Source organism: Microbacterium sp. zg-Y625, from assembly GCF_030246925.1.
In the GTDB taxonomy this organism is placed as follows: domain Bacteria; phylum Actinomycetota; class Actinomycetes; order Actinomycetales; family Microbacteriaceae; genus Microbacterium; species Microbacterium jiangjiandongii.
This window is the reverse complement of record NZ_CP126740.1, coordinates 3077517-3133044: the sequence shown is the minus strand read 5'-3', so window position 1 is coordinate 3133044 and position 55528 is coordinate 3077517. Positions and strand designations below refer to the sequence as shown.

At 70.1% G+C, this 55528-nt stretch carries 53 protein-coding genes, 1 tRNA gene and 1 pseudogene (1 of these 55 running past the window's edge); 32 read left to right on the top strand and 23 right to left on the bottom strand.

What is annotated here, in order from left to right; translation table 11 throughout:
• On the bottom strand, positions 1-294 hold the 5' end (the start) of the coding sequence (locus tag QNO14_RS14625; protein ID WP_257506427.1) for an enoyl-CoA hydratase/isomerase family protein. The gene continues 480 nt to the left of window position 1, outside the view; 294 of the gene's 774 nt are visible here — the first part of the coding sequence; it begins with the start codon at positions 292-294; the stop codon falls past the left edge of the window.
• A gap of 69 nt (positions 295-363) precedes the next feature.
• On the opposite strand from QNO14_RS14625, the gene QNO14_RS14620 reads away from it, so the two are divergent.
• From QNO14_RS14620 to QNO14_RS14565, 12 genes are all read left to right on the top strand, one after another.
• Positions 364-1059 (top strand): GntR family transcriptional regulator, encoded by a 696-nt coding sequence (locus QNO14_RS14620; protein WP_257494513.1) that lies wholly within the window; start codon positions 364-366, stop codon positions 1057-1059.
• Between the two features lie 97 nt (positions 1060-1156).
• Positions 1157-2620 (top strand): FAD-dependent tricarballylate dehydrogenase TcuA, encoded by a 1464-nt coding sequence (gene tcuA / locus QNO14_RS14615; RefSeq protein WP_257494512.1) that lies wholly within the window; start codon positions 1157-1159, stop codon positions 2618-2620.
• Entirely contained in the window at positions 2617-4035 is a 1419-nt protein-coding gene (locus QNO14_RS14610) for an MmgE/PrpD family protein (RefSeq protein WP_257506428.1), read from the top strand. Before tcuA ends, QNO14_RS14610 begins: the two co-directional genes overlap by 4 nt.
• Positions 4036-4169: 134 nt before the next feature.
• The gene (locus QNO14_RS14605) at positions 4170-5177 is read left to right on the top strand and encodes an ABC transporter ATP-binding protein (protein WP_257494510.1); all 1008 of its coding nucleotides are present in this window, start codon (positions 4170-4172) and stop codon (positions 5175-5177) included.
• Positions 5174-5992: an ATP-binding cassette domain-containing protein gene (locus QNO14_RS14600; RefSeq protein WP_257506429.1), complete on the top strand. Its 819-nt coding sequence runs from the start codon at positions 5174-5176 to the stop codon at positions 5990-5992. Before QNO14_RS14605 ends, QNO14_RS14600 begins: the two co-directional genes overlap by 4 nt.
• A gap of 34 nt (positions 5993-6026) precedes the next feature.
• A complete protein-coding gene (locus QNO14_RS14595; protein ID WP_257494508.1) occupies positions 6027-7541 on the top strand; it encodes an ABC transporter substrate-binding protein in 1515 nt (504 codons plus the stop codon).
• Positions 7542-7548: 7 nt separating this feature from the next.
• Positions 7549-8556: an ABC transporter permease gene (locus tag QNO14_RS14590; protein WP_257494507.1), complete on the top strand. Its 1008-nt coding sequence runs from the start codon at positions 7549-7551 to the stop codon at positions 8554-8556.
• A gap of 19 nt (positions 8557-8575) precedes the next feature.
• Positions 8576-9514 carry an ABC transporter permease gene (locus QNO14_RS14585; RefSeq protein ID WP_257494506.1) on the top strand — a complete coding sequence of 313 codons (939 nt, stop codon included), beginning with the start codon at positions 8576-8578 and terminating at the stop codon, positions 9512-9514.
• A gap of 56 nt (positions 9515-9570) precedes the next feature.
• The gene (locus QNO14_RS14580; RefSeq protein ID WP_257494505.1) at positions 9571-11037 is read left to right on the top strand and encodes an aldehyde dehydrogenase family protein; all 1467 of its coding nucleotides are present in this window, start codon (positions 9571-9573) and stop codon (positions 11035-11037) included.
• 43 nt (positions 11038-11080) lie between these two features.
• Complete coding sequence (locus QNO14_RS14575; protein ID WP_257494504.1) at positions 11081-12100, top strand: zinc-binding dehydrogenase; 1020 nt, start codon at positions 11081-11083, stop codon at positions 12098-12100.
• 51 nt (positions 12101-12151) lie between these two features.
• Complete coding sequence (locus tag QNO14_RS14570; RefSeq protein ID WP_257506430.1) at positions 12152-13564, top strand: NAD-dependent succinate-semialdehyde dehydrogenase; 1413 nt, start codon at positions 12152-12154, stop codon at positions 13562-13564.
• 4 nt (positions 13565-13568) lie between these two features.
• Positions 13569-14420, top strand: a complete 852-nt coding sequence (locus QNO14_RS14565; protein ID WP_257506431.1) for an HpcH/HpaI aldolase/citrate lyase family protein — start codon at positions 13569-13571, stop codon at positions 14418-14420.
• 84 nt (positions 14421-14504) lie between these two features.
• On the opposite strand, the pseudogene QNO14_RS14560 reads toward QNO14_RS14565, so the two are convergent.
• Positions 14505-14987: pseudogene (locus QNO14_RS14560) on the bottom strand (CPBP family glutamic-type intramembrane protease); the annotation flags it as partial.
• Between the two features lie 149 nt (positions 14988-15136).
• Between QNO14_RS14560 and QNO14_RS14555 the strand changes: the two are divergent.
• Positions 15137-15706 carry a TetR/AcrR family transcriptional regulator gene (locus tag QNO14_RS14555; RefSeq protein ID WP_257506432.1) on the top strand — a complete coding sequence of 190 codons (570 nt, stop codon included), beginning with the start codon at positions 15137-15139 and terminating at the stop codon, positions 15704-15706.
• Between the two features lie 304 nt (positions 15707-16010).
• Positions 16011-17276, top strand: coding sequence for an endo-1,4-beta-xylanase (locus QNO14_RS14550; protein WP_257506433.1), 1266 nt, complete (start codon positions 16011-16013; stop codon positions 17274-17276).
• A gap of 25 nt (positions 17277-17301) precedes the next feature.
• Here QNO14_RS14550 and QNO14_RS14545 read toward each other — a convergent pair whose 3' ends face one another.
• Positions 17302-17433: a hypothetical protein gene (locus QNO14_RS14545; protein ID WP_257506434.1), complete on the bottom strand. Its 132-nt coding sequence runs from the start codon at positions 17431-17433 to the stop codon at positions 17302-17304.
• Positions 17434-17616: 183 nt separating this feature from the next.
• Between QNO14_RS14545 and QNO14_RS14540 the strand changes: the two genes are divergently transcribed.
• Complete coding sequence (locus QNO14_RS14540) at positions 17617-17793, top strand: hypothetical protein (RefSeq protein ID WP_257506435.1); 177 nt, start codon at positions 17617-17619, stop codon at positions 17791-17793.
• A 155-nt stretch (positions 17794-17948) separates the two neighbouring features.
• Here the strand turns inward: QNO14_RS14540 and QNO14_RS14535 are convergent.
• Positions 17949-18022: transfer RNA gene (locus tag QNO14_RS14535), tRNA-Gly, on the bottom strand.
• Between the two features lie 71 nt (positions 18023-18093).
• On the opposite strand from QNO14_RS14535, the gene dcd reads away from it, so the two are divergent.
• Positions 18094-18699, top strand: a complete 606-nt coding sequence (gene dcd, locus QNO14_RS14530; protein ID WP_257494496.1) for a dCTP deaminase — start codon at positions 18094-18096, stop codon at positions 18697-18699.
• 98 nt (positions 18700-18797) lie between these two features.
• On the top strand, positions 18798-20522 hold the full coding sequence (locus tag QNO14_RS14525) for a BCCT family transporter (protein WP_374113981.1): 1725 nt from the start codon (positions 18798-18800) through the stop codon (positions 20520-20522).
• A 43-nt stretch (positions 20523-20565) separates the two neighbouring features.
• On the opposite strand, the gene QNO14_RS14520 is transcribed toward QNO14_RS14525, so the two are convergent.
• From QNO14_RS14520 to QNO14_RS14500, 5 genes are all read right to left on the bottom strand, one after another.
• A complete protein-coding gene (locus QNO14_RS14520; RefSeq protein WP_257506436.1) occupies positions 20566-21972 on the bottom strand; it encodes an MFS transporter in 1407 nt (468 codons plus the stop codon).
• 74 nt (positions 21973-22046) lie between these two features.
• The gene (locus QNO14_RS14515; protein WP_257506437.1) at positions 22047-22667 is read right to left on the bottom strand and encodes a signal peptidase I; all 621 of its coding nucleotides are present in this window, start codon (positions 22665-22667) and stop codon (positions 22047-22049) included.
• A complete protein-coding gene (locus tag QNO14_RS14510; RefSeq protein WP_257506438.1) occupies positions 22664-23584 on the bottom strand; it encodes a hypothetical protein in 921 nt (306 codons plus the stop codon). The genes QNO14_RS14515 and QNO14_RS14510 overlap by 4 nt, the downstream gene beginning before the upstream one ends.
• A complete protein-coding gene (locus tag QNO14_RS14505; protein ID WP_257506439.1) occupies positions 23581-24165 on the bottom strand; it encodes a hypothetical protein in 585 nt (194 codons plus the stop codon). The genes QNO14_RS14510 and QNO14_RS14505 overlap by 4 nt, the downstream gene beginning before the upstream one ends.
• 69 nt (positions 24166-24234) lie before the next feature.
• On the bottom strand, positions 24235-24834 hold the full coding sequence (locus QNO14_RS14500) for an alternate-type signal peptide domain-containing protein (RefSeq protein WP_257506440.1): 600 nt from the start codon (positions 24832-24834) through the stop codon (positions 24235-24237).
• A 406-nt stretch (positions 24835-25240) separates the two neighbouring features.
• Between QNO14_RS14500 and dnaK the strand changes: the two genes are divergently transcribed.
• The 4 genes from dnaK to QNO14_RS14480 are packed head-to-tail and all read left to right on the top strand — an operon-like array spanning position 25241 to position 29244.
• On the top strand, positions 25241-27109 hold the full coding sequence (gene dnaK / locus QNO14_RS14495; protein ID WP_257494490.1) for a molecular chaperone DnaK: 1869 nt from the start codon (positions 25241-25243) through the stop codon (positions 27107-27109).
• A gap of 11 nt (positions 27110-27120) precedes the next feature.
• Entirely contained in the window at positions 27121-27759 is a 639-nt protein-coding gene (locus tag QNO14_RS14490; RefSeq protein WP_257506441.1) for a nucleotide exchange factor GrpE, read from the top strand.
• 12 nt (positions 27760-27771) lie between these two features.
• Positions 27772-28770: a DnaJ C-terminal domain-containing protein gene (locus QNO14_RS14485; RefSeq protein WP_257494488.1), complete on the top strand. Its 999-nt coding sequence runs from the start codon at positions 27772-27774 to the stop codon at positions 28768-28770.
• Between the two features lie 39 nt (positions 28771-28809).
• Positions 28810-29244, top strand: coding sequence for a heat shock protein transcriptional repressor HspR (locus tag QNO14_RS14480; protein WP_257494487.1), 435 nt, complete (start codon positions 28810-28812; stop codon positions 29242-29244).
• 158 nt (positions 29245-29402) lie between these two features.
• Here the strand turns inward: QNO14_RS14480 and QNO14_RS14475 are convergent, their stop codons facing one another.
• The gene (locus QNO14_RS14475) at positions 29403-30449 is read right to left on the bottom strand and encodes a hemolysin family protein (protein WP_257506442.1); all 1047 of its coding nucleotides are present in this window, start codon (positions 30447-30449) and stop codon (positions 29403-29405) included.
• The gene (locus tag QNO14_RS14470) at positions 30442-31809 is read right to left on the bottom strand and encodes a hemolysin family protein (RefSeq protein ID WP_257506443.1); all 1368 of its coding nucleotides are present in this window, start codon (positions 31807-31809) and stop codon (positions 30442-30444) included. Before QNO14_RS14470 ends, QNO14_RS14475 begins: the two co-directional genes overlap by 8 nt.
• A gap of 300 nt (positions 31810-32109) precedes the next feature.
• Here QNO14_RS14470 and QNO14_RS14465 point away from each other — a divergent pair, with 300 nt between their 5' ends.
• From QNO14_RS14465 to QNO14_RS14455, 3 genes are read left to right on the top strand one after another with little or no spacing between them, the layout of a single operon-like run.
• On the top strand, positions 32110-33231 hold the full coding sequence (locus QNO14_RS14465; protein WP_257506444.1) for an alcohol dehydrogenase catalytic domain-containing protein: 1122 nt from the start codon (positions 32110-32112) through the stop codon (positions 33229-33231).
• Positions 33232-33264: 33 nt separating this feature from the next.
• A complete protein-coding gene (gene fabG / locus QNO14_RS14460) occupies positions 33265-34032 on the top strand; it encodes a 3-oxoacyl-ACP reductase FabG (protein WP_257506445.1) in 768 nt (255 codons plus the stop codon).
• Entirely contained in the window at positions 34029-34493 is a 465-nt protein-coding gene (locus QNO14_RS14455; protein ID WP_257494482.1) for a MaoC family dehydratase, read from the top strand. The genes fabG and QNO14_RS14455 overlap by 4 nt, the downstream gene beginning before the upstream one ends.
• Positions 34494-34638: 145 nt before the next feature.
• On the opposite strand, the gene QNO14_RS14450 is transcribed toward QNO14_RS14455, so the two are convergent.
• Positions 34639-35853 (bottom strand): acetyl-CoA C-acetyltransferase, encoded by a 1215-nt coding sequence (locus QNO14_RS14450; RefSeq protein WP_257506446.1) that lies wholly within the window; start codon positions 35851-35853, stop codon positions 34639-34641.
• Positions 35850-37088 (bottom strand): acyl-CoA dehydrogenase family protein, encoded by a 1239-nt coding sequence (locus QNO14_RS14445; RefSeq protein ID WP_257506447.1) that lies wholly within the window; start codon positions 37086-37088, stop codon positions 35850-35852. The genes QNO14_RS14450 and QNO14_RS14445 overlap by 4 nt, the downstream gene beginning before the upstream one ends.
• Before the next feature lie 94 nt (positions 37089-37182).
• Between QNO14_RS14445 and QNO14_RS14440 the strand changes: the two genes are divergently transcribed.
• The 6 genes from QNO14_RS14440 (at position 37183) to QNO14_RS14415 (ending at position 43768) form a co-directional block, all read left to right on the top strand.
• Positions 37183-37827 carry a QsdR family transcriptional regulator gene (locus QNO14_RS14440; protein ID WP_257506448.1) on the top strand — a complete coding sequence of 215 codons (645 nt, stop codon included), beginning with the start codon at positions 37183-37185 and terminating at the stop codon, positions 37825-37827.
• Between the two features lie 44 nt (positions 37828-37871).
• Positions 37872-38255: an acyl-CoA thioesterase gene (locus tag QNO14_RS14435; protein ID WP_257506449.1), complete on the top strand. Its 384-nt coding sequence runs from the start codon at positions 37872-37874 to the stop codon at positions 38253-38255.
• A 309-nt stretch (positions 38256-38564) separates the two neighbouring features.
• A complete protein-coding gene (locus QNO14_RS14430; RefSeq protein WP_257506450.1) occupies positions 38565-39593 on the top strand; it encodes a phosphotransferase family protein in 1029 nt (342 codons plus the stop codon).
• Positions 39593-40819 (top strand): acyl-CoA dehydrogenase family protein, encoded by a 1227-nt coding sequence (locus QNO14_RS14425; protein ID WP_257506451.1) that lies wholly within the window; start codon positions 39593-39595, stop codon positions 40817-40819. The genes QNO14_RS14430 and QNO14_RS14425 overlap by 1 nt, the downstream gene beginning before the upstream one ends.
• An 80-nt stretch (positions 40820-40899) precedes the next feature.
• Positions 40900-42504 carry an AMP-binding protein gene (locus QNO14_RS14420; RefSeq protein ID WP_257506452.1) on the top strand — a complete coding sequence of 535 codons (1605 nt, stop codon included), beginning with the start codon at positions 40900-40902 and terminating at the stop codon, positions 42502-42504.
• 268 nt (positions 42505-42772) lie between these two features.
• Positions 42773-43768 (top strand): hypothetical protein, encoded by a 996-nt coding sequence (locus tag QNO14_RS14415; RefSeq protein WP_257506453.1) that lies wholly within the window; start codon positions 42773-42775, stop codon positions 43766-43768.
• Between the two features lie 166 nt (positions 43769-43934).
• Here the strand turns inward: QNO14_RS14415 and QNO14_RS14410 are convergent, their stop codons facing one another.
• From QNO14_RS14410 to QNO14_RS14365, 10 genes are all read right to left on the bottom strand, one after another.
• Positions 43935-45245 carry an ABC transporter substrate-binding protein gene (locus tag QNO14_RS14410; RefSeq protein ID WP_257494474.1) on the bottom strand — a complete coding sequence of 437 codons (1311 nt, stop codon included), beginning with the start codon at positions 45243-45245 and terminating at the stop codon, positions 43935-43937.
• A 4-nt stretch (positions 45246-45249) separates the two neighbouring features.
• Positions 45250-46443, bottom strand: coding sequence for a branched-chain amino acid ABC transporter permease (locus QNO14_RS14405; protein ID WP_257506454.1), 1194 nt, complete (start codon positions 46441-46443; stop codon positions 45250-45252).
• The gene (locus QNO14_RS14400) at positions 46440-47318 is read right to left on the bottom strand and encodes a branched-chain amino acid ABC transporter permease (protein ID WP_257506455.1); all 879 of its coding nucleotides are present in this window, start codon (positions 47316-47318) and stop codon (positions 46440-46442) included. Before QNO14_RS14400 ends, QNO14_RS14405 begins: the two co-directional genes overlap by 4 nt.
• Complete coding sequence (locus QNO14_RS14395; protein WP_257506456.1) at positions 47318-48034, bottom strand: ABC transporter ATP-binding protein; 717 nt, start codon at positions 48032-48034, stop codon at positions 47318-47320. Before QNO14_RS14395 ends, QNO14_RS14400 begins: the two co-directional genes overlap by 1 nt.
• A complete protein-coding gene (locus QNO14_RS14390) occupies positions 48031-48765 on the bottom strand; it encodes an ABC transporter ATP-binding protein (protein ID WP_257506457.1) in 735 nt (244 codons plus the stop codon). The genes QNO14_RS14395 and QNO14_RS14390 overlap by 4 nt, the downstream gene beginning before the upstream one ends.
• A 95-nt stretch (positions 48766-48860) precedes the next feature.
• Positions 48861-49604 (bottom strand): glucose 1-dehydrogenase, encoded by a 744-nt coding sequence (locus QNO14_RS14385; protein WP_257506458.1) that lies wholly within the window; start codon positions 49602-49604, stop codon positions 48861-48863.
• The gene (locus QNO14_RS14380) at positions 49601-50581 is read right to left on the bottom strand and encodes an NADPH:quinone oxidoreductase family protein (RefSeq protein ID WP_257506459.1); all 981 of its coding nucleotides are present in this window, start codon (positions 50579-50581) and stop codon (positions 49601-49603) included. Before QNO14_RS14380 ends, QNO14_RS14385 begins: the two co-directional genes overlap by 4 nt.
• Before the next feature lie 3 nt (positions 50582-50584).
• Positions 50585-51169, bottom strand: a complete 585-nt coding sequence (locus QNO14_RS14375; protein WP_257494467.1) for a TetR/AcrR family transcriptional regulator — start codon at positions 51167-51169, stop codon at positions 50585-50587.
• A gap of 12 nt (positions 51170-51181) precedes the next feature.
• Positions 51182-51919, bottom strand: coding sequence for an SDR family oxidoreductase (locus QNO14_RS14370; protein WP_257506460.1), 738 nt, complete (start codon positions 51917-51919; stop codon positions 51182-51184).
• Between the two features lie 339 nt (positions 51920-52258).
• Complete coding sequence (locus tag QNO14_RS14365; protein ID WP_257506461.1) at positions 52259-52852, bottom strand: hypothetical protein; 594 nt, start codon at positions 52850-52852, stop codon at positions 52259-52261.
• 146 nt (positions 52853-52998) lie between these two features.
• Between QNO14_RS14365 and QNO14_RS14360 the strand changes: the two genes are divergently transcribed.
• A complete protein-coding gene (locus tag QNO14_RS14360) occupies positions 52999-54222 on the top strand; it encodes a glycosyltransferase (protein WP_257494464.1) in 1224 nt (407 codons plus the stop codon).
• 26 nt (positions 54223-54248) lie between these two features.
• Positions 54249-55349, top strand: coding sequence for a glycosyltransferase family 4 protein (locus QNO14_RS14355; protein ID WP_257494529.1), 1101 nt, complete (start codon positions 54249-54251; stop codon positions 55347-55349).
• Positions 55350-55528 lie beyond the last annotated feature (179 nt).

The following is a 55528-nucleotide window of genomic DNA, read 5'->3' as shown; positions in this document are numbered from 1 at the left end:
GATGGTGGGCTTGTCGGTGGGGAAGTCCGAGAGCAGATGGTCGCTCTGGCCGCCGAACTCCTGGACGACGAGGCTCTCCGCCGCGGCCGGCGCCGACTTGAGGTCCGCGCCGGTGCAGAAGGACTTCTCGCCCGCGCCGGTCAGGACGGCGACCCGGATTCCCGTGTCCTCGGAGATCCTCCGGTAGATCACCCGCAACTCGGCGCGTGTCGCCGCGTCAAGGGCGTTCAGGGCCTCGGGGCGGTCGAGGGTGACCCACGCGACGCCACTGTCAACGCTCAGGTGCACGGTCATGCTGATCCTCCAGAGATATATACAATATAGATAATATCTGCATCCTATACCGTGAGGTAAGTTGTGCGGATGAGCACACGCGAACCCGAGGCTGGGGCCGGACGGGCGGAATCTTTCGATAGACCACTGAGCAAAGCCGAGTACGTCCTGCAGCGGCTGCGGCAGGAACTGGCTGATGGGGCGATCCAGCCGGGCACACAGATCAGACAGGGCGACATCAGCGCGCGCTACGGCGTGAGCGCCACCCCGGTGCGCGAAGCGCTGCGGCAGCTCGAAGCCGAGGGGGCCGTCAGCTACTCGCCCCATCGCGGCGCGACGGTCAACACCATGGCGGAGGAGGATCTGTACGCCCTGTACCGCTTCCGCGTGGAGGTCGAGAAGCTGCTCGCCGAACTCGCTGTCGAACGCAATGACGCGGACGCCCTCGGTGATGTGAAGCGCAAGCACGAAGAGCTCAAGGCTGCCGTCACGGCGGGCCAGAGTGCAGAGCGGCTGTCTCAGCTGAACCGGGAATTCCATCTCGCCGTCATGCGCGCGGGGGCGCCCTACATCGCGGATCGCGTCGTGCGCCCGCTGTGGAAGACGGCGATCCCGACGTCGCAGAGCCAGTGGGACAGCGCGGAGTCGGTCTCGGAGTTCCTCCACGCGCACGACGAGATCGTCGCCGCCATTGAGAAGGGGGATGCCGCCCGGGCCGGCGAACTCATGGGCGGGCACGTCTTCGACGCCTATCGCGAGCGGCTGTCGCGCCTGAAGGCCGACTGAGTTCCTTATTCGCCGATGTATAACATATAGAATGCTTTTTATATGCTATACATGACGGAGCGGTCGATCGACGAAGTCGGCCACCCTTGGAGGCGAAATGAGTGAGAAGTACGACGTTGTCGTCGTCGGCGGAGCCAGCGCAGGGTACGCGGCGGCGGTCGCCGCCAGCCATGCCGGCGCAGAGCGGGTCCTCGTCATCGAGAAGGCGCCGCGCGATGAGGTGGGCGGCAACTGCCGATTTTCGAAGATGGGCTTCCGGGTCGTGCACAACGGCACGGACGACCTCTTCGAGCTGCTCAACTCCGATCAGCAGGAGGAGCTCAAGGGTCGCTTCAAGGTGCGCCCGTACACGAAGGAAGACTTCGCGAGCGACCTCAACCGCGTCACCAAGGGTCTGATGGACCCGGAGCTCGCCCGCACCCTGGTCGAGGACTCCCGCGACGCCATCGACTGGATGACCGAGCTCGGTCACAAGTGGCTGGCCTGGCAGACGCCGGTCGATCGCGACGGCATCCTCGAGTTCCCCCCGGGCACCGTTCTCGGCCCGGTCGGCGGCGGCCTCGGGCTCGTCGAGCAGTGGATCAAGATCGGTGACGAACTCGGCATCGAGCTGCGCACGGGCACCCGCGTCTCCGGCATCCTGGGCGACTCCAACCGGGTGCACGGCGTCGTCGTCGACGGACCCGATGGGCGCACCGAGATCGAGGCGAAGGCGGTCATCCTCGCCAGTGGTGGCTTCCAGGCCAGCGCCGAGCGTCGCGCCCGCTACCTGCCCCCGGGCTCGGACCTCATGAAGGTGCGCGGCAGCCGGCACAACACCGGCGAGGTGCTGGACATGGCCGTCCAGCTGGGTGCGGACACGTCCGGGCAGTGGCAGGGCGGTCACGCCTCGCCCATCGACGCGAGCGCGCCCAACGTCGAGGTCGACAACAAGGTCAACCGCTACGCGTACCCGTACGGCATCTCCGTGAACACGAACGGCGAGCGGTTCTTCGACGAGTCCGAGCGCCACCGCACCTACACCTACGCCAAGACCGGCTGGGCCGTGTCGCGGCAGCCAGACGGCATCGCGTACCAGATCTACGACCAGCAGGCCACGGCGCTGTTCCCTGACGCGTACCGCTCGGCAACGCCCTACCAGGCCGACTCGATCGCCGAGCTCGCCGAGAAGATCGGGATCGACCCCGTTGCGCTGGAGCGCACCGTGTCGGAGTACAACGACTCCGTCAACGTCGCAGTCACCTACGACCCGACGGTCGAGGACGGCCGCAACGCGCAGGGCCTGGTGCCGCCCCACAGCAACTGGGCGCTGCCGATCGAGAAGGGTCCCTTCCTCGCCTACGCCGTCACCGGAGCGATCACCTTCAGCTTCGGCGGCGTCAAGACGAACGCCGACGGCCAGGTGCTCAACACCTCGCAGAAGCCGATCAAGGGTCTCTACGCCAACGGCGACATCGTCGGCATGTTCTACCACAACTACCCCTCGACCAGTGGCATGACGCGGAACGTCGTGTTTGGTGGCCGTGCCGGTGCGCACGCCGCCACCGAGGCAGGGCGATGACGACCCTCGCGACCGACCTGCGGGTCACCCGGGCGGTGGCGGAATTCGCCTCGGGCCTCGAGTACGCCGACATCCCCACCGATGTGGTCGAGCGCACGCGGTTGCTGCTGCTGGACGGCATCGCCTGCGGGCTGGTGGGCGCCAAGCTTCCGTGGGCGCGTAAGGCGGTCGAGGCCCTCGCCCTCGTCGAGTCGGGCACCGGCGCGACGCTGTGGGGGTGGGGCAAGAGCGTCTCACCCTCCAGCGCGGCGCTGCTGAACGGCACGTTCGTGCAGGGTTTCGAGCTGGACGACTTCCACGCGCACGGTGCCCTGCACTCATCCGCCGTCGTCGTCACGGCGGCGATGGCCGCGGCAGACATCCATCCGGATGCCACGGTGGGCGATCTGCTGCGCGCCTTCACGGTGGGCTACGAGGTCGGGCCGCGCGTGGGCATGGCGATGGGCGGTGGCCGGCTGAGCACGATCGGGTGGCACACCGGCTCGGTCTACGGCACGGCCGCGTCGGCTGTCGCCGCCGGTTCGGTGTTCGGGCTGGATGCCGCGCAGATGGAGAGCGCCATCGGCAACTCGGTGACGCGGGCCAGCGGCCTCATGTCGGCGCAGTACAAATCGATGGTCAAGCGCATGCACCACGGCATGGCCGCACAGTCGGGTCTGGTGGGTGCCGCACTGGCCAGCCGGGGCTTCGTCGGCACGGAGTCGGTCATCGAGCATCCCTACGGAGGGCTCGCTGCGGCGATCCTGGGCGATGCCGGCGAGGCGGACTTCACCAAGCTCACCGACGGGCTCGGTGAGGAGTGGATCCTCAAGACCATCGGCATCAAGCGGCACGCATGCCTCATCATGCTGCACTCGACGATCGACGCGATGGTCGAGCAGCGCGCGGCGGGCCTGCGGGCAGACGATGTCCAGAGCATCCGCATCGGCGTGAGCGAGAGCGTCGCGCGGCGCACCTCCTGGGAGATGGAGCCGCCCGGAGCGCCGCTCAGTGCCCAGATGAACCTGCGTTTCGCGACGGCGGTCGCGCTGCTCGACGGCGCAGCCTACGTCGAGCAGTTCTCCGGGGCGTCGCTCGCCCGACCGGAGGTCTGGGACCTGATGCGCCGCATCGACGTGGTCCACGACCCGCGCATCGACGACCTCGGGCGTCCGCGGCGGTTCGTCACCGATGTCGAGATCCGTCTGACGGACGGCTCGGTCCGCACGATGCAGACGACGCCCCCGCAGGATCGCGACTTCGACGGGGAGGGCGTCAGGACGAAGTTCCGCGGCCTGGTGGGTGGCCTCGTCACCGATGAGCGACTGGCGGCGATCGAGGACTTCGTGCTGACGGCGGGCCCGGACACGCCCGCCGCGGCGCTCTCGGAACTGCTGGCAGCACCCGTCGAGCCCGCACTCGCGGACCTCGACTGAAGCCTGGAGGCGGGTCGCCGAAATAAAACATACGGCGACCCGCATATCCAGTATTCTATAGTTTATATCTAGTAGGTCGGTCGGGCTTTCGGGCGATGGCGCAGCCTGCATTCCTGACGATGGGAGTGGAAACGATGAAGTTACCGACTCAGCAAGGCGGATCCGAGACGATCCTCCGGGTCGAGGGGCTCCGGGTGCAGTTCGGCGCGGTCAATGCGGTCGTCGACACATCGTTCGAGCTGCGCAAGGGGGAGTTCCTCGGCGTCGTCGGCGAGTCCGGCGCCGGTAAGAGCGCGACCGCGAAAGCCATCGTCGGCTTGCTCGCCAAGAACGCCAAGGTCTCGGGGCGCATCGAGTTCGACGGACACAACCTCGTGGAGGCATCCCGCTCCCACATGCGCAAGGTGCGCGGCCGTCGCATCGGCTACATCTTCCAGGACGCGCTGACGGCATTGGACCCGGTGTACACGGTCGGGTACCAGCTCATCGAGGCGTACCGCGCGGCGAATCCCCAGGCGACGAAGGCCCAAGCGCGCCAGCGCGCCCTCGAGATCCTCGAGGAGGTCCAGATCCGCGACGCGAAGTCCCGGCTCGACGCCTACCCCCACCAGCTCTCCGGTGGCATGCGCCAGCGCGTCGCGATCGCGGTCGCGCTGATCGGCGACCCCGACATCATCATCGCCGACGAGCCGACGAGCGCCCTTGACGTGACCGTGCAGAAGCGCATCCTCGAGCTGCTGCAGAAGGTCTGCCGCGACCGCAATGCCGCCGTCGTCCTCATCACGCATGACCTCGGGGTCGTGGCGCAGACCTGCGACCGCGTGGTCGTGCTCTACGGCGGCATCGTCGCCGAGAAGGCCGGGATCTTCGACCTCTTCGACGAGCCGCGGCATCCCTACACCAAGGCGCTGCTGGACACGCTGCCCAAGCGCGGACAGAAGTCCGCGCTGCGCCCGATTCCGGGGCAGGCAGTGCCCGTCGTCGGGGAGGCGCGGTCCTGCCCGTTCGCGAACCGCTGCGCCTCGGTGACACCCGTGTGCCACCAGCAGCTGCCGCAACCGGAGCAGGTCGGTGCCAGCATCGTGCGCTGCTTCAACCCGCTCCCGCAGCGGTCGTTCCTGGCAGAAGAGGTACTCCGATGACCATCGCACTCGACGTCCGCAACCTCGACAAGGTGTTCCGAGCGGGTGGCCTCTTCGCCAAGAAGTCGGCCGTCCACGCGGTGAACGATGTCTCGCTCTCGGTGCGCGAGGGGACGACGATGGGCCTGATCGGCGAATCCGGGTCGGGCAAGTCGACGACGGCCCGCATGGTGTGCCGGCTGCTGACCCCGGACAGCGGGCAGATCCTCTGGCACGGCAAGGACATCGTCAAGCTCTCGCGCAAGGACGCCGCCCAGGTGACGCGCGACATCCAGATCGTGTTCCAGGATCCGGGCTCTTCGCTGAACCCGCGGTGGCGCGTAGGATCGCTCGTCGCTGAGGGCATCCTGACGCACGGGCTCGGTGATGCGGCGCAGCGCCGCGCCCGGGTCGCGGAGCTGCTGGAGATGTGCGGGCTGCCCGGCTCTGCCGCCGAGAAGTTCCCCCACGAGTTCTCCGGTGGTCAGCGCCAGCGCATCGCGATTGCCCGCGCGCTGGCCGTGGCACCGAAGCTGCTCATCCTCGACGAGCCGGTCTCGGCGCTCGACGTGTCCATCCAGGCGCAGATCCTGACGCTCCTCCAGGACCTGCAGCGAGAGCTGGGCATGACGTACCTCATGGTGTCGCATGACCTTGCTGTGGTGGAGCAGTTCTGCGACGACGTCTGCGTGATGCGCAACGGGCAGGTCGTCGAGCAGGGCGATGCGACCAGAGTGCTCACCTCGCCCACCGCGGAGTACACGCAAGAGCTCATCAACGCGCATCCCGAGCCCGATCCGCGACGATCGCGACTTCGGGTCGAGAACGGAAGGTAAGACAGTGAATCCCCAGAAGCAACGACGCTCCAGGATGACCCGCACGCCCGCGCGGGCGATCGCCGTGGGCCTGGCCGGCCTCGCGCTGGTGCTCACCTCCTGTGCGGGCGGATCGGGCCAGGCCGGCGGGTCGGTGCAGGGCACGGAGCTGGTCATCGCCCAGACGGAAGCGGTGCAGACGTTCGACCCGGCCGCTTTCCGAGGGCGGGCGACGCAGTACGTCGTGCGGCAGATCATGACCCCCCTGGTGGAGCTCGACAACGACCTGCAGGTCATCCCCGCTCTCGCCACCGAGTGGGAGATGGTGTCGGACACCACCTGGCAGGTGAAGCTGCGGGACGACGTCACCTTCACCAACGGCGAGGTCTTCGACGCCGCCGCAGTGAAGTACAACTTCGACCGCATCCTCGACCCCGAGACGGCGTCGCCGCGACGTTCTCTCGTGGTCACCCTCGACAGCGTCGAGGTCGTCGACGAGCACACCGTCAACTTCCACACCTCGCAGCGCGACGGGGCCTTCCCCCTCGCGCTCGCCTACATCGAGATGGCCGCGCCCGGCTATATGGAGGAGGTCGGTCCTGAGGAGTTCGCGAAGAGCCCGATCGGCACCGGCCCGTTCGTCTTCGTCAGCGACAACCCGGGACGCGGCATCATCCTGGAGCGCAACGAGGACTATTTCGGCGAGGTGGCCAAGGTCGAGCGCCTCGTGATCAAGGTCATCCCCGAGACGGCGAGCCGCATCGCGGCGCTGCAGTCGGGCGAGGCACACATCATCGGCAACGTGCCCGCGGACCTGGCCGCGACGCTGTTCGGCAGCACCGAGGCCGTCTCCGCCTCGGGCACCGAGGTCTGGCACCTGGGGATGCAGGTCGAGCGCGGCCAGTTCGCCGACAAGCGCGTCCGCCAGGCGATGCAGCACGCGGTCAACCAGAAGGAGATCGCCGAGGCGGTCTTCGAGGGCGGCGCGGAGCCGCTGAACCAGCCGGCGTTCCAGAACATGAACTGCTACAACCCCGACTTCGAGGGCTACGACTTCGACCCCGAGAAGGCGTCGAAGGTCCTCAGCGAGCTTCCCGCCGTGACGCTCGACACCGTCGAGAGCGAGAAGTACGTCGCCGAGGCGGTCGCCGGCCAGCTGCGCGCGGCCGGGCTGAAGGTCAACGTCAACTCGATGGAGGACGGCGCCTACCTCGCCCGCATCAACGCGGGCGAGAGCGAGCTGTACCTCGCCAGCTGGGGTGCCGGTCGCGGCACGTGCGACGAGATCTGGCGTCAGCACTTCCACAGCTCGACGCGCGAGTCGCAGGTGTTCACCGGCTACACCTCGCCCGAGGTCGACCAGCTCATCGACACCGCGTTCAGCCACGTCCCCGACATGGACGCGGCGAACGAGTACTACGAGCCGCTCATCGAGACGCTGATGGATGACTCCCCGTGGGTGCCCATCGTCAACCCCGACCAGATCTACGGCGTCTCCACGTCGGTCAAGGGCTTCGTCCCCTCGCCGATCGGGCAGTTCAACGTCACCGGCGTCGAGTTGAAGGAGTGACGACGGCATGATCGGCTTCATCGGACGCAGAGTCGCACAGGCGCTGCTGGTTCTGTTCGGCGCATCCATCATGGTGTTCCTCCTCGTGCGCGTGCTGCCGGGGGATCCGGTCGATCTCCTTGCGGCGGAGGAGGGGGCCACTGCGGAGCAGCGGGCGCTCCTGCGGGCGGAGATGGGACTGGACCAGCCTCTGCCGCTGCAGTACGCGACCTTCATCCTCCAGGCCATCCGGGGTGACCTCGGCATCTCGATCACCCAGCGAATCCCGGTGTCCACGGCCCTGATGGAAGGGCTCGGCGCGACGCTGCAGCTGACGATCGCGGGAATGATCGTGGCCGTCCTCATCGCGCTGCCGCTCGCGCTCATCTCGGCGCTCAAGCAGAACAGCGTCTGGGACCGCCTCGGCACCGTCGGCAGCATGTTCGGGGTCTCGATGCCCACGTTCTGGCAGGGCATCATGCTGATCCTGCTGCTCTGCGTCGCCTTCCCGATCTTCCCCACCGGGGGGATCATGGGGTCCTCGTACAACGTGCCGGTCGTGACCTACCTGCCCATCGTGGACTCGATCATCGCGGGATCCCCGGAAGCCGTCTGGTCGAACCTCCGGCACCTGGTGCTGCCGGCGATCACCCTCGGCACGTCCGCGGCGGCGATGCTCACCCGGCTTCTGCGCGCCAGCCTGCTCGAGGTGAAGAACCAGGACTTCGTGGACGCCCTCCGTGCCCGCGGCATCTCCGACGGCAGGGTCATCATGCACATGCTGCGCAACGCGCTGCCGACGACGGTGATCGTCTTCGGCTCGAAGCTCGGCACCCTGCTCGGCGGCACCCTCGTCATCGAGGTCGTGTTCAGCTGGCCCGGGCTCGGAGCGCTCCTGGTCGAGGCGATCAGCGCCCGCGACTACCCGGTGGTCCAGGGTGCCGTGCTCGTCGCCACGATCATGGTGATCCTCTGCAACCTGCTCGCCGACGTCGCCCAAGGGTGGCTCGATCCGCGCGTGCAGTACGCGAAGTGAAGCGGAATCGGAGAGAGAAATGACATCATCCATCTACGTTCCGCGTACCGAGTTCGATGCACGCGGCCCGGCAACGGGCGTGGTCACGACGCGGCTCGCCAAGCGCAAGCGTGCCCGCCCGCCGATCTTCGTGGCGGTGCCGATGCTCATCATGCTCGTGTTCCTGTTCGTGGGCATCTTCGGTGAGTGGATCACCCCCTACGACTACGGCGCGCAGAACCTGTCCAACCGCTTCGCCCCGCCGGGAAGCGAGGGCCACCTGCTCGGCACCGATCACCTGGGCCGCGACATCCTGTCGGGTCTGATCGGGGGAGCGCGCATCACCCTCATCATCGGGTTCGTGGTGCTCATCTTCGGCGTCGTGCTGGGTGTCGGGATCGGCGTGATCAGCGGGTACGTCGGGGGTCGGTTCGACGCGGTCATGATGCGGATCACCGACATCTGGCTGGCGTTCCCGTTCCTGATCCTGGCGATCGCCCTCGTCGCGGCCCTCGGCGGAGGGCTCGACAAGCTGATCATTGCGCTCGTCCTGGTGGCCTGGGTCGTCTTCGCCCGGCCGATCCGCGGTGAGGCGATGTCGCTGCGGGAGCGGGAGTACGTGCTCTCGGCGCGGGCGCTGGGCGTCTCGCCGACGAAGATCGTCGTGAAGCACCTGCTGCCCAACCTGCTGCCGTCGATCCTGGTGCTGTCGTCGCTGGAGCTGGGCGCGATCATCCTGATGGAGGCGTCGCTGTCGTTCCTCGGCCTCGGCGTGACCGGGGGTGAGGCGACGTGGGGCGGCATGCTGTCCGACGGCCGCGCCTACATCGGCTCGTCCTGGTGGCTGGCGACCATCCCCGGCATCGCGATCTTCGCCCTGGTGATGTCGGTGAACGTCATCGGCGAGTGGTTCCGCGATGTGTTCGACCCGCGGAACAGCTCGCGCGCCCAGGTCTCGCAGGAGATCGCACTGCCGTGAGGCGTGCGCGCCCCGGCGTCGACGAATTTCGAAGTTCTTTCATCAAAGGAGTGGGAATGACCGATCTGTCAGCATCCGACGTACGACCGATGTACGTGGGTGGCGAATGGACCCATGGGCGCGGCGGGAACCCGCCGATGGCGACGTTCGACCCGACGACCGGGCGCGAGATCGCGCGAGTGACCGCGGCAACGGCAGGCGACGTCGACGACGCCGTCCGCGCCGCGCAGCGGGGGGCCGCCGAGTGGCGTGCGCTCTCGTGGACCGCGCGGGCCGCCGTGCTGCGCGAGATGGCCCAGCGCATCCGCGACGACGTGGAGCGCCTCTGCCTCATCGACGTCGAGAACGCCGGCATCCCGATCTCCGCCGCACGCCGCGACGTGCTGCGCGCGGCCGACGAGATCGAGTACTTCGCGGGCATCGCCGGCGAAGTGAAGGGCACCACGATCCCCGCTCCCGCCGGCGGACTCGCCTACACGCTGCGCGAGCCCTACGGAGTGGTCGGGCGCATCATCCCCTTCAACCACCCCTTCAACTTCGCCGCGGCCAAGGTCGCCGCACCGCTGGCCGCCGGCAACGCCGTGATCCTCAAGGCGCCCGACCAGGCGCCGCTCGGGCCGCTCGCCCTCGCGGAGCTCGTCGGCGACCTGTTCCCCGCCGGCGTCCTCAACGTGCTCACCGGAACCGGCATCGAGGTCGGCCACGCCATCTCGTCGCACCCGAAGATCCCGCGCATCGGGTTCATCGGCAGCGTCCCCGCCGGTCAGGCTGTCATGCGCGCGGGCGCCGAGCACATCAAGCACGTCACGCTGGAGCTCGGCGGCAAGAACCCCATGATCATCTGCGACGACATGGACCCCCAGCTCGCCGCTCGCGAAGCGATCAACGGCATGAACATGCGCAAGACCATGGGGCAGTCGTGCCAGTCGAACTCGCGCGTGTTCGTGCACGAGAGCATCGCCGACGAGTTCGTCGCGGAGCTCGAGCAGATCGTCCGCGGCATCGAGATCGGAGACCCCCGCGAGGAGGGCACCGAGATGGGTCCTGTCGCGTTCGAGGCGCACTTCGACCGGGTGCTCACCCACATCGATCAGGCCCGCGAAGACGGTGCACGGCTCGTCTTCGGCGGCGGCCGCCCCGAGGGTCGGGACGAGGGGTACTTCATCGCTCCGACCGTCTTCGATGGCGTCACGCCCGACATGCGCCTGTTCCACAACGAGGTCTTCGGCCCGGTGATGGCGGTCTGCCGCTGGAGCGACGAGGACGAGATGATCGAGCAGATCAACGCCACCGAGTTCGGTCTCACCGCGCGCATCTGGACCAACGACCTGAGCCGGGCCCACCGCATCGTCTCGAAGGTGGATGCCGGATTCGTGTGGATCAACGAGTCGGGTCGCAAGGATCGCGGCATCCCCGTCGGCGGCTTCAAGCTCAGCGGGCTGGGCAAGGAGTCGTGCCTCGAGGAAATCATCAGCTACACCCGCGAGAAGTCGGTCACGACGACGTTCGCGGCCCACGCATGACCGGCGGGCGGGGCGTTGACGGGATGCGTCTGAGGAGGAACCGATGAAGGGTCTGGTGTTCACCGGCGGCGAAGCGGTGGAGGTCCGGGACTTCCCGGATCCCCAGGCCGGCGCCGGCGAGGCCGTCGTCCGAGTGCGGGCGTCCGGCGTCTGCGGCAGCGATCTGCCGCGGTACCGGGACGAAGCCGGCAGCAAGGGGATCATCCCGGGCCACGAACCGGCCGGTGAGGTCGTCGAGCTCGGCCCCGGGGTGCCGCCGGGACTTCGGGTCGGCGACCGCGTCATGGTGCACCACTACGCCGGCTGCGGGTTCTGCGAGGTCTGTGCGCTCGGATTCGAGCAGGCCTGCCCGAACGACCGGGTGACCTACGGCACCGGTGCTCACGGCGGACACGCCGAGTTCATCGCGGTGCCGGCGCGGACGCTCGTGCACCTGCCTGAGGAGCTCTCGTTCGAGGCTGGTGCGGCCATCGCCTGCGGCACCGGCACGGCGTGGAACGGCCTGAAGAAGATGGACATCTCGGGTCGCGACACCGTCGCCGTCTTCGGGCAGGGCCCGGTCGGCGTCAGCGGTGTCGTGAGCGCGAAGGCGATGGGCGCGCGGGTCATCGCCGTGGACATCTCTGCGGAGCGTCTCGACTTCGCCCGTGAGCTCGGCGCCGATGTGACGATCAATCCGATCGAGACCGACGTCGTCGCGGCGATCGCGGAGGTCACCGGGGGCCGCGGCGCGTCGGCATCCCTCGAGACCTCGGGTGCGGAGGTCGCGCGCCAGCAGGCGCTCGAGGTGCTCGCCTACTTCGGGCGGTGCAGCTACATCGGCAACGGTGCGCCGAGCCGCATCGACATCCGCGGAGAGGTGATCCGCAAGGTGCTCACCATCTACGGATCCTGGACATTCACGAAGGCCGAGCAGATCGAGATCGCCCGCTTCATGGTCGACAACCGCGTGGACCTCGACGCGCTCATCAGCACGCGCTATCCCCTGAGCGAGGGCGGGCGGGCCTACCGCGAGTTCGCGGGCGGGGCCATCGGCAAGCCGATGATCGTGTTCGACGCGTGAGCCTGCTCGCGTCCCCCCTGCTCTGACGCCCGCCCCGAGAAAGGCACATTCATGGTCATCACGTCGGTCAACCCGGCAACGGAAGAGGCCATCGCCACCTTCGAGCTCCACACGGCCGAACAGGTCGAGCAGAAGCTCACCGCGGCGGTCACCGCGCAGCGCGCCTGGCGTCGCACTCCTGTCGAGGAGCGCACCGCACTTCTCACCCGCATCGCCGAGGTGCTGCGAGAGGGCGCGGAGGAGTACGCGCAGATCATCACGCGTGAGATGGGCAAGCCCATCACCGAAGCCCGCGCCGAGATCGAGAAGTGCGCCGTCACGCTGGACTACTACGCCGAGCAGGCTCCGAAGTTCCTCGCCGATGAGCGCATCGCGTCGAACGCGAGCGAAAGCGGGGTGGTGTTCGACCCGCTCGGTGTCGTACTCGCGATCATGCCGTGGAACTACCCGTTCTGGCAGTTCTTCCGCTTCGCAGCCCCCGCCCTGGCAGCAGGTAACGCTCCGTTCCTCAAACACGCCAACAACGTGCCCGAGGCGGCGCTCGCCGTCGAGGAGATCGTGCGCAAGGCCGGCGCTCCCGAGGGGCTCTGCACCACGGTGCTGATCGAGTCGCACCGCGTCGCCGGGCTCATCGAGGACGACCGCATCGCTGCGGTGACGCTCACCGGGTCCACGCAGGTGGGCAGGATCGTCGCCTCTCAGGCGGGCAAGGCACTGAAGAAGCAGGTGCTCGAGCTGGGCGGATCCGACCCCTTCATCGTCCTCGCCGGCGCAGACATCGCGGAGGCCGCCCGGGTGGCTGTCAAGGCGCGCTTCACGAACGTCGGTCAGAGCTGCGTCAACGCGAAGCGGTTCATCGTGGAGGAGCCGGTGGCCGACGAGTTCGTCGCCGCTTTCGTGGAGCATGCGTCCGCGCTGAAGGTCGGCGATCCGCGTGAGGGCGACACCCACATCGGCCCCCTGGCGCGCGGCGACCTCCGTGATGAGCTCCATGACCAGGTGCTCCGCACTCTCGCGGACGGACGCGCGGTTCTCAAGCTCGGCGGCGCGCCCCTGGAAGGCCCGGGCTACTTCTATCCGCCGACGATCATCGACCACGTCGAGCCGGGGGATACCGCCTTCGAGGAGGAGACGTTCGGTCCCGTCGCCGCCATCATCCGCGCGCGCGACGTCGAGCACGCCGTCGAGCTGGCGAACGACACGGAGTTCGGGCTCGGTGCCTCGCTGTGGACGCAGGACCTGGAGCTCGCGCGCACCCTGACGCGTCGGATCGACGCGGGCGCCGTATTCGTGAACGGCATGGTCGTCTCGGACGCCCGTCTGCCCTTCGGCGGCATCAAGGCGTCGGGGTACGGCCGTGAGCTGGGCGACTACGGTCTGCGCGAGTTCGTCAACATCAAGACGGTGTGGATCGGGCCTGCGACGAATGCCGCTCCGGTTGCCGCAGAGAAGATCGGCGAGTGAACCGATGACCGCCCCTTCCGTCGGGACGTGCCCCACCCCGTCCCTGACCAGCGATCTCGCCCGCTCGTGGCTTCTCGTCTCGGCGCGAGACGTCGAGCGGTTCGCCCCCGCGGCCGAGGGCGATGCGGACGAAGTGATCCTCGATATCGAGGATGCCGTTGACCCCTCCTTCAAGGATGCCGCTCGGCGCGACGTCGTGGCCTGGCTGTCGGCCAACAGCGCCTGGGTGCGCATCAACTGTCGCGAGAGCCCGCACTGGGATGACGACGTCGCGGAGTTGCGTGGCTCCCCGGGGCTCCGCGGGGTCGTCCTCGCGAAGGTCGAATCGGCGGCCGCCGCCACGGAGACCTTCGTGGCGCTCGGGCGCACCGTTCCCGTCGTCGCGCTCATCGAGTCCGCGCTGGGGATCGAAGAGGCGGTCGCCATCGCGCGTGCGGAGGGTGTCATGCGCCTGGCGTTCGGCAGCGGCGACTATCGGCGCGACACCGGCGCGAGCGCGGACGATCTGGCGATGGCATACCCTCGGTCGCGGCTTGTCGTCGCGTCCCGTATCGGGGGGCTCCCCGGTCCCATCGACGGTCCCACCGTCACTCCGGGGCTTTCGCTGCTGCGGGAGCAGTCAGCGGTCGGGGTTTCCCACGGGATGACGGGCAAGCTCTGCCTCTTCCCGGAGCAGGCGAGTGTCGTGAACGAGTCGTTCAGCCCGTCCCGGTCCGACGTGGCCTGGGCGCGGGGGTTCCTCGCCGACTTCGACGAGCGGGGCGGCGTGGTCCGCGACGGCAGTGACCTGCCCCGGCTTGGACGAGCACGACGTATTGAAGAGCTCGCCCTCGCCTTCCGCCTGAGCGTCGACTGACGCCGGCCCGGAAATCGCGCTTGATCGCCTCCACGCGCCGTTGACCGCGCTCAGCAGCAGCCACGGCTCGATGACCAGGTTGATGACGATGTGCGCCACGATGACCGGCAGCGCGATCCGGTCCGAGAGCAGGTAGGTCGCCCCCAGCGCCGCGCCCAGGGCGGTCGTGGCCGCGATGACGGGAACGATGATCGTGGCATCGCGGGAGAACATCACCCACACCGAGTGAGCCAGCCCGAAGGCGATCGCCGCGCCGATCACCTGCAGCACAACGCCGGCGCCGAGCTGATCGAGCCCGTCCATCAGGAACTTTCGGAACAGCAGCTCTTCGAGGGTTCCTGTGACCAGCGCCAGCGGGATCGCGAGGAGCTTCAGCCCCGATAGCCGTGTGGCGTGGTGCCGGACGAAAGGCACCGCCCACAACGTGTAGAGGACGTACCCGATCACCACGAGGGTGGCTGCCGCCCAGCCCCAGGGGATCGTCGCGGCCTCCGAGCTGAATCCCAGCAGGTCCGAGACGAACCACTCCGGATCCCGCAGCCACCACAGGGTGAGGGGGATCGCCATTCCTGCGGTCGTGCCGACGATCAGCCATCCCGTCAGTCGACGGGGCGTGAGGTTGCGCAACGGAGGGCCTTCCGGTTTGAGATGTTTATTATCGCACAGTCGTGCGAGAATAGCGGAGTCCGAGTCCGAGTCCGGGAGGAGGCGAGTGGATGCCGAAGATCGTCGACCACGACGCGCGACAGCTGGCGATCACGCGCGCAGTGGCGCGTCTGATCGAGCGGGACGGCATCCACGCGGTGTCGGTTCGTTCGGTGGCGGCCGAGGCGGACATGCAGCCCTCGACGCTGCGCCACTACTTTCCCAGTAGCGATCAGATGCTCGCTGCGACCATCGCGATGGTCCGCGACGATCAGGTCGCACGGCTCGCGGCGCTCGATGCCACCGGCAGCGCGCAGGGAGACATCCGGCAGGCGTGGCTGCAGGCCCTGCCCTTGGATGCCACGCGGCGCACGGAAGCCCACGTGTGGCTCGCGGTGACTGCCACCGCCCGCACCACCGCGCTGCGAGCGGTGGTCCACGACATCAACGCGGGGCTCGGCCACCTGTGCGAGGCGACCGCCCGCGTGTTCGCGCCGCACTCCGACATCGGGCAGGAAGCGCTGTGCCTGCGGGCGTTCACCGACGGGCTCGCGGTCAATGCCGTCAGCGACCCAGATACCTTCACCGCTGAACGCGTGGCTGGCGCCCTGGACCGGTACCTCGCCCACCTCCGTGGGTGACCGCGTCACATCGTGTCGGGGCGGCACCTTCCTCTCCTGGGGGCCAGGATACCCGGCCGGCCCGGCCGGGCGATGGCGGAGGTCGTGGCCAACCACCGTGACGAGAGCTTCGGCCGTGCGTTCGCCGTTTCATCGAGCACGCCGTGTCCGTTCGCTGAGCACCGGCGGTTCCGCTGATTCCCCGGAATCACCATGACGACGTCGCGACCGGCACGGCAGTATGGGGGGATGGACCTCAGCGCCGAGAGCACATTCCCGACCCGGTACCCCGGTGCCCCCGGAACGCGTGTGGAGGGATGCTCCCGTGCTGCCTGACCCGCGCGCTCGCCGCGTGAGCGGCCGGGTCCGTCTGGTCGACGGCTCCGGTCGTCCTCTCGCCGGTGCCGCCGCCACGGTGGAGCAGACCGCCCACGCGTTCGGGTTCGGCAACATCGGATTCGACTTCGTGGAATGGATCGGCGGCGCACCCGAGTCACCCGACGGACGGGAGATCGAGTTCTTCGGCGGCGCGCTGCCGCCGGACCCCCAGCGTCTGGCAGCGGACTTTGTGGAGCTGTTCAACTCCGTCACGCTGCCGTTCTACTGGCGGGGATACGAGCCGGTGCGCGGCCGCACCGAGAGCCTGCGACTTCGGCGGACCGCCGAATGGTTCGGCGAGCGCGGCGTCACGGTCAAGGGGCATCCCCTGGTGTGGCACACCCTCACCCCGCCGTGGTTGCTCGCCCTCGACGACGACGAGGTCGAGGCCGCTCTCCGCGCACGCATCCGCGACATCGTGACCGGATTCGCCGGCGTCATCAACCTGTGGGATGCCATCAACGAGGCGGTCATCCTCCCGGTCTTCACCGCCGAGGCCAATGCCGTGACACGACTCGCGCAGCGCAAGGGCCGGCTGGGCATGATCGCGCTGGCCTTCGAGGAGGCCCGCGCCGCCAATCCCGCCGCGCGGCTCGTCCTCAATGACTTCGACCTGTCGGAGGACTACGAGCGGCTCATCTCGGAGTGCCTGGAGGCGGGTATCGAGATCGACGCCCTCGGGCTGCAGACCCACATGCACCAGGGGTACCGCGGCGAGGAAGGCGTGTGGGAGGTGATGGAGCGGTTCGCCCGGTTCGGGCTGCCGCTGCAGCTGACCGAGACGACGCTTCTGTCCGGCGACCTGATGCCGCCGCACATCGAGGACCTCAACGACTACGTCGTCGACGAGTGGCCCTCGACGCCGGAGGGTGAGGCGCGGCAAGCCGACGAGATCGTGCGCCACTACCGCACGGTCTTCGCCCACCCCGCCGTCGAGTCGCTCACGTACTGGGGCATCACCGACCACGGCTCGTGGCTCGGCGCCCCGGTGGGGCTGCTGCGCGCGGACGGTTCGCGAAAGCCCTCGTTCGATGCCCTCCGCGGACTGATCCGCGACGAGTGGTGGCTGGCCGCGACGCCGGTCACCGCCGACGCCGACGGTGTCGTCGACGTGGCGGGGTATGCCGGCAGCTATCGCGTGCACGTCGGGCAGGATGCCGTCGACGTCGCCCTGACGGAGGATGCCGGCACGGTCGAGGTCGTGGCGGGTTGAGCCGCCCCGGTAACGCCCGGGCGAATCAGCTGCGCGTGCGCAGATCCTGACGGTTGGCGTTCGACGGTATAGCTGTCAGGCCACACAGGAACACCGTCAGCATGGCGTAGGCCAGCGTCATCACGATCGGCCGAGTGACCAGCAGCACCGCCAGCACGCCTCCGAACCACGACCTCGCGACCGGTCCCTCCGGCGCCCACGCCCCGGAAGTGATGGTGGCGCGTGCTGGTGCGGATGCCCTAGGAATAGTGCATAGACCTGGCGACTCGAATGGACCGACCGTCGCTGTCGTCCGTTCCACGGGCGGGATGTGCACGCGACCGGCAGTGAAGGAGCGGATGTGTCGAAGAAGAAGACCGCGGGCGACTCGAACTGGTGGGGCACGTTCGTCGCACTCATCCTCGACATACCCCCGTTTGCGGTGTGGGCAGCCAACCATGATCACGATGACGACGAACCGGGGCCGTTCGCCCGGCGCCCGCGCCCCACGAAGGACGACCCGAAGCCCGGACCGTGACCATCACCTTCGACAGCGGCCGCCACGAGCAGCTGCTGGCATCACTCAGGGACGCTGCCATCGAGAGGGATCCACGACGGAGCGGGTGAACGCGCCCCTCACCGGACGAATTCAGGGTGAGGTGAGAAAGTCTCAACTCGCCTGAGAAGTCACATTGGAGGGGCTGACGGGAATCGAACCCGCGCTATCTGCTTGGGAAGCAGAAGTTCTGCCATTGAACTACAGCCCCATGCATCGCCAAGGCGACGCGGGGTCAGCTTAGCAAAGGCAACTGCGTGCTCGCGCCGATAGGCTGGGCGCGTGCTGCTGAGCGACCGCGACATCCGACTCGAGATCGACGAAGGCCGTATCGGCCTGGAGCCCTGGATGCCCGAGATGGTGCAGCCCTCGAGCGTCGACGTGCGGCTCGACCGCTACTTCCGGTTGTTCGACAACCACAAGTACCCCTTCATCGATCCCGCCGAGGACCAGCCCGAGCTGACGCGCCTCATCGAGGTCGACCCGAACGAACCGTTCATCCTGCATCCCGGCGAATTCGCCCTCGGGGCGACGTTCGAGCAGGTGACCCTGCCCGACGACGTCGCCGCCCGCTTGGAGGGCAAGTCCTCGCTCGGCCGGCTCGGCCTGCTCACGCACTCCACGGCCGGCTTCATCGACCCCGGCTTCACCGGGCACGTGACGCTGGAGCTGTCGAACGTCGCGACCCTGCCGATCAAGCTGTGGCCAGGGATGAAGATCGGCCAGCTCTGCTTCTTCCGCCTGTCCTCCGCGGCGGAGAACCCGTACGGTTCGGGCCCTTACGGAAACCGCTACCAGGGTCAGCGCGGCCCGACGGCATCGCGGTCGTCGCTGAACTTCCACCGCACCGACGTCGGCGCCAGCAACCTGGGGTCGATCGGCGCCTGACGCCGCGGGTGGGTCGCCGCGGATCCCCGCCCTGCCACATTCCCCGCCGGCCGTGCAACCGCGCGCATCTCGGCGCCCGCTTCGTTAGCGTGTCGGCGGTGAGCCCCGACACGACCTCGATCAGCACGCCCGAGAACAGCGGCCCCGCGGCGCCGGCCACCACCGCCCCGGCCGATCCCGAGAAGGCGCCCCGCTTCCGCGCGCGCCCGTGGGTCATCGGCCCCGCCGCCGCGGTGACACTCGTGTTCAGCGCCTTCGCGATCTTCTTCCCGGCCCAGGCGGAGGTCTTCTTCGGCACGATCCAGGGCGCGATCGTCGACGCGTTCAGCTGGTACTACGTCGCAATCACGGCGTTCTTCGTCGCCTTCTGCCTCTTCCTCGGCTTCAGCCGGTTCGGCGACATCCGCCTCGGCCGCGACGACGACAAGCCGGAGTTCTCCACGCCCGCCTGGTTCTCGCTGCTGTTCGCAGCGGGCATGGGGATCGGGCTGGTGTTCTACGGCGTGAGCGAGCCGCTCAGTCACTTCGTCGACCCCAAGCCCGGCGTCGACGGCACGACCGCCCAGCTGAGCCAGGCCGCACTCACGCAGACGTACCTGCACTGGGGCGTGCAGGCCTGGGCCATCTACGTCGTCGTCGGCCTGGCGCTCGCCTACGCGATCCACCGTCGCGGCCGACCGCTGTCGATCCGCTGGGCGCTCGAGCCCATCGCGGGACGCCGGGTGCGCGGCGGGTGGGGCGACGCGATCGACACCGTCGCGCTGGTCGGAACGCTCTTCGGCGTCGCGACGAGCCTCGGTCTCGGCGTGCTGCAGATCAGCTCGGGCCTGTCGGCGGCCGGGCTCATCGAGAATCCCGGCATCTTCGAGCAGATCATCATCATCGCGGTGATCACCGCGGCGGTGCTGTTCTCGGTGCTCTCCGGAGTCACCCGGGGAATGAAATGGCTGTCGACCACGAACCTCATGCTCGCGGCGGCACTGCTGCTGTTCGTCCTGTTCGCCGGTGACACCTTCTATCTGCTGCGGGAGTGGGTGCAGTCGATCGGCGCCTATCTGCAGAACTTCGTCGGTCTGAGCTTCAGCGTGAGCGCCTTCCAGGGCGCCGCGGGCCAGGAGTGGCAGGCGGCCTGGACCGCCTTCTACTGGGGCTGGTGGATCTCGTGGGCGCCGTTCGTGGGCATCTTCATCGCGCGCGTCAGCCGCGGACGCACGGTGCGCGAGTTCGTCATGGGCGTGCTGATCGTCCCGACGCTGCTCGGCATCCTGTGGTTCGCGGTGCTGGGCGGTTCTGCGGTGCAGATCGAGACGGCGAACCCCGGCGCCATGACGGATGCCGACGGCTCGGTCGACATCGAGGGCTCCCTCTTCCAGCTGTTCCAGTACCTGCCGGCACCCCTGCTCCTGACGATCGGGGCGCTGGTGCTCATCGCGCTCTTCTTCGTCACGTCAGCCGACTCGGGCGCGCTGGTGATGGGCATGATCGCGAGCGGCGGCAACCCCGAGCCCAGCAAGCCGGTGCGCGTGGGCTTCACCCTCATCACCGCCGTCCTGGCCGTCGCCCTGCTGGTGGCGGGCGGACTCGTGGCGCTGCAGACGGCGGCGATCATCATCGCCCTTCCGTTCAGCGTGGTCATGCTGCTGATCTGCTGGTCGCTGGTCGTGGCGTTCCGCCGGGAGCGCAACGCCTACGAGCACGCGCGGCGCGAGCAGTTCGTCGAGCGCATCGGCGAGCACTACGGCCTGGAGGTCGAGCTGCCCAACGAGGAGGGCGTCCGCCCGCCCGGATGGACACGGCGGTTCAGCCGACCCCGCGGGCGCTGAGCGGCGGGCGCTGAGCGGCGGGCGCTGAGCGCCTGCGTTCTCATCAGGTGCGGGGCGGTGCCTTCACGGGCAGCAGCAGCACGAATCCCAGCAGCAGCACGCAGGCGATGCCGAGGATGCCGAAGGCCGTGACCCCGGTGAGGGTGATCAGGGTCGCCCAGAGCAGGGACGTCATCCACCCCGCAGCGCGGCCGGTCGTGGCGTACAGGCCGAAGATCTCCCCCTCGCGTCCAGCAGGGGTGAGGCGGGCGAGGAAGGAGCGCGATGCCGACTGCGCCGGGCCGACGCAGGCGCACAGGGCCAGGCCGCCGATCCAGAAGACGATGGTTCCGGCATCCACCAGCACGAAGACCGCGGTGGCCATGAGCACCATCGCGCCCAGTGACCACAGGATGACCGTCTTGGGGCCGAAGAGGTCGTCGAACCGCCCGACGATGAGGGTCGACACGCCGGCGATGAGGTTCGCCGCGATGCCGAAGATCACGAGGTCGAGGAACTCGAACCCGAAGACGCTGCCGGCGATGATGGCGCCGAACGTGAACACGCCGCTCAGTCCGTCGCGGAAGACCGCGCTGGACAGCAGGAACCAGAACGTCGGTCGCGACTGCGGCGAGCGGTACAGGGCGATGACGTCGCGCACGAGCAGGCCATAACCGCGCAGCAGGCCGACGCGTCGCTCGGGTCGGCCGGCCGACGGCTCCGGCACGCTCAGGAAGATCGGGATCGAGAAGGCGAGGGTCCACAGGGCGCAGCCCACCGCGATGATGCGGAAGGGCAGTCCACCGTCCTCGCTCAGGCCGAACCAGTCCGACATGTAGAAGACGACGACGAGGATCAGGGCCACGATGCCACCCAGGTAGCCGAAGCCCCAGCCGAGACCCGAGATGCGCCCGATGTTTCGCGGCGTCGCGATGCCGATGAGCATGGCGTTGTAATTGACGCCGGCGATCTCGCTGAACACGGTGCCGGCGGAGATGAGCGCGACGCCCAGCCAGAACAGCGCGGGGGCCGGCTCCACGAACCACAGCAGCGCCATGCTCATGACGAGCCCGCCGGTGCCGATTCCGAGCCACAGCTTCTGGCGTCCGGCCGCATCGGCCTGCTGGCCCAGCACGGGGGCGAGCGCCAGGATCAGCAGCCCCGCGATCGTGGTGCCCCAGCCGAGCCCCGCGGCCAGTCCCGCCTCGGCGACTTCTTTCACCCGGTCGTCGTCGGGGAGGGCCGCGATGTCGGCGGGGAGGAACGCGTCGGTCGTGAGGTACAGCGCGGTGAAGATGAAGGTGAGGATCACCGTGTTGAACGGCTGCGCCGCCCAGTCCCACAGCGCCCACGCCAGCAGCGTCTTGCGCGGTGCGGGGGTGTCGCGTCGAAGGCCGAGGCCCATCACGGGCAGCGCGTCGGTGTCAGCGGTGGCGGGCAGGTGAGGGGCCTCGCCGGGCGGGGTGCTCATCCGCGCACATTATCGTGACGCGGGGGCCTGCGCGCGGCGGCACGGTGCACGGTGTGTCGGATCCGGGATGCCGCTCAGATCGCGGCAGCCGCGTCGGCCGTCCGCGCTCGGCGCTTCTCGCGGACGACAGAGCCGACCGAACCCGCGGCGTAGAGGAACAGCCCTCCGGCGGCGACCGCCAGCACCACGGTGCGGTCGGAGCCACGCAGCGCGTTGTTGACCCAGCCCAGCAGGGGCAGGCTGTACCAGAGGGTCCCGCGGATCTGCACCGCCTGCACGGGTTCGGGATCGACGGCGGCGTTGTTGTCGCCCTTCGTGATGAAGGTGAGCTCGCCATCGGCGTACGTCTTGGACACCACGCGGTGGCTCACCACCGCGGCTTCGCCGGAGCGGATCTGGTAGGTGATCACGTCGCCCACCGCGATGTCGTCGACCGGTGTCGGCTTGATCACGACGAGGGAGCCCGGGGGTAGCCGCGGCTCCATCGACTGGGTCAGCACGGTCATGGCGGTTCCCCCGACGACTGCGGGAAGGCCCACGACAGCAACGGCGATGCCGAGGAGAAGGATCAGCAGCGATGCGCTGAGCGACACGCCGACCTGCTGCAGCAGGCTGCGGTCGCGCGTCTGCGCGGCACGGTAGGTGCGGCGGGAGTCGAGCTCGGCCGGGAGGGGCGAGGGGGCGGTCACCGTCATGCGCAGTCGGCCCGTGAGATCAACAGCGTGCCGGAGCGCTCCACCGCGACGGTGGCGCTCAGGAGCGCGGTGGTTCCGTAGGCCCCTTCCTTCGCGCGGATCGCGATGGCGTGGGCGCCGTTGCCGTCGAGGTGCTTGCCTTCGATGGTGACCGCCGCTGCGGCGCCGGAGGCGCGGACGACCTTGAGCACGCTGTCGGTGGTGGTGTCCACGACCTCGTAGGTGATCTCGGCGCCGGCGGGACGGTTGACCGGTGCGTTCCAGGTGAGTTCCACTGCCGGGAAGCCGAACACGCTGTCCTTCTTGCACGTCACCGCGCCGGCGGCGGCCAGCTGGTAGACGCTCTGGGTCACGGTGCCGGTCGTGGCCGTCGCGGTCCAGCTGGTCCCCACCGCTCCGGTTACGCGGAACGCGGCCGTGACGCTCTGGCCCTGCAGCGCGGCGTTGCTGGTGGCGCTGTCGCGCCCTTCGATGCGGGTCGCGACGCAGACGACCACGCTGGCCCCGGAGGCGAGCGAGCGTGCGGCGGCGGGAAGGGCGGGCGCGGGGTTGGCCAGCGTGGTCTTGACCGCATCGGCGGGAACGGCGCCTGCGCAGTTGCCGGTCCACAACGTGAGCGTGGTCTTCTGAGCCAGTGCGGGGCTGCCGGTCAGATCGGTGGCGAGGCTGTACGACAGCGGTGTGCCGCCGGTGTTCTTGATCGAGAGCGAGCCCGAGACGGCTGTCGACGATGTCCCGGTGTACTGGTACGTCGTGGTGAGCGCGCCGCCCTGGGCGATCGTCGTGGCCGGAGTCGCGGCGGACGCGGTGGCGGTGAGGGATGCACTGGCCGACCAGGCGGCCACGGCCACGCCGGAGCCACCCAGCACCGCGAGGGTGACCAGGGCGGCGATGGGGCCGAGGCGGCGGCGGGTCACGGCTGAACCTGCGTTCCGGAGACGGTCAGGGTGAGGGTGGATGCCGCGGCGCCGGCCGCGGCCGCGGGGGCGTCTGCGGGGAGCGTCAGCCCGAGGCACACGCGCTGGGTCGCGCCCGGCGCGAGGGTTCCGGCGCTGGCGGGGGCGGCACCCAGGGCGACGGTGGTCATCGGCGTGACGGCGGCGTCGCAGCGGCCCGACGCGGAGAGCGGGGCGACGGTCACCCGCAGGGCGGTGGTGAAGGCGTTCGGCGCTGCGCTCGTCGTCGCCTGGAAGGCGAGCGCGAGTGGCACCGTGCCCGTGTTGCGCACGTCGGTCGCGCCGTGTGCGGCGCGACCGGGGTACAGGCCCGAGGCGGTCAGCCCGGGGTCGGTGACCTGCAGGCCGGCCGAGCCGGCCTGCAGGGTCGTCGCCGCGGCGGCGGGGGCGCTCACCGACCATGCGGCATACGTCCCCCCGCCGGCGAGGATGCCGAGCACGATGACACCGGCCGTCCCGAGCGCTGCCTTCAGCATGCGTGCCGGGGCCGCGGCGCGACGCTGTGCGCGTCGGGCGGCGTGGCGTGCGCTGCGTCGGGACATCGGGTTCCTCAGGACTTCAGTGGTGGGTCAGCGGCCGGGGTGGGCTCGCCGTGCGGCGAGCCCGGGTATTCAGTCGGTGGCCTGCGTGAGGGACACGGTCATGGCGCTGAGGTCCACGGAGCCGTTCATCGCCGCGTTGTCCGCGCCGGCGGCGCCGTTCGGGAACGCGATCGTGACCGTGACGGTGACGTCCTCGCTGATGACACCGCCACCGGGGGTGACGGTGAAGGAACCGTCGCGGTTGTCGGTGATGCGCTTGTCCTCGGTCGCGACGGCGAGTTTTGCCTCGGCGTTGAGCAGGCCGGCGAGCACGTCGTTGGCGAATTGCTGGTCGGTGTTATCCGCTTTGACGGGGGCGATCGAGCCGCCGGTCAGCGCCAGCTGGGCCTCCAGGCTGTCGCCCTCGGCCTCGATCTGCATGGTCTTGGTGTAGGTGAGCACGTCACCGGGCGACACGGCGTAGCCGGCGATGTCGATCGGGGTGGCCGCTCCGTTGGCCGTCCACGTGCCGCCCTGGTCGTCGCTGGTCACCTTGAGGTTGCCGGCGACGACGACGTCCTGCGGGGTGTGGGTGGCGATGGCGTTCCAGCTGGCGAAGGTGCCCGCGCCTCCGAGGAGCAGGGCGACACCGGCAGCGGTGGCGATCGAGGCCTTGGTGATCTTGTTCATGTCGTATTCCTTCTTCGAGGCTTGTGGCCGCGTCTTCGAGGGCCGGGTGAGTCGGACCGGGTGGTCCGTCCGCAGCGTTCGTGGCGACAACCACAGTCTTCGCCCCCGACCGCAAGCGCCTGCGGGGGAAGCGAGAGGGATGGCGCAAGATCGGGGCAACGGATGCTGAGGCGACGGCCGCCGACGACCGATGGGCAAGGAACCCTCAAGAAAAACGCAAGAAACACGCCCGCGCCGCGCGTCCGGCGGAGTTTCGTGCAGCGTCCCGCGCGACTCAAAACTCCAAACTTGATACCTCACGGCTCAAGTTCAATTGACATCGATGGGGTCGCCGCGTACCCTTGAGTCATCGCGGCTCAGGTTCGGGCCGCCCCAGACTTTTCTGTTCCACACGAAGGAGAAACACATGGCACGTGCAGTCGGAATCGACCTCGGCACGACCAACTCGGTCGTCAGCGTCCTCGAGGGCGGCGAGCCCAAGGTCATCGCGAACGCGGAAGGCTTCCGCACGACCCCGTCGGTCGTGGCCTTCACCAAAGACGGTGAGGTGCTCGTCGGTGAGACCGCCAAGCGCCAGGCCGTCACCAACGTCGACCGCACCCTGACCTCCGTCAAGCGCCACATGGGCACCGACTGGAAGACCCAGTCGATCGACGGCAAGGCCTACACGCCGCAGGAGATCTCGGCGCGCATTCTGCAGAAGCTGAAGCGCGACGCCGAGCAGTACCTGGGTGACGCGGTGACGGATGCCGTCATCACGGTCCCCGCGTACTTCAACGACGCCGAGCGCCAGGCCACCAAGGAGGCCGGCGAGATCGCGGGCCTCAACGTCCTGCGCATCATCAACGAGCCCACCGCCGCCGCCCTCGCCTATGGCCTGGACCGCGGCAAGGAGGACGAGCTGATCCTCGTCTTCGACCTCGGTGGTGGCACGTTCGACGTCTCGCTGCTCGAAGTGGGCAAGGACGACGACTTCTCGACCATTCAGGTGCGCTCGACCGCCGGCGACAACCGCCTCGGCGGTGACGACTGGGACCAGCGTCTCGTCGAGTACCTCATCAAGCAGTTCAAGGACACCACCGGTGTCGACGTCTCCGGCGACAAGATCGCCCTCCAGCGTCTGAAGGAAGCCGCCGAGCAGGCCAAGAAGGAGCTCTCCAGCTCCACCTCGACCTCGATCAACCTGCCGTACCTGTCCCTGACGGACTCGGGCCCGGTGTCGCTGTCGGAGACCATCACCCGCGCGAAGTTCGAGGACCTCACCAAGGACCTGCTGGACCGCACCAAGAAGCCCTTCGAGGACGTCATCCGCGAAGCCGGCATCAAGGTCGGCGACATCGACCACGTCGTGCTCGTGGGTGGCTCCACCCGCATGCCCGCCGTGTCGGAGCTCGTCAAGCAGGAGACCGGCAAGGAGCCCAACAAGGGCGTCAACCCGGACGAGGTCGTCGCCGTCGGCGCGGCCCTGCAGGCAGGTGTCCTCAAGGGTGAGCGCAAGGACGTGCTGCTCATCGACGTGACCCCCCTGAGCCTCGGCATCGAGACCAAGGGCGGCATCATGACCAAGCTCATCGAGCGCAACACGGCCATTCCGACCAAGCGCAGCGAGACCTTCACCACGGCCGACGACAACCAGCCGTCGGTGGCGATCCAGGTCTTCCAGGGCGAGCGCGAGTTCACCCGCGACAACAAGCCGCTGGGCACCTTCGAGCTCACCGGCATCGCGCCCGCTCCGCGCGGCATCCCGCAGGTCGAGGTCACCTTCGACATCGACGCCAACGGCATCGTGCACGTGTCCGCCAAGGACAAGGGCACCGGCAAGGAGCAGTCGATGACCATCACGGGTGGCTCGTCGCTGCCCAAGGAGGACATCGACCGCATGGTGCGCGAGGCCGAGGAGCACGCCGCCGAGGACAAGAAGCGCCGCGAGTCCGCCGAGACCCGCAACCAGGCCGAGACGCTCGCGTACTCCGTCGACAAGCTGATCAAGGACAACGACGACAAGCTGCCCGCCGAGGTCAAGTCCGACGTGCAGGCCGACGTCGACGCGCTGAAGACGGCTCTCGCCGGTGACGACGACGACGCGGTCAAGACGGCGTTCGACAAGCTCAGCCAGTCGCAGGGCAAGCTGGGCGAGGCGATCTACGCGTCGAGCCAGGCCCAGGGTCAGAACCCCGACCCGGCGGCGACCGACCCGGGCAACGGCGAGGTGCCGAACCCCGAGGAGGACGTCATCGACGCCGAGGTCGTGGACGACGAGGACGAGAAGAAGTAGAGAATCAAGACATGACGGACAAGGACTTCGAAGAGCCCATCGACGAGGTCCCCGGTGACGAGGGGTCGGAGGCGCGAGCCTCCGACCCCGACTCGCACGGGGCCGAGGCTGCGGCATCCGCAGCTGACAGCGAGGGCGAAGCGGAACTGACCATCGACGACATCCTCGCGGCCGTGCAGTCGGACGAGGCCGCCGGCGCCGACGCGGATGCGGGTGCGGGTGCGGTGAAGGGCGACGAGCCGGACCTGCTCGTGGACCTCAAGCGGGTGCAGGCGGAGTACGCCAACTACCGGCGCCGCACCGAGGAGCAGCGCGACGTGGAGGTGGAGCGAGCCCGCGGCTCGGTGGCGCGCAGCCTGCTGCCCGTGCTCGACGACCTCGACCGTGCCGAGAAGCACGGGGACCTGGTCGAGGGCGCGCCGTTGGCCGCCATCGCCGACAAGCTGCGCGGTATCGTGGCGAAGCTGGGAGTCGAGCGCTACGGCGCCGCCGGCGACGCGTTCGACCCGCAGCAGCACGAGGCGATCTTCCAGGCCCCGACGCCCGGCACCGAAACCCCGACGATCCTCGAGGTCGTCGAGGTGGGGTACCGGCTGGGGATCACCGAGCTGCGCCCGGCGAAGGTCGTCGTCGCCGTCCCGGCCGAGTAGGGCGGCACCTCGATGGCGAGTCAAGACTGGTTCGACAAGGACTTCTACTCCGTCCTCGGGGTGAGCAAGGACGTCACGGACGCCGATCTGAAGAAGACGTACCGCAAGCTGGCCCGCAAGTACCACCCGGATTCCAATCAGGGCGATGCTGCGGCCGAGGCGAAATTCAAGGAGATCAGCGAGGCGTACGCCGTGCTGAGCGACTCTGAGCAGCGAGCCGAATACGACCAGATCCGCGCCATGGGCTCTGGCGCCCGCTTCACGGCGGGCGGCCAGGGTGCCGGCGGGTTCGAGGACGTCTTCAGCGCGTTCGGTCAGGGCCGGGGCGGCGGAGCGCGCTTTCAGTCCGCCGACGACTTCGATGACATCTTCTCGATGTTCAACCAGCAGCCCGGCGGCCGCTTCGGCTCCGGGCGGTTCGGCCAGACGTCGGGCGGATTCCGCGGGTTCGGCGGGCCGACCAAGGGCGGCGACGTCACCGCGCGCACGACGATCGACTTCCTCACCGCCACCAAGGGGGAGACGATCACGCTGCAGGGCGAGGACGGCAAGCCGTTCAAGGTGAAGATCCCCGCGGGGGTCAGGGACGGGCAGAAGATCCGTCTGCGTGGCCGCGGGCGTCCGTCGCCCGACGGTGGGGAGAACGGCGACATCGTCGTGTCGGTCACCGTTCGCCCACACCCGGTGTTCACCCGCGATGGGCTCAACCTGCGGGTGACGGTGCCGGTCACTTTCACCGAGGCCGTGCTCGGCGCGACGATCGAAGTGCCGACGCTCGGGGGAGACCCGGTCAAGCTGCGAGTGGCGCCCGGTACGCCCTCCGGACGCGTGCTGCGCGTCAAGGGCCGCGGGGTCGCGACCTCGAAGGGCACGGGCGACCTGCTCGCCGAGGTGCAGATCGCGGTGCCGTCGCACCTCGAGGGCGAGGCCCGGGAAGCGCTCGAGCGGTTCCACGAGCTCGAGCCGAAGGACAACCCCCGCGCCGACCTCATGCAGAAGGCGCGCGGCTAGCTCGGCGGCGGCTGAGCCACGACCGATGGGGGCGAGCGGATGAACGACGAGATCGACGAGGACATGCCGATCTTCGCGATCGCGGTCGCGGCGGAGCTGTCGGGAATGCACCCACAGACGCTCCGTCAGTACGACCGCATCGGCCTCGTCGTGCCCGCGCGCACGCAGGGCGGTTCGCGGCGTTACTCGCCGCGCGATGTGGAGCAGCTGCGAGAGGTCGCGCGGCTGTCGGCCGAGGGCATGAGCCTGCCCGCGATCGCGCGCATCGTGGAGCTCGAGAACCAGGTGCGCGACCTGCGGCGCCAGGTGCGCGAGCTCGAGCACCGTGTGCGCACCGAGATCGAGAACCGTCCCGGCGCGCGCGTGTTCGCCGCCGGTCCGAGCGGCGGCGTCATCACGCTGCGCCACGGCAAACGCGTGCGGCGCGCCACCGACATCGTGCTGTGGCGCCCGCGGCATCCTGACGCGAACTGACCGCGCGCCGCGTCGGCAACTGGGCAAAGAACCGCCCCGCACGACTCGTGCGGGGCGGTTCTTGCGTCTGCGCGACGGATCTCGAGGGTTGCCGCGCGCCCCACCCCCCGCTGCCGAGTGAGTATTCGCGTCGCCGAGTGAGTATTCGCGTCGCGGATCTACGCCGCGGTCGCGGTGGCGTCCCCGATCTCGCCGACGAGGACCTCCAGGACGTCCTCGAGGTACAGCAGGCCCACCGTGCGGCCGTCGGCATCCAGGCTGCGGGCCACGTGTGCGCCGCGCCGGCGGAGGATCGCCATGGCATCCTCGAGCTCGGTCGCCCGGTGCACGGTCGCGAGGCGCCGCAGCCGCTTCTCCGGGATGGGGCTGCGGAACTGGTCCGGAGCGTCGAGGTCCATCACGTCCTTCATGTGCACGTAGGCCACCGGCTCGCCGTCGGTGCCCGCGATGACGTAGCGCGAGAAGCCGTGCTCGGCGACGGCGCGCTGCACGTCCGCCGGCGTCGCACCAGCCGGCAGCAGCACCAGCTCGCCCAGGGGGACGTCGACGTCGGCGACGGTCTTCTCGGTGAACTCGAACGCTCCGGCGAGGGTGCCCGAAGCATCCACGAGGGTGCCTTCGCGGCGCGACTGCTCCACGATGTTCGCCACCTCATCGAGCGTGTAGGTGCTCGTCGCCTCGTTCTTCGGCTGCACGCGGAACAGGCGCAGGATGCCGTTCGCGACGGCGTTCAGCGTCCAGATGACCGGCTTGAGCACCTTCGCCACCGCGACGAGCGCCGGGGCGAGGATGAGCGCGGCGCGGTCGGGCACCGAGAACGCGATGTTCTTCGGGACCATCTCGCCGAACACGACGTGCAGGAACGTCACGAGCGCCAGGGCGATGGCGAACGCCACCACGCTGATGATCTCGGGGGTGAGGCCGGTGAGTCCCAGCGGGATCTCCAGCAGGTGGTGGATCGCCGGCTCCGACACGTTCAGGATCAGCAGCGAGCAGACGGTGATGCCGAGCTGGCTGGTGGCCAGCATGAGGGTCGCGTGCTCCATGGCCCACAGGGTCGTCTTGGCCGCCTTGCTGCCGCGGGCGGCGCGAGGCTCGATCTGCGAGCGGCGGGCGGAGATGACGGCGAACTCGGCGCCGACGAAGAAGGCGTTGGCGATCAGCAGCACGAAGAGCCACACGATGCCCCAGACATCCTCACTCATGGCGGGCTCCCTTCACGAGGGCGTCGACGGTTCGGTCGTGGTCGGTCATGAGGCTGGGGTCGTGCTCCGGGTCGTCGGGCATGTAGCGCAGGCGCACGATGCGGTGTCCGTCGATGCGCTCGACCCGTAGCGTGCCGCCGGCGATGCGCACCTCGTCGCCCAGTTCGGGCAGGCGCTCCAGCACGTCGGTGACATACCCGCCGGCCGTCTCGTAGTCGCCCTCCTCCGGAATCTCGATGCCGGTGCGGTCGAGCACCTCGTCGGGGCGCCAGCTGGCGTCGAACGTGACCGAGCGACCGGAACGCAGGATGCCGGTGCGCGTGCGGTCGTGCTCGTCCTCCAGCTCGCCGACGATCTCCTCGACGAGGTCCTCGAGGGTGACGATGCCGGCGGTGCCGCCGTACTCGTCGCCGACGACGGCGATCTGCAGGCCTTCGGTGCGCAGCACCGTGAGCAGGTGATCGGCTCCCATGCCCTCGGGCACGGTGCGCACGTCGCTCATGAGGGCGTCGGCCCGGGTGCCGCTGCGCTTCTCGAGGGGAACGGCGAACGCGTGCTTGACGTGCACGACGCCGACCACGCGGTCGGGGGTGCCGTCGATGACGGGGAACCGGGAGAATCCGGTGGTCCGCGACTGGGCGATGACGGTGTCTGCCGTGTCGGCGATGTCGACTGTGGCCATCCGCACGCGCGGGGTCATGACCTCGGACGCGTCGTGCTCGGCGAACCGCAGCGTGCGTCGCAGCAGCTGCGCGTCGGACTTGTCGAGCAGGCCCGCCGTGGCGGAGTGCCGGATGAGGTACGACAGCTCATCCGCGCTGCGCGCGCCCGAGAGCTCCTCCTTCGGTTCGATGCCGACGGCGCGGATGATCGCGTTCGCGGTGTTGTTGAACAGCAGGATGAGCGGCTTGAACACCGCGGTGAAGGCCCGCTGGAACGGCGTGACGATCTTCGCCGTGGCCAGCGGAACGGCGAGGGCGAAGTTCTTCGGCACGAGCTCGCCGATGATCATCGAGAAGAGTGTCGCGATCAGGATGCCGGTGACGGCGCCGATCGGGCCGACCGCCCCCTCGGGAAGGCCGAGGTTGAGCAGCGGCTGGCGCAGCAGGCTGCTGATCGCCGGCTCGAAGGTGTACCCCGTCAGCAGCGTCGTCAGCGTGATGCCGAGCTGCGCGCTGGAGAGGTGGGTCGACGTGATCCTCAGTGCGGAGATGGTGCCATCGAGGCCCCCCTCGCCGCGCGCACGTCGCGCCTCGAGCTCGTGGCGGTCCAGGTTCACCAGCGCGAACTCGCTGGCGACGAACAGGCCGGTTCCGATGGTCAGGACCAAGCCGATGCCGAGCATGATCCACTCGTTCATTCTTCACACCCCCTGACCGATGAACGTGCCGCCGGAGCGGCTGGGCAGTCAGAGGGCGCGGGACTATGAGAGGGGGGGTCGTCCATGATGGGTCAAGGCTAGACAGGCCGCCGATCCGCAAGCTGGGAAAACGCCTACCCGCTCGCGAGTGAGTATTCGTGTTGCCGAGTGAGTATTCGCGCCGTCGAGTGAGTATTCGCTGCGTCGAGTGAGCGACCACGACGGGTTACCGCGACATACCGCGCAGTCGGTATGCTGTCGATCACGCACCGCCGCGCGCGAACGAACGAGGAGGTTCGGATGCAGATCACCGGAGCCGTGCTCGAAGTCTCGGGGGCGACCGCGCCGTTCGCGGCATCCCGCCCGTTCACCATCGGGCCGCTCGAGCTCGACGACCCCGGCCACGGCGAACTGCTCGTGCGCATCGAGGCGGCCGGGGTGTGTCACTCCGACCTCAGCGTCGTCGATGGCAACCGCCGCCGCCCCACGCCGATGCTGCTCGGCCACGAGGCCGCGGGCATCGTCGAACGGGTGGGGCCCGGGGTCGACGACCTCCGCCCCGGCGTGCGCGTGGTCATGACGTTCCTGCCCCGCTGCGGCGCCTGCGCGGGGTGCGCGACCGACGGCCGCCTGCCGTGTGAGCCCGGAACCGCCGCCAATTCCGCCGGCACACTCGTCGGAGGCGGTATGCGACTGCGCCGACGGCGCGACGGCGGTGTGGATGCCGGCGCGCACGTGTTCCACCACCTCGGGGTGAGCGGCTTCGCCAGCCACGCCGTCGTCAGCCGCACCTCCGTCGTGCCGGTGCCCCCGGACGTGCCGGCCGAGATCGCCGCGCTCCTGGGCTGCGCCGTGCTCACGGGCGGCGGTGCCGTGCTGAACGCCGCGCGTCCGGCATCCGGTTCGGTGATCGCGATCGTGGGGCTCGGCGGGGTCGGCATGGCCGCGCTGCTGGTCGCCGTCGCGCTGGGGCTCGACGTGATCGGCGTCGACGCCGTGCCGGCCAAGCTCGACCTCGCGCGGGAGCTCGGTGCCATGGAGGCGCTCTCGCCGGCGGATGCCGTGGCGCGCGGCATCCGCACCCCGAGCGCGATCGAGGCGGCGGGGTCGGCGCGCGCGTTCGAGACCGCGCTGGCGCTGACCGCGCCCGGCGGAACGACCGTGACCGTGGGGCTTCCGGGGCCCGATGCGCGGGCCGAGGTCTCGCCGCTGCAGCTGACCGCCGAGGCGCGCACCGTCATCGGGAGCTACCTCGGCTCCGCCGTGCCTGCCCGGGACATCCCGCGCTACGTCGAGATGTGGCGGGCGGGCCGGCTGCCGTTGGAGCGTCTCGTGACCTCCCGCATCGGCCTCGACGACATCGATGTCGCGATGGACCGCCTCGCCGCCGGTGGCGAACTGCGTCAGCTCATCGTCTTCTGATCCGTCTTCTGAAACCCGACGAAAGGACCTTGCATGACTTCCTCTTCTTCTCCCTCCCGCACCGCGATCGTCACCGGGGCCGCACGCGGCATCGGCGCCGCGACGGCTCGCCGCCTCGCCGCCGCCGGTCACGCGGTCGCCGTGCTCGACCTCGACGCGGACGCGTGCGCCGACACCGTCGCCGCGATCGAAGCCGACGGGGGCCGCGTCCTCGCCGTCGGGGCGAACGTCGCGGATGTCGCTGCCGTGGCATCCGCCGTCGACACGGTCGTCGCCGAGCTCGGGGCGCCGACCATCCTCGTGAACAATGCGGGGATCATCCGCGACAACATGCTGTTCAAGATGAGCGAGGACGACTGGGATGCCGTGATGACGGTGCACCTGCGGGGCGCCTTCGTCATGACGAAGGCCGTGCAGGCGCACATGGTCCAGGCGGGCTGGGGGCGCATCGTGAACCTGTCGTCGACGTCGGCGCTCGGCAACCGGGGGCAGGCGAACTACGCCGCGGCGAAGGCCGGGATGCAGGGGTTCACCAAGACCCTCGCGATCGAGCTGGGGCGGTACGGGGTGACGGCGAACGCCGTGGCGCCGGGGTTCATCCAGACCGACATGACCCGCGCGACCGCCGAGCGGATGGGGGTCTCGTTCGAGGACTTCGTCGCGGCGATGGCGAAGGAGATCCCGGTGGGGCGGGGTGGGACTCCCGAAGACGTCGCGACGGCGGTGGCGTTCTTCGCCGGGGAGGATGCCGGGTTCATCTCGGGCCAGGTGCTGTACGTGGCGGGCGGGCCCCGCGCATGATCGCGGCGGAGTCGCCGGCGACGCTGGCCGGGCTGGTGGGCGCAACGGCGACGGGGGAATGGTTCGAGATCACGCAGGAGCGGATCGCTGCGTTCGCCGAGGCGACGGAGGATCGGCAGTGGATTCACCTGGATGCCGAGCGTGCGGCATCCGGGCCCTTCGGGGGGACGATCGCGCATGGGTACCTGACGCTGTCGCTGCTGCCGCGGCTGACCGAGGGGCTGCTGCAGGTCGGCGGGGTCGCGATGGCGGTGAACTACGGCCTCGACAAGGTGCGGTTCCTGCAGCCGGTGCTCGCGGGGTCGCGGGTGCGGGCGGTGACCGAGCTCGCGTCGGCGGACGAGACGCCCCAGGGGGTGCGGGTGGGGATGCGCACGACCGTTGAGATCGACGGGGGACGCAAGCCCGCGCTGATCGCCGAGACGCTGGCCCTGCTGGTCCCCGCGCCCGCTCGCGAGTGAGTATTCGCGCTGCCGAGTGAGTATTCGCGCTGCCGAGTGAGTATTCGTCGCCAATACTCACTCGGCGCGCTGAATACTCACTCGAGACATCGAATACTCACTCGGCAGCAGCAGCAGCGGCAGCAGCAGCAGCAGCGGCGGCGGGTCAGTCGCGGGACAGTACCAGCGCCATGCCCTGGCCGCCGCCCACGCACATCGTCTCGAGGCCGTACCGCCCACCCGTCGAAGCGAGCCCGTTGATCAGCGTCGACGTGATGCGCGCCCCCGTCATGCCGAACGGGTGCCCCACCGCGATCGCGCCGCCGTGCACGTTCAGCCGCTCCGGATCGATCCCGAGCTCCCGTGCCGAGGGGATCACCTGCGCCGCGAACGCCTCGTTGATCTCCACGAGGTCCATGTCGTCGATCCCGAGCCCCGCGCGCGCCAGCGCCTGCCGCGACGCCTCGACCGGTCCGAGCCCCATCACCTCGGGCGACAGCCCGCTCACCCCGGTCGAGACGATCCGCGCCAGCGGCTGCAGCCCGAGCTCGTCCACCACCCGGCCCGACACGATCACGACGGCCGCCGCCCCGTCGTTGAGCGGGCAGCAGTTGCCCGCCGTCACCGTGCCGTCCGGCCGGAACACCGGGTCGAGCCCGGCGAGCCCGGCCGCTGTCACCCCCGCCCGCGGCCCGTCGTCCGCGCTCACCACGGTCCCGTCCGCGAGCGTCACCGGCGTGATGTCGCGCGCCCAGAAGCCCGAGGCGATCGCCGCCTCGGCCCGCTGCTGCGACCGCGCCGCGTACGCGTCCTGCTGCTCGCGGGTCACCCCGTGCAGCTGCGCGACGTTCTCGGCCGTCTGCCCCATCGCGATGTAGGCATCCGGCAGCGCCCCGTCCGCCCGCGGGTCGGCCCACACCGGCGACCCCGCCTCCGACCGGGCGGCCGTGCGCGCCGCGGCATCCGCGAAGGCCGGGTTCACCGCCTCGGGCAGGTCGGCGAACCCGTGCGCGTACTGCGACACCGACTCGACGCCCGCCGACACGAAGACGTCCCCCTCGCCGGCCTTGATCGCGTGGAACGCCATGCGCGTGGTCTGCAGCGACGAGGAGCAGTACCGGTTCACGGTCGTGCCCGGCACCGTGTCGAGCCCGAGCAGCACCGAGACGATCCGCGCGATGTTCATGCCCTGCCTTCCGGCGGGCTGTCCGGTGCCGATCATCAGGTCGTCGATCCGTGCGGGGTCCAGAGACGGCACCATGTCCAACGCCGCCTGCACCATCTGTGCGACGAGGTCGTCGGGGCGCACGTCCGCGAGCGACCCCTTGCGGGCGCGGCCGATGGGCGAGCGGGCCGTGGCGACGATGTACGCCTCGTTCATGAGGTGAACGCCTGGATGCCGGTGATCTCGCGCCCCACGATGAGCGTGTTCATGTCGTGCGTCCCCTCGAAGGTGTAGATCGCCTCCGCGTCGCAGAAGGCCCGCGCCGCCCCGTAGTCCAGCGTGATGCCGTTGCCTCCCATCACCTCGCGGCAGAGGGCGACGGTCTCGCGCATCCGGGCCGTGACGAACGCCTTCGCCATCGCGGCCTGCGCGTCGGTCTGCTTGCCTTCGTCCTGCAGCTGCGAAACCCGCGTGCACATCGCGAGGCACGCCGTGATGTTCGACAGCGCGGTGGCGAGCTTGTCCTGCACGAGCTGGAACGACGCGATCGGCTTCCCGAACTGCTCACGCGTCGCGGTGTAGCGCACCGCCGCCTCGTAGGCGCCGATGCCGTTGCCGAGCCCCTGCCAGGCGACCTCGGCGCGCGTCAGCCGCAGCACGATCGCGACCTCGGTGAACGACTCGATCCGCTGCAGCCGCAGCGCGTCGGGAACGACGACGCCCGTCAGCGTGATGTCGGCGTTCTCGACGGCGCGCAGCGACTGCTTGCGCTCGATCTTGGTCGCCGAGTAGCCGGGGGTGGACGTGGGCACGATGAAGCCCTTCATCTGCCCGTCTGCGGTGTCCCGGGCCCACACGACGGTGATGTCCGAGAATCCCGCGCTCCCGATCCAGCGCTTCGCGCCGTCGATCACCCACTCGTCGGTGCCGTCGGCCGCCTTCCGCCGCGTGGCGGTGGTGCGAAGCCCGCGCGCCGTGTCGGATCCCGACAGCGGCTCGGTCAGCGCGAACGCCCCGACCAGCTCGCCGCGCGCCATCGGCGGCAGCCACTGGGCGCGCTGCTCGTCGGAGCCGCCCACCCAGATCGCGTTCATCGCCAGGCCGCTGTGCACGCCCAGAAAGGTGGCCGTCGAGGCATCCACCCGGGAGATCTCCAGGGCGACCCAGCCCCGGTAGAGGGCGCTGTTGTCGTACTGGGCGACCTCGGGGATGCCGGCACCGAGCATGCCCAGCTCGGCGAACCGGGGGAAGAGGTGGCGCGGGCTCTCCGCGCGTTCCCAGAACTCGTCCGCGCGGGGCGCGACCTCGTCACGCAGGAATGCGCGGATGCGGCCCAGCTGCGCGCGTTCGGCGTCGGTCAGCGCGCTCTGGAAATCGTAGAAGTCGGCGTCGAGGCGCTCGGCGGGCGGGGCGTGGGTCTCGTCGGCGGGTGGGGTGAGGGTGAGCGGCATCGCTTCTCCGATCGTCGGTGATCCGGGTATGACGCCCATCATGCAACATTTCCTGAGATGTTGCATCCACTCGACGCGGCGGTAGAGTTCCGGCATGTCCACGCCCGCGCCTGCGCCCGTCGCGCCGCCCATCGCGACGGTGGGGGTGGATGCCGCCCCCTCCTGGCTCTCGGCGCGGCTGGCATCCCACGCCGACGCCCGGAGGGCGTTCGACCTCGCCCGCGAGCAGTTCATCGCCGGGCACCGCATCGACATGGGCGCGCTCGCCGCGGCGCTGGGCGTGGATCGCACCTCGCTCTTCCGTTGGGTGGGCAACCGCGACGCCCTGCTGAGCGAGGTGCTGTGGTCGCTCGCCGTCCCGACCCTCGTGCAGGCCGACCACGCCACGGCGGATCGCGTCGGCGCGGACCGCCTCGCCGAGCTGCTCACCCACTTCGTCGCCGACCTGAACCGCGCGCCCTACTTCCGTGAGTTCCTGCGGCGCGAGCCTGCCCGTGCGCTGCGGCTGCTCACGACGATCGAAAGCGAGATCCAGCGTCGGTACGTCGCGACGGCCGAGTGGCTGATCCGCGCGGAGCTGGGGGCGCAGCCGCTCGGCGGGGCCATCGACGTGCACAGCCTCGCGTACCTGCTCGTGCGCGTCTCCGAATCGTTCACCTATGCCGACCTGATCGCCGGCGACGAGCCCAGCGCGTCTCGCGCCCGCGCGGCGTTCCGCGTGCTGCTGCGCGCGGACTGACCCCTGGAGGACCGATGCCGCACTACGGCGTGCGCCAACCGTTCATGACCCGCTGGCGCGACAACGACCAGTACGGGCACCTCAACAACGTCGTGTATTACGAGGCGATGGACACCGCGGTGAACGCCTGGATGATCGCCGAGGGAGGCCTCGATCCGGCATCCTCGCCGGCGATCGCCCTCGTCGTCTCGTCGTCGTGCGACTACCGCGCGTCGGCGTCGTTCCCCGAGCCGCTCGAGGTCGGGGTCGGCGTGGAGCGGCTGGGGGCCACGAGCATCACGTGGGCGCTCGGGATTCTGCGCCCCGGCGAGGACGAGCCCATCGCCGTGGGGCGTTTCGTGCACGTGTTCGTGGATGCCGCGAGCCGCCGTCCCGTTCCCGTGCCGGGTGCCGTGCGCGCGGCGGTCGCGGCGCAGCTGCTCGACTGAGCGCGGGCCGGCTCGGGCGGGACGCCGGTTCGAGCGCCGCGGGGTCCGGTGCCCGATACGCGCCCCGAACCGGTGGGTTGCGGGGTCCGGTGCCCGATACGCGCCCCGAACGGGGGGATTGCGGGGTCCGGTGCCCGATACGCGCCCCGAACCGGTGGGTTGCGGGGTCCGGTACCCGATACGCGCCCCGAACGGGGGGATTGCGGGGTTCGGTGCCGGATACGCGCCCCGAACCGGCCGGGTTGGACACAAACCGACCAGGCGGTATGCTGAACCGGCGACGCGATGCGGCGCGGAGAGGGGTCGACGATGACCGACGTGCCGGGGCTCGACGTGCAGGCGCTCACGGAGTGGCTCGCCACCGCGCACCCCGACCTCGCGAACGGTGACCTCAGCGCCACCGTCATCGCCGGCGGCCGCAGCAACCTCACCTACGCGATCGACGGCGCGCGGCGCCCGCTCGTGCTGCGGCGCCCGCCGCTCGGCCACGTGCTCGCCAGTGCGCACGACATGCGGCGCGAGCACCGGGTCATCTCGGCGCTGGCATCCACGCCGGTGCCCGTGCCGATCGCCGTCGACGTCGTCGACGACACCGGGGGAGCGATCACCGGCACCACCTTCTTCGTCATGGAGCGCGCGCCCGGGCGGGTGCTGTCGACCCCCGGGCACAACGCCGGGTACGACCCCGCAGGGCTGGCCCGCCTGAGCACCGACCTGGTGCGGACCCTGGCGGATCTGCACGGCGTCGACCCGGCATCCGTGGGGCTGGCGGACTTCGGCCGCGCCGACGGATACCTCTCGCGCCAGATGTCCACGTGGAAGCGGCAGCTCGACGCCTCGCGCTCGCGGGCGACGCCGACGCTCGACGCGCTGCAGGAACGCCTGGGCGAGGGGATGCCGCAGAGCCGGCGCTCCGGCATCGTGCACGGCGACTACCGACTCGACAACGCCCTCGTCGACGGCGTGGAGCCGCGCCTGTCGGCCGTGCTCGACTGGGAGATGGCGACGCTGGGTGATCCGCTGGTGGACCTGGGCATCTTCGCGCTGTACTGGGACATCGCCGCCCTTCCCGCCGCGTTCGGCGGCGCGATTCCGAGCGCCGTCGATCCGGCCGCCGGATACCCGCGGTTCGACGAACTCGCCGAGGTGTATGCCCGGCATGCCGGGACGGACCTGCCCGACCTCGGCTGGTACCGCGCCTTCGCGGCGTACAAGCTCGCGGTGATCCTCGAGGGGATCCACTACCGCTTCCGCTCCGGCGACACCGTCGGCGACGGATTCGACGGGATGGGCGCGCTGGTGGAACCGCTCGCCCGCCAAGGACTGGAGGCGCTCTGATGGACTTCGCCCACGACGACACCACTCGGCAGCTGGCAGAACGGGCGCGGGCGTTCGTCGACGAGCACGTGGTGCTCGCCGAGTCGGTGCTGCAGGAGCAGCTGGATGCCACGCCCGGCGAGTGGGCCTTCCGGCCGATCGTGTCGGAGCTGCGGGAGCGTGCCCGTGCGGCGGGGCTCTGGAACCTGTTCCTGCCGGGCGAGCACGGGGCGGGGCTGACGAACCTGCAGTACGCGCCGATCGCCGAGATCACGGGGTGGAGCCCGCGCCTGGCGCCGGTCGCGTTCAACTGCGCGGCCCCCGACACCGGCAACATGGAGGTGCTGCACGACTTCGGCACGCCCGCCCAGCAGGAGCGGTGGCTCGAGCCGCTGCTGGATGCCCGCATCCGCTCCGCGTTCTGCATGACCGAGCCCGACGTCGCCTCGAGCGACGCGACGAACATCGGCACCCGCATCCGCCGCGATGGGGACTCCTACGTCGTATCGGGCCGCAAATGGTGGTCGACGGGGGCGATGAACCCGGATGCCGCGATCTTCATCGTGATGGGCAAGACCGATCCCGACGCCGAGCGGCATCGTCAGCAGTCGATGATCCTCGTGCCCCGCGACGCCCCCGGCGTGCGCGTGGAACGGGCGCTGACGGTGTTCGGCTACGACGATCGCGACCACGGGGGGCACGCCGAGGTCGTCTTCGACGACGTGCGGGTGCCGGCCGAGAACCTGCTCGCGGGGGAGGGCGACGGATTCGCGATCGCGCAGGCGCGGCTGGGGCCCGGTCGCATCCACCACTGCATGCGGGCGCTGGGCATGGGCGAGCGGGCGCTGGCGCTGATGACCGACCGGGCGAACGAGCGCGTCGCTTTCGGGCGCACCCTGGGGGAGCAGGGGGTGATCCGCGAGTGGGTCGCCGAGGCGCGGATCGAGCTGGAGGCGCTGCGGCTGCTCGTGCTGAAGACCGCGTGGCTCATGGACACCGTCGGCAACCGCAAGGCGATGACCGAGATCCAGGCGATCAAGATCGCGGTGCCCCGCGCGGTGCAGCGGATCCTCGACCGGGCGATCCAGGTGTTCGGCGGGGCCGGGGTGTCGCAGGACACCCCGCTGGCGGAGCTCTTCGCCGGCGTCCGCACCCTGCGCATCGCCGACGGCCCCGACGAAGTGCATCTGAACAGCCTCGGCCGCGCCCAGCTGCGCTCGCGAGTGAGTATTCGCGGTGCCGAGTGAGTATTCGCGCTCGCGAGTGAGTATTCGCATCGCCGAGTGAGTATTCGACAGAAGTTCCATTCAACGACGAAAGGACCATCGTGACCCACCGACCCGACTCCGCCATCGACGACCCGGGCTACGCGACGCTGTCGGTCGCGAGCATCCTCGCCGAATCCGCGCGCCGTCACTCTGACCGCCCGGCGCTGCTCTTCGCCGGCACCACCACGACCTATGCGCAGCTGTGGGACGAGGTGCGCGCGTACGCGGGCGCCCTGCGCGACCGTGGCATCCGCGCCGGCGACCGCGTCGCGATGATCGTGCCGAACGTGCCCGATTTCGCCCGCGTGTACTACGCCGCGCTCTCGCTCGGCGCCGTCGTGGTGCCGGTGCACCTGCTGTTCAAGGCCGACGAGATCGCGTACGTGCTGCGGGACGCCGAAGCGGACCTCTTCGTCGTCGCCGCGCCGCTCCTCGGCGAGGCGATTCCGGCGGCGGCGGCCACCGGCATCCCCGTCGTCACGGTGCTGCTGCCCGCCGGGACTCCGTCACCGGTCGGCGACCTGCCGCGTCTGGAGGACGAGGCCGCCGCAGCGACCCCCATCGAACGGCACACCGCGACGCGGCCGAGCGATGCCGCGACGATCCTCTACACCAGCGGCACCACGGGAACCCCGAAGGGCGCCGTCGGCTCACACCTCGCGCTGGTGGAGCAGGTGCACTGCACCCTCATCGACTCGTTCAACCTGCACTCCGGCGACATCGTCTTCGGTGGGCTGCCGCTGTTCCACACGTTCGGTCAGACCGCCGTGATGAACATGGCGTTCCGCGTCGGGGCGTCGATCATCCTGCTGCCGCGTTTCGACGCCGACGACGCGCTCGCCCTCATGGTCGCCCATGGCGCGACGGTGTTCACCGCCGTTCCGACGATGTACGTGGGGATGCTGGAGGCCGCCCGCCGCAGCGACGCCCGGCCGCCGCTGCGGTACGCCGTCTCGGGCGGCGCCGCCCTGCCGGTCGCCGTGCTCGAGGCGTTCCGCGACGCGTTCGGCGCGGACGTGCACGAGGGGTACGGACTGACCGAGACGGCGCCGATCGTGTCGTCGAACGCGCTCGTGGAGCCGATCCGCCCCGGCACCGTCGGGCGTCCCCTCTGGGGCGTCGATGTGGCGATCGCCGACGCCGAGCAGGAGGAGCGGGTGGAGCTCGTGGACGACCCGGACGCGCTCGGCGAAGTCGTCGTGCGGGGGCACAACCTGTTCAAGGGGTATCTCGGTCGCCCGGATGCCACCGCGTCGGCGATCGTCGACGGGTGGTTCCGCACGGGTGACCTCGGGCGGTTCGTCGATGGGGTGCTGACGATCGTGGACCGCAAGAAGGACATGATCGTGCGCAGCGGCTACAACGTGTACCCGACCGAAGTGGAAGCCGTGATCGCGCGGCATCCTGCGGTCGCGGTCGCTGCCGTGTTCGGCGTGCCGGACGACCTGCGCGGGCAGGAGGTGCACGTGGCGGTCGTGGCGCACGACGGGCACAGCGTGGATGCCGAGGAGCTGATCGCGTTCACGCGGGACCGGATCGCGGCGTACAAGTACCCCCGGGCCGTGCATGTGGTGGCGGAGCTCCCGCTCGGCGGAAGCGGCAAGGTGCTGAAGCGGGAACTGGTCGCGCAGTTCTCGCCCGCGCCGGCGGCGGCTGCCGAGTGAGGGTGCGCGCTCGCGAGTGAGTATTCGCGGTCGCGAGTGAGTATTCGCGGTCGCGAGTGAGTATTCGCGTCGTCGAGTGAGTATTCGCGTCGACGAGTGAGTATTCGCGGTGCCGAGTGAGTATTCGCGTCGCCGAGTGAGTATCCGGGGTGCCGAGTGACCACTCACCCGACGGCGCGCTCTCCACAACACCGAGCACACGCCCGATAGTCCACCGATGCCATCCCGGCATCCGCGCGCCAGCCGGCATCCGCGTCACCATCGACGCATGACACTCGAGATCATGCCTGCCGACCTGCAGGCGTCCGAACAGTTCGCGCGGGAGCAGGCGCGCTTCGAGGTCCGGCAGCGTCTCGCTCGGGGGACGCTCGTCCGCCTGCACGGTCAATGGGAGCTGACGGCGCAGGAGTACGCGTCCCTCTACGCGGAGGAGCGCCATCGCATCGAGGTCGCGAGTATCGCGCGTGCCATGCGCACGGATGTCGCCGTCGTCTCGTACGCGAGCGCGGTCGCCGTCCACGGGCTGCCGCTCTTCCGCACCCGGCCGCGACGCGTGCACGTGACCATGCGCGCCGGCGCGGCGACCCGGTCGCATCCCGCCGTGTTCCGGCACCGCGATTCGCTCCCGGAAGAGGACGTCGCCTCCGTTGGCGGCCTGGCGGTGACGTCGCTCGAGCGGACCGTCGTCGATGCGATTCGCGTGCTGCGGCTCGAGGCCGCCCTGGCCGTCGCCGATGCCGCGCTTCATCGCGTCGCGTGGGACGACAGCACTCGTCAGTACGACGAGTATGCCGCCGACCGGATGCTGATGCGCTTGTGGCAGCGCCTGTTCCGGATGCCGGGAGCCCGCGGCATCCGTCAGGCGCGCTGGGTGCTCGAACTCGCCGACGGCCGCGCCGATGGCCCCGGCGAATCGGTCGGGCGCCTGTACCTGCTCCTCCTCGGGTTCGCGAGGCCCCGGCTGCAGGTCGCGGTGCCAGGGCCCAACGGCAGTGTCTACCGAATGGATGCCGCGTTGGACGACGTCGGGGTCTGGTGGGAATTCGACGGGATCGGGAAGTACCTCGACCCGGGGATGACCGGCGGCCGCGACCCGAGTGAGATCCTCGAGCGGCAGCGCCGTCGGCAGGAGTGGGTGACCGCGACCACAGGGTGGCCCTTCGCCCGTTGCCAGTGGGCGCACCTCGAGTCGCTCACCGCCTTCGCGCTGAAGCTGCAGGCCGACGAGGTTCCTCTCCCTCGTGCCCATGTGCTCCCGCTGTGACGAGTGCCGAATACTCACTCGGCACCGCGAATACTCACTCGGCACCGCGAATACTCACTCGGCGACCGCACCCAAAACGAAGAGGGCCGCGACGCGTGTCGCGTCGCGGCCCTCTCCCCGCGGGTCAGGCGCCGGGGACCCCGGCGCGCGGCCCTCTCCCCGCGGGTCAGGCGCCGGGGACCCCGGCGCCTGACAGCGGCACCGGCTGCGGGTCCACGGCCGACACGCTGCCGTCACGCACCTCGTAGGTCGCGTCGATGTAGTCCTGCACCCCCTGATCCACCGTCGTGATGCCGACGCCCAGGTACGCGGCGTGGCTGTCGGGACCGAACGCCAGCGGCAGGATGCCGTTGCCGACGAGGTCGCCGGACTGCACCGCCTCGACGAGCGCCTCCCGCGTCGGGTTCTCGCCCGCCGCGGCCAGCGCCTCGGCGAAGACGTACCCCACGCTCATGCCGAAGATCGTGTTGCCGTCGAAGGGAGCGTCGCCGTTGTACTCCGTGTTGATCTCGCGGAAGAGGTCGACCCACTCGTCGTCGGCCATCGGCAGGTAGTTCGTTCCGGTGAAGCCCTGCAGCAGCTTCGGGGCCATGTCCTCGCCGAGGTAGCCGACGAGGGTGGGGTAGTCGGCGCCCGACGAGGAGCCGAACCACTGCGGGAACCAGCCCAGCTGCGCCGCGGTTCCCACCGCGAGCGCTGTGAACCCGTTGATCGTGGCGAGGGTGACGATGTCGCATCCGGCCGCCTGCAGCGCGCCGATCTGCGCGGTGACGTCCTGGTTCGACACCGAGTACCGCTGCACCTCGGTGAGGCCGTCGGCGCCGAGGGCCATCTCGAGGCCCTCGAGGAACTCGTCGCCGAAGTCGTCGTCCTGACCGAGCATGCACACGGCCGCGTCGGGGAACTCGTCGGCCGCGTACTGGCCGAGCGCCGCGCCCTCAACGACGTAGTCGGCGTTGAAGCCGAACGTGTTCGGGTAGGTCTCGGGCTGGTTCCAGGCGGTCGAGCCGGATGCCACGAACAGGTCGGGCACCGAGTTCTGATCGAGGAAGTCCAGCACGGACTGGTGGGTCGCCGTGCCGAGGCCGTTGAGGATCGCGAAGACCTCGTCCTGCTGCACGAGCTCCCGCACGACCGTCTGCGAGTTGGCCGGGTTGTACCCGTCGTCCTTCACGATGTACTCGATCGTGCGCCCGTTCACCCCGCCCTGGTCGTTGAGGTAGTCGAAGTACGCGTTCGTGGCGGCGGAGATCGACGAGTAGCCGGCGGCGGCCGGGCCGGTCAGCGGCATGTGGGTGCCGACGGTGACGGTCGTGTCGGTCACGCCGGTGGTGTCGCCCGCGGGCTCGTCGTCACCGCCTGCCGCCGGTGCCGAGGGGGTGCTGCAGGCCGCGAGGCTGACAGCAAGGGCGGATGCCGCGATCAGACCGCCCGTGCGACGGGCGGCAGAGCGCAGCGTCGAGCTCTGTTGGGACATGGGATCACCTTTCAATCGGGATGGTGCGGGAAGAGTCGGAGGATGCCGTGGCGTCGGGTGCCGAGGTGGCAGAAGGCAACGGCGCGTCGGCCCCCGCGCCTGCCGAAGACCGCGCGGTCGTCGCGGAGCCTGCCGCCCCGGAAGCGACGGACCCGGAACCCCGCCGTCGCCAGGTGCCGGCGAGGCCGGCCAGCCCGTCGGGGCGCAGGATCATGACGGCGATCAGCAGTGCGCCGAAGACGAGGAGGGAGAGGTTGCCCGACAGCCGCTGCTCGAGTTCGCGGGGCAGGTCGAGGGCGCCGGCACCTGCGCCGAGGGCCCAGGGCAGCACCACGATCACGACCGAGCCGATCGCGGCGCCGCCGATGCTTCCGAGCCCGCCGAGCACCGCGGCCACAACCAGCAGCAGCGAGAATGCCAGCGTGTAGCCACCGGGGCCGACAGACTGCGTGATGAAGCACAGCACCGCACCGCCGGCGCCGGCCGCGGCGGCGCTGAAGGTGAACGCCGTCACCTTGACGTGCCGGGCGGGAACGCCGTTCAGCCGCGCGGCCGTCTCGTCGTCACGGACGGCCCGCATCCGAAGTCCCAGGGCGCCCCGGCGCACGAGGGCGAGGGCGGTGACGACGACGGATGCCACGATGATCGCGACCCACGCCTGCCACTGCTCCAGTGCGATCAGCCGCTCCAGCGCCGTCGGCACCGGGTTGTAGGCCGTCTGCAGTCCCTGATCGCCCCGGAAGACGCCCGACCAGACGCTCGTGATGGCGGGGACCGCGATGACGAGGGCCAGGGTGAGGCCCGCGAGGTAGGGGCCGTGCAGCCGCGCGGCGGCGAGGCCCAGGAGCAAGCCCAGCAGGCACGCGATCGCGACCCCGGCCACGAGGGACATGACGAAGCGCGGCACCCCGTCGACGCCGGCATCCGTCAGCGCGTTCGAGGTGAGGGCGTAGCCGTAGCCGCCCGCCGCCATCAGCGCCGCGTGGCCGAGCGACAGCTGCCCGCTCAGTCCGATGAGCAGGCTGAGCCCGGCGACGGCGCAGAAGTACGCGGCGGCGGTGGCGAGCTGGAAGTTGCGGAACGGGTCGAGCAGGAACGTGCCGCCGAGCGCGAGCACCGTGAGCAGAGCGGCGATCGTCAGCACGCGGGGCGTGCCGGTGAGGCCGGGGAACAGGCGGGGACGGGTGGCGGCGTTCATGCGGTACGCGCCTGTCGCATCGAGAAGACTCCGCCCGGTTTGATCAGCAGCACCGCCACCAGCAGCACGAGCACGCCGATGGGCGCCACCGTCGAGCCGAGGTATCCGGTCACGAGGCTCATCACCACGCCCACCACCAGGCCGCCCAGAAGCGCCCCGATCGGGGAATCGAGCCCCCCGACGACGGCGACGGTGAAGGCGTAGACGAAGAGGATGTCGGTGGAGTGGGGGTTGAGCCCCAGTTCGGTGGGGATCAGCAGCAGCGCCGCGAGCGCGGCCACCGCGGCCGAGAGCATCCAGCCGATCGTCACCATCCGGTCCACGCGCACCCCGAGCAGGCGCGACACCTCGGGCGCGAAGGCGGAGGCGCGCAGCTGCAGGCCGAGCGAGGTGCGGGTGAACAGCAACGCCAGGATCCCCATGACCGACAGCGCCACCACCAGCACGAACAGGTCGTAGGGAGACAGCAGCGGCACCCCGCCGACGAAGATCGGCGCCTCGTCGAACGGCGCCGCCATCGGCCGGTACTGCGGGCCGAAGAAGATGCCCAGCAGCGACTGCAGCACCATCACCAGCCCGATGGCGATGATGATGCCCGCCAGGGGAGAGCGGTGCGGCGCGTGACGCATGAGGCCCCGTTCGACGACGAACCCCATCGCGGCACCGCCGAGCACCCCGGCGGCGAGGCCCGCCGCGTACGAGCCCGTCAGGGCGGTGACGGCGAAGGCCAGGTACGTCGCCACCAGCGCCATAGCGCCCTGGGCGAAGTTGATGATGCGCGCTGCGCGCCAGATGAGCACGAGCGACAGGGCGAACAGGGCGAAGATCGCGCCGCGGGCGAGGCCGGTGGCGAGCAGGAAGGCGAGTCGGTCCATCAGAATCCCAGGTAGGCGTGGCGCAGGGCGGTGTCGTCGGCGAGGGTGGATGCTGCGGCATCCGCCACGACGCGTCCGAGGTCGAGCACGACCCCGCGGTCGGCGATCGACAGGGCGCTGGTGATGTTCTGCTCGGCCAGCAGCACGGTCATGTCATCGCGGGCGGCGGCGTCACGGAGCGTCGCCATCAGCTGGGCGACCACGAGCGGCGCGAGCCCCAGCGACGGCTCGTCGAGGGTCAGCACGCGGGGACGCGAGACCAGTGCCCGCCCGAGGGCCAGCATCTGGCGCTCACCGCCGGAGAGTTGATGGCCGTCGGCGGAGCGGCGGCGGGCGAGGGGTTCGAACAGGTCGTAGATCTCGGCGATCGCCGTCTCGCGCGCGCGGCCGCGGTGGCGCCACAGCGCCCCGAGGCGCAGGTTCTCGTCGACCGTCAACTCCGCCACGACGCTGCGACCCTCGGGGACCTGGGCGATGCCGCGGCGGGCGCGGTCCTCGGGGCTGAGCCGGGCGAGGTCGTCGCCGTCGAGGCGGATGCCGCCCCGCAGCGGCCGCACGAATCCGGCGAGGGCCCGCAGCAGCGTGGTCTTGCCGGCGCCGTTCGCGCCGAGCAGGGCGACGATCTCTCCGGGCTCCAGCGCGAACGAGACGTCGTGCAGCACCGGCTCACCGCCGTAGCCGACGGTGAGGTCGTGGAAGGAAAGCGCGCCGTTCATGCCGTCGCCTTCAGCCCGAGGTACGCCTCTTCGACAGCGGGGTCGGTGCGCACCTCGTCGGGGGTGCCGCGGGCGATCACGCGCCCGAAATCCAGCACGACGACGCGGTCGGCGACCGACATGACGAAGTCGACGTGGTGCTCGACCAGCAGCACGGCGCAGCCGGCGTCGGCCGTGGCGCGGACGGTTCTCGCGAGGGCCGCGATGTCGTCGTGGCCGAGGCCGCCGGCCGGTTCGTCCAGCAGCAGCAGGCGGGGGTCGGTGACGAGGGCGCGGGCGAGGGCGACGCGCTTGCGCACCGGGTACGGCAGCGCCGCGACGGGAAGGTCGGCCACGTCGAGCAGATCGTGGGTGGCGAGTTCGGTGGTCACGCGGGCGGCGGCATCCTTGCGGGTGCCGGGGGCGCTCAGCGGGACGGCGACGTTCTCGCGCACGGTGGCGCCGTCGAACAGGCCCAGCCCCTGCAGCGTGCGGGCGACGCCGCGGCCGGTGAGGGCGGACGTGCGCGGCGGGATGGGTCGGCCGTCGAGCAGGATGGCGCCCCGGCTGCGCACGAGGGCGCACACCGCGTTGAACACGGTGGTCTTGCCGGCGCCGTTGGGTCCGATGAGGGCGACGACCTGGCCGGCTTCGACGTCGAACGCCACCTCCTGCAGGGCGGTGAGGCCGCCGAAGGTGACGGTCAGGTCGGTCACGGCGAGCCGCGGAGCGGGTGTGGCAAGGGTGGACATCGGCACCTCTTCGTGTCGGGTGGCCCCACTGTACCTCATAAACCGACCAGCCGGTATGTTGCGTTCGAAAGGCGGCGGATGCGGTGCGGCGGCCGCTATTTGTGGGGGATTCCGGTGACCATGCCGCCGTCGACGACGAACTCGGCGCCGCTGGTGAACCGCGATGCGTCGGAGGCGAGGAAGACGATCGTGCCGGCGACGTCGTCGGGGGTGCCGGGCCGGCCCAGCGGGATGTCGATGCGCGCGGGGTCGATGCGCGTCGTCATGTCGGTGAGGATGAGGCCCGGGTGCACGGAGTTCACGCGGATGCCACGGGGGCCGAGCTCCACGGCGAGCGATTTCGTGAGCCCCCGCACCCCGAACTTCGCGGCGGTGTACCCGTGCAGGCCAGGGCTGCCGCGCAACCCCTCCACCGACGAGATGTTCACGATCGACCCGCCGCCGCCGGCGGCCATCGCCGGCACCGCCGCGCGGCAGCCGAAGAAGGTGCCGGTGAGGTTCACCGCGATCACGGCATGCCACTTGGCCGTGGAGTAATGCTCGATGGGGGCGGCGTTGGCGATGCCGGCGTTGTTGACGAGCACGTCGAGTGCGCCGAATCGCGCCAGGGCCACCGCGACGGCGGCATCCCACTCGGCCTCATCGGTCACGTCGAGGTGCACGAACGTGGCACGGGGGCCGAGCTCATCGACGAGGGTCGTGCCTTCGTCGTCGAGCAGGTCGGCGACCACCACCGCGGCGCCCGCCGCATGGAGGGCACGCACGTAGGCGGCACCGAGTCCGCGCGCCCCTCCCGTGACGAGGGCGGTGCGGCCGGTGAGGTCGAAGGGCGAGGTCATCGGGCGACCTCGATCACGACCCGCCCGGTGGTCTGCCCGCCCGCGAGCTTCTGGATCGCCTCGGGCGCCCGCTCGAACGGGACCACCTCATCGACGAGCGGTGCGATCGCCCCGGATGCCGCGAGGCGGGTGAGCGCCTCGTGCGCCTCAGCCACGAGGTCGGGGCGACGCTGGGAGTAGAGCGCCCAGTACAGGCCGAGCACGGCGAAGTTCTTCACCAGCGCGACGTTCGTGCGGAGTGTCGGGACCTCGCCGCTGGCGAAGCCGATCACCACGATACGGCCCTCGAAGGCGACGCACCGGGTGGATGCCTCGAACGCCGAACCGCCCACCGGGTCGAAGACGACGTCGGCGCCGTGTCCGTCCGTGATCTCCTTGACCCGTGCCGGGATGTCGTCGACACCGCGCACGAGCACCTCGTGTGCGCCGAGGTCGCGCGCGACCTGAGCCTTCGCCTCGCTGCCGACGACGGCGATGACGTGCGCGCCGGCGGCGACGCCGAGCTGCACCGTGGCCGCGCCCACTCCGCCGGCGGCGGCGTGCACGAGCAGCCACTCGCCCTCCCGCAGGGCGGCCCGCCGGTGCAGGGCGAACCACGCCGTCTGGTACGCGATCATGAGGCCGGATGCCGCGATGTCGTCGAGCGCGCCGGGGGTGGGGTGCAGGTCCTGCGCCGGCAGCACGGCGAGTTCGCTCAGCACGCCGATCTTGCCGCCGACGACGCGGTCGCCGACGGCGAGCCCCTCGACGCCCGGTCCCAGCGCCTGCACGGTGCCGGCGAACTCGATGCCGGGGATGAAGGGCAGGTCGGGCCGCACCTGGTACTCCCCGCGCGAGAGCAGCACGTCGGGGAAGTTGGCGGCGACCGCGGCCACCCGCACGAGCACCTCACCGGCATCCGGAGTCGGATCCTCCACCTCGACGAGTTCGAGGACGTCCTCGGGTTCTCCGTTGCGGGTGACGTGCCAAGCGCGCATGGGCTACTCCTTCGTGGTCCTGATGCTGGTGAGGAAGAGATCGGTCAGCTGCTCGGCCACCTGCGTCGCGGACTCCGGGCCGCCGGGGGAGTACCACTGCGAGAGGTAGTGGACGTCGCTGAAGAAGTGGGCGATGAGTACCGGCACCGGGATGTCGGTGCGGAAGAGGCCTTCGGCGCGGCCGCGCTCGAGGAGCTTCGCGACCTCGTCGTGGTACGCGCGCCGGCGGCGCGTGACCTCCTGCTGGCGGGGGGCGGAGAGCATGTGGGAGCTGCGGAAGAACACCGTGCCCTCGGGGAGGAACTGGATCGAGGTCTCGATGACGTCGACCCCGACTGCGCGCAGCACCTCGTCGACCGCGCCGCCACGGGCGACGATCTCGTCGAGCCGCGCCTTCTGCAGCGTCAGCAGACGGTCGTAGATGCCGAAGAGCAGATCGTCCTTCGACTCGAAGTAGTGGTACATCGCGCCCTTGGTGACGCCGGCGGCTTCGACGATCTGCTGCACGCTGGTGTTGGCGTAGCCCCGCTCGGCGAAGAGGTCGACGGCGGCACGCGTGACGGCATCGGCGACGTTGGTCTGCTTCATGCGTTCATCCTCTCAACCGATCGGGCGCACCGACGCGCCCCCGTCGATGAGGAGGGTCTGTCCGGTGACCCAGGCCGCGTCGTCCGAGAGGAGGAACGCGACGGGGCCGGCGATGTCGGCCGGCTCGCCGAGCCGCCGCAGCGGATACGCGGCGGACGCCTGGTCTTCCCGCCCCTCGTAGAGGGCGCGGGCGAAGCGCGTCTTGACGACGGCAGGGGCGACGGCGTTGACCCGCAGCCCGGGGGCGAGCTCGTCGGCCAGCTGCATCGTCAGGTTGATCAGCGCGGCCTTCGAGATGCCGTAGAAGGCGATGCCGGGGCTCGCCGCCGCCCCCGCGACCGAGGCGACGTTGACGATCGAGCGGGAAAGGCCGGCGGTCACGGCATCCCGGGTCCATTCCAGGGCGCCGATCACGTTGACCTCGAGGATCTTGCGGGCGGCGTCGGGGTCGATCTCGAGCACCGGCCCGTAGACCGGGTTGATGCCGGTGTTGTTGACGAGGTGGTCCAGCCGTCCGTGGGTGGCCGCGATGTGCGCGAAGACCTCGGCGCGGTGAACGGGATCGTCGGCGTGGCCCGCCACGGCCGTCGCCGCGCCCCCCAGGGCGGCGACGGCCTCGTCGAGGGCGTCAGCTCCACGGCCGGTGATGACCACCGACCCGCCTTCGGCGACCAGGCGCTCGGCGATCGCGAACCCGATGCCGCGGCTCGCCCCGGTGATCAGCGAGACAGTGCCCTCGAACCTCTGCATGGCGCCTCCTCGCGCAATGAGCCCGGAACATACCGCCCGGTCGGTTTGACCCTAGCACGCCGCCTCCGAGTGAGTATTCGCGCTGCCGAGTGAGTATTCGCGTCCCCGAGTGAGTATTCACGCTGCCGCCACCGCCGCCGCCACGCCCCGCGCACCCGCGCCCCAACGCGCACCCGCGCCCCCAACGCGCACCCGCCGCGCGCACCGCGCTGCGCGCCGCAACTCCTCAAGATCGCGGCGGCAGGTCCGCGGGCGGAGGGGATGGCGCCGCTTTCGGCCGATCCTCGAGGAGTTGCGGCACGGCACGGATGGGCCCCGCGGGAGAAGCCCGAGCTCAGGTCACTTCGGGTCGAGGCGCAGCACGTCGGGCGACGAGCCGAGGGTGACGTCGCCCACCACCCGCAGGCTGCGCGCGAGATGGTCGACCTCGGAAACGACCGTGCCCACACGCGTGCGGTCGCTGCAGACGGCCGTGAGCGTCACGAAGTGGGTGCCGGTGTCCCACGTGTAGCTGAGGAAAGGCGGCGTCTTGTCGTCGGCCGGCAGCGTCATCGCGAGCTTCTCACCGACGCCCAGGTAGGGGTTCGGGAACGACTCGGTGTCGTCGTACTCCATCGGCATCGATGCGCGGGCGGCGCGCAGCTGCGGCGTCGCCTGCTGCAGCTGCGCCATCGCGACCAGCAGCTCGGGGTCGTCCTTCCACACCCACACCAGCACTCGGCCGTCGGCCTTGCGCATGAGCAGCGGTGCCGCCTGGCTCACCGCCCAGGCCGCGAAGCCGCTGGCGGGGCGTGCCGACGCGCCGAGGGCCGCGTTCGCCCGGTCCATCAGCATGCGGATCGCCGCTTTGCGGTGGCGGCGGCCCTTGAACCCCAGCGATCCGGTCACGGGGACCCAGCGGGCGGGATCGGCATCGGCCTGCAGTCGGGACATGCACCCAGGGTAGGGGGGATGCCGCCGAGGGGCGCTGTGCGTCGGCAGGGAGTGGCGCGCTTTCCGGTTCCTGTGGGCTGCTCGGGTAGAGTGGGGCCGCGCCGCCAGACCCCGCGGCACGACGCAGAGATAGGCAGCCACCCTCCGTGACTTCCCCCGCGACACCCGAACCCGAGCCCGAAGCAGCACCTGCCGGCATTCGGCGTCCCCTGAAGATCGTCATCGGATGCGACACCTTCGCGCCCGATGTGAACGGGGCTGCGCGCTTCGCCGAGCGCCTCGCCGCCGGCCTCACCACCCGCGGCCACGAGGTGCACGTCGTGGCACCCGGCCGCAAGTACAAGCGCGTACCACCCGCGACCGAGGTGATCGAGGGCGTGCCGCTCACCGTGCACCGGCTGCCGTCACTGCGCTGGCCTCCGCACGACTGGCTGCGCTTCGTCTGGCCGTTCCGCTCGAAGCACTACGCCCGCAAGGTGCTGGATCAGGTGCGCCCCGACGTCGTGCACATCCAGTCGCACATCGTCATCGGGCGAGGCCTGGCACGCATCGCCACGCAGCGCGGCATCCCCGTTGTCGCCACGAACCACGTGATGGCCGAGAACATCCTCGACTTCACGACCCTGCCGCCGTTCCTGGACAAGGTCATGCTGAAGGCCGCGTGGGACGACGCCTCACGCACCTTCGCCCTGGCGCGGGCGGTCACGACGCCCACCCGCCGCGCGGCGGACTTCCTCGAATCCACGATCGACATCACCGGGGTCATCCCGATCAGCTGCGGACTGGATGCCGCGAACTACACGCCCGCTCTCGAGCCGCGCAGCGTCAACCGCATCCTCTTCGTCGGTCGCCTCACCTCCGAGAAGCACATCGACACGCTGCTGAACGCCGTCGCCCGCCTCGACCCGGCGCTCGAGGCGACGGTGGACATCGTCGGCGGCGGGGACCAGCGCAAGGCGCTGGAGGCGCTCGCCGCACAGCTCGGGTTGTCCGCTCGCGTGATCTTCCACGGACACGTCGACGAGGACGAGCTGCGGTCGCTGTACACCCGGGCCAGCGTCTTCGCGATGCCGTCGATCGCCGAGCTGCAGTCCATCGCGACCATGGAGGCGATGGCTTCGGGGCTTCCCGTCGTCGCCGCCGACGCCCTCGCGCTGCCGCACCTCGTGCAGGACGGCGTCAACGGCTGGCTGTTCCGCCCGCAGGACCCCGACGACCTCGCCGCGAAGCTGACCCGCGTACTCTCGGCATCCCCGGAGGACTTCCTCGCCATGCAGCGCGCGTCGCTCAAGGGCGTCGAGATCCACGACATCGCCCGTACCCTCGACACGTTCGAGGCCCTGTACCGGGGCGAGCCGGTCAAGCCGTGAGCAGGCCGGAGGCCGCCGACCGCGGCATCCGTCTGTTCTTCGACGCCCGCTACATCCGCACCGACTTCCACGACGGCATCAGCCGCTACTCCGCCGAGCTCGCCGCGGCCGTGCACGAAGCCGCTGCGGATCGAGGGGTCGAAGTCACCTACCTCATCCACGACGAGGCCCAGCGGCCGCTGCTTCCCGAGGGCGCCCAGACCCTGGCGATGTCCGCTCCGACGTCGTGGCGGGAGCCGTTCGCCGCGCGGCTGCTCAACCGCTTCGCGCCCGACGTGGTGTTCTCCCCGATGCAGACGCTCGGCTCGAGGGGACGGCGGTACCGCCTCATCCTCACCCTGCACGACACCATCTACTACCGTCACCGCACGCCTCCGCGGGATCTGCCGGCGCCGATCCGGCTCGGGTGGCGGCTGTTCCACCTCAGCTACGTGCCGCAGCGGATCACACTGAACGCCGCCGATGTCGTGGCGACCGTCAGCGAGACCAGCCGGCGCCAGTTCGCCGACGTGAGCCTGACGAAGCGGCCCGTCGTGGTGATCCCCAACGCGCCGCAGCGGCTGGCTGCGCTGCTGCCGGGCGGCAGGGCCGACGTGAAGACGGACGGGCCGGTGCGCAACCTCGTCTACATGGGCTCGTTCATGCCCTACAAGAACGTCGAGACGCTGGTGCGGGCGATGCGGCTGCTGCCCGGCCGCACGCTGCACCTGCTCTCGCGCATCACCCCGGCACGCCGAGCCGAACTGCAGGCGCTCGCCGGCGAGGGCGCCGTCGTCTTCCACAACGGCGTGACGGATGCCGCGTACGCGGCGGCGCTCGCAGACCGCGCGGTGCTCGCCTCGACGAGTCTCGACGAGGGGTACGGTCTGCCGCTGGCGGAGGCCCTCGCCCTGGGCGTGCCGGCGGTCGTCACCGACATGGAGATCTTCCACGAGGTCGCCGGCGACGGCGCCGTCTATGTCGACCCGCACGACGAGAAGGCCGTCGCCGCCGCTGTGACGTCGCTGGACGACGACGCCGTGCGCGCCGGCGTGATCGCGGCGGGCGCCGCGCACATCGCGCGGTTCTCGTGGGAGCGCTCGGCAGACGCGCTGCTGGACACCGTCACCACGCTCGCGCGCGGCTGAGGGTCGGCGCGCGCCTGCGGGTCACGGCAGTCGGGCCGGGTCGGTCGGCACGCGGCGATAGCCGTCGCGCCGGAGCTCGAGGGCCGTGGCGGTCAGGGCCACGACGCCGAGGGCGGCGATGAGCAGGATGGCGATCATGGCAGTGACGCTACGTCCGTGGCAGAACTGCCACTAGTGGC

What these genes read in the sequence shown, in the direction of transcription:
- QNO14_RS14620 (WP_257494513.1), top strand. Translation starts at nt 364, where the DNA reads ATGAGCACACGCGAACCCGAGGCTGGGGCCGGACGGGCGGAATCTTTC.
- tcuA (WP_257494512.1), top strand. Translation starts at nt 1,157, where the DNA reads ATGAGTGAGAAGTACGACGTTGTCGTCGTCGGCGGAGCCAGCGCAGGG.
- QNO14_RS14610 (WP_257506428.1), top strand. Translation starts at nt 2,617, where the DNA reads ATGACGACCCTCGCGACCGACCTGCGGGTCACCCGGGCGGTGGCGGAA.
- QNO14_RS14605 (WP_257494510.1), top strand. Translation starts at nt 4,170, where the DNA reads ATGAAGTTACCGACTCAGCAAGGCGGATCCGAGACGATCCTCCGGGTC.
- QNO14_RS14600 (WP_257506429.1), top strand. Translation starts at nt 5,174, where the DNA reads ATGACCATCGCACTCGACGTCCGCAACCTCGACAAGGTGTTCCGAGCG.
- QNO14_RS14595 (WP_257494508.1), top strand. Translation starts at nt 6,027, where the DNA reads ATGACCCGCACGCCCGCGCGGGCGATCGCCGTGGGCCTGGCCGGCCTC.
- QNO14_RS14590 (WP_257494507.1), top strand. Translation starts at nt 7,549, where the DNA reads ATGATCGGCTTCATCGGACGCAGAGTCGCACAGGCGCTGCTGGTTCTG.
- QNO14_RS14585 (WP_257494506.1), top strand. Translation starts at nt 8,576, where the DNA reads ATGACATCATCCATCTACGTTCCGCGTACCGAGTTCGATGCACGCGGC.
- QNO14_RS14580 (WP_257494505.1), top strand. Translation starts at nt 9,571, where the DNA reads ATGACCGATCTGTCAGCATCCGACGTACGACCGATGTACGTGGGTGGC.
- QNO14_RS14575 (WP_257494504.1), top strand. Translation starts at nt 11,081, where the DNA reads ATGAAGGGTCTGGTGTTCACCGGCGGCGAAGCGGTGGAGGTCCGGGAC.
- QNO14_RS14570 (WP_257506430.1), top strand. Translation starts at nt 12,152, where the DNA reads ATGGTCATCACGTCGGTCAACCCGGCAACGGAAGAGGCCATCGCCACC.
- QNO14_RS14565 (WP_257506431.1), top strand. Translation starts at nt 13,569, where the DNA reads ATGACCGCCCCTTCCGTCGGGACGTGCCCCACCCCGTCCCTGACCAGC.
- QNO14_RS14555 (WP_257506432.1), top strand. Translation starts at nt 15,137, where the DNA reads ATGCCGAAGATCGTCGACCACGACGCGCGACAGCTGGCGATCACGCGC.
- QNO14_RS14520 (WP_257506436.1), bottom strand. Translation starts at nt 21,972, where the DNA reads ATGAGCACCCCGCCCGGCGAGGCCCCTCACCTGCCCGCCACCGCTGAC.
- QNO14_RS14515 (WP_257506437.1), bottom strand. Translation starts at nt 22,667, where the DNA reads ATGACGGTGACCGCCCCCTCGCCCCTCCCGGCCGAGCTCGACTCCCGC.
- QNO14_RS14505 (WP_257506439.1), bottom strand. Translation starts at nt 24,165, where the DNA reads ATGTCCCGACGCAGCGCACGCCACGCCGCCCGACGCGCACAGCGTCGC.
- QNO14_RS14500 (WP_257506440.1), bottom strand. Translation starts at nt 24,834, where the DNA reads ATGAACAAGATCACCAAGGCCTCGATCGCCACCGCTGCCGGTGTCGCC.
- dnaK (WP_257494490.1), top strand. Translation starts at nt 25,241, where the DNA reads ATGGCACGTGCAGTCGGAATCGACCTCGGCACGACCAACTCGGTCGTC.
- QNO14_RS14490 (WP_257506441.1), top strand. Translation starts at nt 27,121, where the DNA reads ATGACGGACAAGGACTTCGAAGAGCCCATCGACGAGGTCCCCGGTGAC.
- QNO14_RS14485 (WP_257494488.1), top strand. Translation starts at nt 27,772, where the DNA reads ATGGCGAGTCAAGACTGGTTCGACAAGGACTTCTACTCCGTCCTCGGG.
- QNO14_RS14480 (WP_257494487.1), top strand. Translation starts at nt 28,810, where the DNA reads ATGAACGACGAGATCGACGAGGACATGCCGATCTTCGCGATCGCGGTC.
- QNO14_RS14475 (WP_257506442.1), bottom strand. Translation starts at nt 30,449, where the DNA reads ATGAGTGAGGATGTCTGGGGCATCGTGTGGCTCTTCGTGCTGCTGATC.
- QNO14_RS14470 (WP_257506443.1), bottom strand. Translation starts at nt 31,809, where the DNA reads ATGAACGAGTGGATCATGCTCGGCATCGGCTTGGTCCTGACCATCGGA.
- QNO14_RS14465 (WP_257506444.1), top strand. Translation starts at nt 32,110, where the DNA reads ATGCAGATCACCGGAGCCGTGCTCGAAGTCTCGGGGGCGACCGCGCCG.
- fabG (WP_257506445.1), top strand. Translation starts at nt 33,265, where the DNA reads ATGACTTCCTCTTCTTCTCCCTCCCGCACCGCGATCGTCACCGGGGCC.
- QNO14_RS14455 (WP_257494482.1), top strand. Translation starts at nt 34,029, where the DNA reads ATGATCGCGGCGGAGTCGCCGGCGACGCTGGCCGGGCTGGTGGGCGCA.
- QNO14_RS14450 (WP_257506446.1), bottom strand. Translation starts at nt 35,853, where the DNA reads ATGAACGAGGCGTACATCGTCGCCACGGCCCGCTCGCCCATCGGCCGC.
- QNO14_RS14445 (WP_257506447.1), bottom strand. Translation starts at nt 37,088, where the DNA reads ATGCCGCTCACCCTCACCCCACCCGCCGACGAGACCCACGCCCCGCCC.
- QNO14_RS14440 (WP_257506448.1), top strand. Translation starts at nt 37,183, where the DNA reads ATGTCCACGCCCGCGCCTGCGCCCGTCGCGCCGCCCATCGCGACGGTG.
- QNO14_RS14435 (WP_257506449.1), top strand. Translation starts at nt 37,872, where the DNA reads ATGACCCGCTGGCGCGACAACGACCAGTACGGGCACCTCAACAACGTC.
- QNO14_RS14430 (WP_257506450.1), top strand. Translation starts at nt 38,565, where the DNA reads ATGACCGACGTGCCGGGGCTCGACGTGCAGGCGCTCACGGAGTGGCTC.
- QNO14_RS14425 (WP_257506451.1), top strand. Translation starts at nt 39,593, where the DNA reads ATGGACTTCGCCCACGACGACACCACTCGGCAGCTGGCAGAACGGGCG.
- QNO14_RS14415 (WP_257506453.1), top strand. Translation starts at nt 42,773, where the DNA reads ATGACACTCGAGATCATGCCTGCCGACCTGCAGGCGTCCGAACAGTTC.
- QNO14_RS14410 (WP_257494474.1), bottom strand. Translation starts at nt 45,245, where the DNA reads ATGTCCCAACAGAGCTCGACGCTGCGCTCTGCCGCCCGTCGCACGGGC.
- QNO14_RS14405 (WP_257506454.1), bottom strand. Translation starts at nt 46,443, where the DNA reads ATGAACGCCGCCACCCGTCCCCGCCTGTTCCCCGGCCTCACCGGCACG.
- QNO14_RS14400 (WP_257506455.1), bottom strand. Translation starts at nt 47,318, where the DNA reads ATGGACCGACTCGCCTTCCTGCTCGCCACCGGCCTCGCCCGCGGCGCG.
- QNO14_RS14395 (WP_257506456.1), bottom strand. Translation starts at nt 48,034, where the DNA reads ATGAACGGCGCGCTTTCCTTCCACGACCTCACCGTCGGCTACGGCGGT.
- QNO14_RS14390 (WP_257506457.1), bottom strand. Translation starts at nt 48,765, where the DNA reads ATGTCCACCCTTGCCACACCCGCTCCGCGGCTCGCCGTGACCGACCTG.
- QNO14_RS14385 (WP_257506458.1), bottom strand. Translation starts at nt 49,604, where the DNA reads ATGACCTCGCCCTTCGACCTCACCGGCCGCACCGCCCTCGTCACGGGA.
- QNO14_RS14380 (WP_257506459.1), bottom strand. Translation starts at nt 50,581, where the DNA reads ATGCGCGCTTGGCACGTCACCCGCAACGGAGAACCCGAGGACGTCCTC.
- QNO14_RS14375 (WP_257494467.1), bottom strand. Translation starts at nt 51,169, where the DNA reads ATGAAGCAGACCAACGTCGCCGATGCCGTCACGCGTGCCGCCGTCGAC.
- QNO14_RS14370 (WP_257506460.1), bottom strand. Translation starts at nt 51,919, where the DNA reads ATGCAGAGGTTCGAGGGCACTGTCTCGCTGATCACCGGGGCGAGCCGC.
- QNO14_RS14365 (WP_257506461.1), bottom strand. Translation starts at nt 52,852, where the DNA reads ATGTCCCGACTGCAGGCCGATGCCGATCCCGCCCGCTGGGTCCCCGTG.